Source organism: Vibrio sp. R12-SW3-ISO1 (genome assembly GCF_059834005.1).
In genome coordinates, this window is sequence record NZ_JCBDGK010000039.1 from 1 (window position 1) to 57671 (window position 57671).

The following is a 57671-nucleotide window of genomic DNA, read 5'->3' on the forward strand; positions in this document are numbered from 1 at the left end:
TAGATTGGAGGCTCGCTCGTTTTTAAAAACAAGTCAAAAACGAACAGAAAGCCTCCCATCGGGAGGCTTTTTTTATAAGGAATACTAGGATGACTGAACAAAAATACTCACTTGATGACATTCGTTTACGCTTAAACGAACTCGACGACCAACTGCTTAAACTCCTTTCTGAACGCCGTGAGATGAGCATTGAGGTTGCGAAGAGTAAAGTTCAAACATCCAAACCAGTACGTGACGCCGTACGCGAGCAGCAGTTGCTGGTTAAGCTCATCAATAATGGCAAAGAGAAGTATCAGCTCGATGCGCAATACATCACCAAACTGTTTCACACCATCATTGAAGACTCTGTACTCCTCCAGCAATCTTATCTACAAAACCTGGCTAACCCAGAATTGAGCCGCAAACCGTTGGCTCGGGTTGCTTTTCTTGGTGCCAAGGGCTCCTACTCTCACCTCGCGAGCCGAGAATACTTCAGCCGTAAAAACACTGAGTTAATTGAATTAAACTGCGATCACTTTAAAGAAGTGGCGAACACAGTGGAGTCCGGTCATGCAGACTATGGCGTACTTCCGATTGAAAACACCAGTTCAGGCTCTATCAATGAGGTGTATGACTTACTGCAACACACCACTCTCTATATTGTCGGTGAGCTGACATTACCGATTGAGCACTGCTTGGTGGCCACGCAGGACATCCGCTTAGAAGAGATCAAAACCTTGTACTCTCACCCACAGCCCCACCAGCAATGCAGCGAGTTTTTGAGCCGTCTGAAAGGCGTTAAGCTAGAGTCTTGCGCGAGCACGGCCGATGCGATGCAAAAAGTTCAAGAAATGAACCGACGCGACGTCGCTGCCATAGGGAATGCTTCGAGCGGTAAGTTGTATGGCCTTCAAGCAATTCAAGGCAACATTGCCAATCAAACCGAGAACCACACTCGCTTTATCGTCGTTGCGCGTAAGCCTGTCGAAGTGTCGGCGCAAATTCCGGCAAAAACCACTTTGATCATGTCCACCTCTCAGCAAGCGGGTTCCCTGGTGGAAACCCTACTAGTGCTGCAACGCTACGGCATCAACATGAACAAATTGGAATCAAGACCTATCATGGGCAACCCTTGGGAGGAGATGTTCTACGTCGATCTCGAGGCGCATCTGGACTCTCAAGAAATGCAGCAAGCCCTGAACGAACTCACTCGGATTACCAAACATCTTAAAGTGTTGGGCTGCTACCCGAGTGAAAATGTCAAACCTACACAGGTGAAATTGCTGTAACTTTGCTCACAGCCTAATCAATAAATTGACGATTAAAGCTGACACCTAGTGCAAATGCTCATACTATGAGTACATTAAGTTGCATAGTAAGGTGTCAGCGCGCGCTTACTTTCATTCATCAACTCAATAAAGTCAGTTATGAGGCTCGCTCTTTTTTCATTCATTGCTCCGCTCTTTTGTAGCGCCATTACGTACGCCAATCCACTCAATCTCTACATGTGGGAGGACACCTTGTCCCCGAACGTGATTGACCAATGGCAGCAACAAAGCTCTACCCCGCTGCGCCTTGACCATTTTGACAACGACGACAAACGCAGTTTATTAATGCTCCGCACTGACCAGTTGCCGTTTGATGTTGTCGTACTTGATAACGTCTCTGCGCAAATCTATGGTCGCCTCAACATGTTTGAGGACCTAACTGACCTCTCCAACCGTCAACATAATGCGGCTAAGTGGAATCAAGTCTGCGGCACCCATGCCGTTCCTTACTTTTGGGGGACAGTGGGCATTGCATTTCGGCACTCGGCGGTAAAACATCCGCCCGCAACATGGAATGACTTCGTCTACCCGCCCCAAGAGCACGAAGGTAAGATCGGCATGATCAACGACAGCATCGAAAGCTTTCTTCCGCTGTTTTATGCGCTTGGTCTCTCTCCGATCGAAGACAACCCGGACACATTACAAAAGGCATACCCACAGTTAATTGAATTTAGTGACCGGGTACTGACCTTTGAGTACATCCTCAGCTATATCCGTAGCCAAGCGGATGCCAACGCACTGGACATGGCGCTGGCCTACAGCGGAGATCAATATTCTCTTAATCGTTTCTACGGTGAAGGGAAATGGGGCTTTGTGATTCCTGAAGGACAGTTGTTCATTTGGGTCGACTGTCTGGCGATTCCGAAAAGCAGCACCAATAAAGACGCCGCCAAAGCCTTTGTGAATTTCCTGATGGATCCCAATATTGCTGCAATAAATGCAACAGATATTAAAGCTGCAACGCCCAACTTAAGTGCATTGAAACTGTTGCCAGAATGGTACATAAATGATGCATCATTATTTCCAGAATCAAGCAGGGTCGAGGGGGCGCTGATAGACAGCGAGCTCACCGCGGCCAACATAAGCCTAAGGGCAAAAATTATTAATAGTATTCTCAAACGTCATGAAGCTCAGCACTAGAGTCTTACTGCTGGTTGCCCCCGTGGTGCTGATGAGCGCGGCGGTATCTAGCTATAGCATCTACATCAACCAAAAAGATGCGTTAATTAAACGTGAGAACAGTTATCTGCAACTCACGATGGAAAAGCTCGCCGGTCACTTTCGTCAATCCGTTGCATTACTCAACAGCTACTCACTTTCATTGACCAAAAGCGACATCATCCGTTACTACCTGACACAGCCCGAAAATCCCTATCGAGAGATGAATCTGATCAGCAATTTGCAGCTATCCGTCAAGCAGCTGCAAACCAGCGACGATGATTCGATTGCCGTCGCGATTCTCGATAGCGAACAAAACGTGGAGTTCTATTCGGACAACCAATCCGACCCGTTCGCAACGCTCGATGACAACGTGCGCGACTATGTTGAGCAGACCTACCACAATAGCGGCCAAACGCGCCATCTAGGGTTTGCAAAAAACTTCCAAGGCCAAAGCATTCTGATTCGTTATGATGTGCTCGACCAAAGCACCCTCAATGTGCCGTTGAGTTATAACAAGGAGCGGGTATTTTTTGTCGTGGTGGCTTTGACACTCGACAAATATGATCAGCTCAAACACATCATCGAATTTGATAACGACAGCAGCATTTTCTATGCCCCCAAGCCCATTTTTAAGTCTGGTTTAACCCAGTCGGTCGAGCTTAAGCATGGCTTGTTCGCCGTGCTTGACCCAGCGCACTATCTACTGACCGAAAAATTGGCCAAAATCGAACATAAGCTACTGCTCTCGTTTGGTGCGTCCTCTTTGGTTACCGTGCTGATCTTACTGTTTTTACTTTATCGACATGTCATTCGTCCCATCACCCGCCTTGATCACCAATTGCAAGAGGTGGAGCAACACAAGCGACACAACATCGACAGGCTAGGCAGTGACAACGAAATTGGTCGCTTGTCGATGCGTTTTTACGACATGTATCGTGAGCTCGATTCGAGCTATCAAAAAACCAAGGCAATGGCAGAAAACGATCATTTAACTCAGTTGGCCAACCGCTACCAATTTCAGATGTACGTTGAACGCAGCCTTTCCAATACTCTGTCCGTCACTCATGCATGGATTCTTTACATAGACCTCGATAACTTCAAGTACGTCAATGACAAGTACGGTCATCACATCGGCGATACGCTACTGGTCAATTTCGCCCAACACCTGAAAACGCTGTGCGACCAACTGGAAAGCAATTTTGGCGTCAAGTCCCTCGCCTCTCGCCTTTCTGGTGATGAATTTGCCATATTTATTGCCGCTGGTAGACGAGGCGATTACGCGACCTACATCGCCAACGCGATTTTGCAACCGATTCAAAGCCACACTCACTCCCCTTTGGGCTCTTTTCCCATCACAGCCAGTATTGGTATCGCCTCCTACCCCGATGATGGCAAAGACTTGGCCAAGTTACTCTCCAATGCCGACACGGCCATGTATCAAGCCAAACGAGCCGGTAAAAACCAAGTAGCGCCTTACTCGAAAGCGCTCGATGACGTGGTACGACGCAAAGAGAAAATTGAGCGCGCGCTGCGCAGTGGTGAGTACGACAAAGAGTTCACTTTGCTTTATCAGCCCTATTACAATCGCGATGGCAGTGAAATTCGCGGGGTCGAAGCACTGCTGCGCTGGGAGTCGCCAAAGTTAGGGAGAGTCGAACCTAGTGAGTTTATTCCAATCTCTGAGCAAACCGGCCTATTTGGCAGTATTGATCGTTGGGTGATTGAAGAAGCCTTCAAAGACTTTGCCGATATTCAGCGTAGCTTCGACGGCCCAGTGCAAGTCTCTATCAACCTGTCGTCAGCAGAACTCGACTCGTTACAACTCGCCCAGTTTATTCAGACAATGAGCGACAAGTATCACGTGATTCCTAGCTTGATCGATTTTGAAATTACCGAGACCTTTGCCTCAGACTCCCAGAGCTATCTACTGCTTCATGAGTTGTCAATTATGGGCTTTAAGCTCGCCATTGATGACTTTGGCTCTGGCTATACCTCCATCGTTCAACTGGTCGAGTACCCAGTGCAAAAGATCAAGCTTGATAAAGAATTCTTAGCCACGCTAGTCAAAACCGATAACCGTAAAGTGATCAAACCCTTGGTTGACCTTTGCCACTCACAATCTATGATAGTCACCGCTGAGGGCATTGAGACGCAAGAGGATCATGAGTGGCTAGCCAGTTATGAATGTGACTATATGCAAGGCTATTACTTGTCTCCGCCTTTGACCTTAGCGCAGCTCAGCCTAATCCACTTAGCACCAGAAGAGGTTATTGAAATCCGTGAAGAAGGTTATTGTCGCTTCGCTTAACCCGGCGAAGATCAACGCGGTAAAAAGTGCGTTTCTTGCCTCGTTTCCAAACCAATCGTTTGAATTCTCTGGCGTTAGCGTGCCAAGCGGCGTCGCTGACCAACCGATGAGCAATCAAGAGACGTACCAAGGTGCTCGCCAACGTGTGACCAACGCCAAGCAGGCAGTAGCAGATGCGGATTTCTATGTCGGGCTAGAAGCCGGTATTGAAGGCCAAGTGACCTTTGCATGGATGGTGATTGAGTCTCAACAACAACGTGGCGAATCGCGTTCAGCGAGCTTGATGTTGCCACCGGTAGTCCTTGACAAGCTCAAAGACGCCAATGAACTTGGCGATGTAATGGACGAGGTCTTTGGCACTGAAAACATTAAGCAAAAAGGCGGCGCTATCAGCCTACTGACCCACGATTTGTTGACGCGCAGCTCCGTGTACCATCAAGCGCTTGTTTTGGCGCTCATCCCATTTATGAATCCAGACCACTTCCCAGTGAGTGGTAGGGAGTCTTAATCGGTCTCACCGCGCTCGAGCAGAGCCGCTAACGCGGCTTTATCTTGCGCGGATTTGGATTTGAGTTCATTCGAGCCGCGCGTGATGGTAGCTACCCCTACCCCCAACATCTGACTGATTTGACGCTGTGACAATTCCCCCTTCAGTAACTCACGGAAAATATTGACCCGCGCGACCAACGCTTCCCTTTCATCGGGCGTAAGCAGCATCGTCAGTAGCATCTCATGCTGATGAGACTCACTGCTTTTGGCGACAAGGTCTAGGATCTGTTGCCACTCTTTGTACTCTGGTTCCATTGCGTTTACTTCAGTACGACCATTGATAGCGTCAATATTCCCAAGCTTTACCTTTGGATTCAAGCGTCACGGTCTCAGTACTTCGCTTGCAGCTCTTTTTGGCTCAAAAAGTGTCCGTCCTCACCCAGCACTTCACGATAGTAAGTTTCAAACATCAAAATATTTTGCACATAGCCGCGCGTTTCCTTAAAGGGGATCGCTTCAATAAAAGCGAACACGTCCAGCTTACCGTCACTGCGCTCACGCCACGTTTTGACCCGATTCGGCCCCGCATTATACGCCGCGAATGCCAGAATGCGGTTATGGTCGTAATCGTCAAGCAGCCCTTTCAGGTAGTGGCTACCGATTTCGATGTTTTTGCCCACTTCGTACAGATCCGCACTGCCTTGATAAGTTAACTGATACTTTCTCGCCGTGTATTTGGCCGTAGAAGGCATGATCTGCATAATACCGCGTGCACCGACCGGCGAACGGGCCTCGACATCCATCGCACTCTCCTGGCGAGCCAGTGACATTAGGGTGATAGGATCAATGTTGTGCTTATCGCCATAAAAATTGAACCACCAGCGATGCGCAATCGGGAAACGAATTTCTAGGTTGTCCCACATTTTGGCCTGAATACTGGCGGTGACGGTCAAATGGTGCCAACCTTTGAACGACGCATAAGCGGCCAGCATCTCTCGCTGCGATTTATTGACCCGCCCAAGCAGCCATCGCCACTCACTTTTGGCCGCGGTAATTTTATCGCGATCAATCAACTCCTCGATCCGCACGAGAGTCGTCTCAAACGGCTCAACCAGCTCGGGCGCCAATGTAATGGTGGAGGTGGGATAGACAATCGAACGCTGAAGCGCTTGCGCGGCTGCCACGCTGTAGAAGTTGCGCTGACCAACAATAGCCTCTAAACGCTGATTCGCTTGGCTCATTTGACCGGCGGCCATTTCCGCTCTCGCGCGCCAATATTGCCAGCGGAGGGTCTCTTGATAACTCACAGGGAGTGCATCAAGCCAACGACTGACCGCTGGCCAGTCATCTTCACCTATCGCCAAACGGATGCGCCGCTCGAGCAAAGAGAGGTTAGCACTGTGCGCTATCACATCATCACGCCACGCGATCAGCTCCGGCTCGTCACGATTCATCAAACGAAAAGCAATAAAATCGGCCAAATTCTGCTTAGATTCGGTGGGTAGCGACACTGCCGCCATCACGTCACTGTACTCTTGCTGCGCTTTGACAACGTCACGACGCGCGAGCTTTTTCATGCCGCTGCTGACTAACTGATGATAAAACGGTTCATCAGGAAACTGCGCTGCTGCCTTTGCCAAGGTTGCGGGATCGCGAAACAGCGATTGCGCTCGTTGTCCTGCAATTTTGGCCTGCTCACTCTCAAGTTGCTTGACCAAGTAGTTGAGTAAGCTACCGTTTCCAGAGTCAAACACGAGTAATACCCGATCGAGCACATCACGATCACTGCGTTGGCCATGTGCATCCCAAGCGTCAAAAAGCGGGTCACACGCATCCGCAATGCTGGAACCGGATTGCCATAGCGTTTTCGCGCCTTGCCATGCTAACGCTTTGTTGCCTGTCTGGTAATGAGCCCAGTAATAGTGACACTGATAGCTCTCGCCTCTCGGCAGCGCTGTCTGAAATTCAAGGAAGCGCTGCCATTGGTTATCTTTGGCTAATGCGTCCAAATACGGTGCGCTAATACGCCCAGAAAAAGGCAGCGTTTTATAGCGCTCAATAAACTGATTCACCTCTGCGGAGGAGCGATTTCCAATGTTGACTAAGAAAGCGCGATAATCGACGTAGGGCGTTAAGGGATAATCGGCGATGTCGGGCCTTAGAGCCTGATAATCATCAACCTTTTTCTCATCGAGCAAATCTTGTGCTTGATCGTACAACGCTCGCTGAGTGGCGAGGTCGGCTACCGCTGAAGTAGCATAAGTGGCGCTGCCCACAACCGCACAAAACCAGACCGCGGTTCGAGAAAAGTAGGACAACAAACGGGAATCGCTCAGCGTCATAAAGCCTCATCCTTGAAGGGAAAACCTCTCTCTAATTAACTCGATCCTCCCCCCTGCTGTAAAGAGCTCAGATGTAAATAATAATAAATTCACACAATAGTGACATTGAGTGGCAAGGCTTGACTGACGTTGAACCGATTTCCTCCCTCTCGGGAGTAACAAAACGCGTTCGCTTGGTATAAAATGACGAGTTACGTAGATTGAATAGTTAGGAACGATCGGCAATGGCTGAATACGTATATACCATGTCGCGCGTGAGCAAAGTGGTGCCACCAAAGCGACAAATTCTTAAAGACATCTCTCTGAGCTTTTTCCCTGGCGCAAAAATCGGTGTTTTGGGCCTCAATGGTGCTGGTAAGTCGACCCTACTACGCATCATGGCGGGTATTGATACCGACATCGATGGTGAAGCGCGTCCACAACCGGGCCTGAATGTCGGCTACCTGCCGCAGGAACCTGTGCTCGATGAATCGAAAACGGTACGTGAAATCGTCGAAGAGGCGGTATCTGATGTCGCTGGCGCAATGAAGCGTCTGGACGAAGTCTACGCGGCTTACGCAGAACCCGATGCGGATTTCGATGCCCTCGCAAAAGAGCAAGGTGAGCTAGAAGCGCTGATTCAAGCCAAAGAAGGCCACAACCTCGAAAACGCGCTGGAGCGCGCCGCGGATGCACTGCGTCTGCCTGAGTGGGATCAAAAAATTGCCCACCTATCGGGTGGTGAGCGCCGCCGTGTGGCGATTTGTCGCCTACTTCTTTCTAAGCCAGATATGCTGCTGCTGGACGAACCGACCAACCACTTGGATGCCGAATCCGTCGCCTGGCTAGAGCGTTTCCTTGTTGATTACACTGGCACCGTTGTGGCGATTACCCACGACCGTTACTTCCTCGACAACGCCGCAGGTTGGATCCTTGAATTGGACCGTGGTGAAGGCATTCCATGGCAAGGTAACTACACCTCATGGCTAGAGCAAAAAGATGCGCGTCTGCAACAAGAAGCGTCACAAGAGAAAGCACGTCAAAAGACCATTGAGAAAGAGCTGGAGTGGGTTCGTCAAAACCCGAAAGGCCGTCAATCAAAGTCTAAGGCGCGTATGGCTCGCTTTGAAGAGCTGCAAAGCGGCGATCGCCAAAAGCGTAACGAAACCAACGAGCTGTTTATTCCACCAGGTGAACGTCTTGGCGACAAGGTGATTGAAGTCTCTAACCTGAGCAAGTCGTTCGACGGCCGCGTATTGATTGATGACCTGTCGTTCAGCATGCCAAAAGGGGCAATTGTCGGCATCATCGGTGCCAACGGTGCGGGTAAATCAACGCTGTTCAAGATGCTGAGTGGTGCAGAGCAACCGGATTCAGGCACTATCGAAATGGGTGAAACCGTCAAGTTGGCATCCGTCGATCAGTTCCGTGACTCGATGGACGATTCGAAAACCGTCTACCAAGAGATTTCGGAAGGCGCGGACATCATCAAGATCAACAACTTCGAAATCCCTGCTCGCGCGTACTGCTCTCGCTTTAACTTTAAAGGCAGCGATCAGCAGAAAGTGATTGGCGAGTTGTCGGGTGGTGAGCGCAACCGTGTCCACTTAGCGAAACTGCTTAAAGCGGGCGGCAACGTGTTGCTTCTCGATGAGCCAACCAACGACCTCGACGTGGAAACCCTACGAGCATTGGAAGAAGCGCTGCTTGAATTCCCTGGCTGTGCCATGGTGATCTCGCACGACCGTTGGTTCCTTGACCGTATCGCTACGCACATCATTGATTACCGTGATGAAGGCCAAGTGAACTTCTACGAAGGCAACTACACGGAATACATGGAATGGCTGAAAAAGACCTTGGGGCCTGAAGCAGCCGAACCACACCGTATCAAGTACAAGCGCATCGCCAAGTAATCGATTACCGCTTGATCTTTACCCAAAGGCCGCTAAGATTAGCGGCCTTTCATATTGAGGACGATAGCGACTCACTGATGGTTCGCGCCATCTCAGAGCATTGGGCCTGATGGGCAAAATATTCTGTTGAGTAGGTCAACAATGAGAAGGGTCGAGGGTTTGTCTTTATCGCTTGTCTGCTAGACTCAACACATAGTCATGGGAGAAGCAACAGATGAAAGAACGTCGCCGATTTTCACGGGTGGTTTATCAAGCCCCTGCCGTGTTAGTTCAAGGATCGCATCGTATTGACGCATCAATTCGTGATCTTTCTTTGCACGGTGTATTACTCGCATGTGATGCTGCCTCGACGCTGAGCCGTGAAGAGGACGTCAATGTACAATTTTCACTTCCAGGGAGTGATGTCGAGATTCAACTTGTCGCCAAGGTGGTTGGACTCAATAACAATATCATCCGTCTTGCGATCGATCATATTGATATTGAGAGTATCGGACACCTAAAACGCCTGGTCGAACTCAATGTTGGGGATGACGATCTTCTCCATAGGGATATTGAACATTTATCCGATTTAGGTGAAGAAGCCTAATAGAACCCATATGTCGAACAAAATTACTATTTCGATACCAGCGCCGGCTGGTATTTCGCGTTTTTACCTATCTCGTCGTGCTGTCGCGACCACATTGGCCCTAGCGGTTGTAGGTGTCATGGCCTCAGGCACTGGTGTATACACCTACTGGCAAACAAGCCAAAGCGAGCAAGCGGCGCTCACGCAAGCACTGGCAGCAGTGAGTGAAGAAAAGCGTCAACTCGAGCAGCTTTACAGCCAGCAGCAAGACGAAACCCATCAGTTGGTGCAAGAGCTTGAAGCGAAGAAGACTCAGATTAGCGTATTGGGTCGACGCGTGTACGATGTGGAAGCGGTGCTCGGTCTGGTTGATGACAATCAAGAAACACCACTGGAAGAAGTCCCACTGGAAAGCCGTATTGATGCTGCAGCAATAGACTCTGCGGTGCGTGCGACGATGTTTCGTCTGATCCCCAATGACTCACCGATGGAGTACCTGCGTGTCTCCTCATCTTACGGGAGGCGAACAAACCCCATTACAGGGCAGCGCCATACACACACCGGGATCGATCTCACCTGCAAACCTGGTCAGCCTATCTATTCACCGGCCGATGGTGTGGTAGAAACTGTGCGACCGAGCAACAAAGGGTTTGGTAACTTCCTCACCTTACGTCACTCGTTTGGCTTTATGAGCTCCTACGCGCACCTTGCCAAGTTTAAAGTACGCAGCGGTCAGTTTGTCAGCAAAGGCGAGCAGATCGCCACTTGTGGCAATTCTGGCAACTCAACGGGTCCTCATTTGCACTACGAGATCCGCTTTTTAGGGCGAGCGCTCAACCCGCAATACACTATGGATTGGACCCCGGACAACTTCCACTACTTGTTTGAAAAAGAGAACAAAGTGAAGTGGGCTCCGCTGGTACAGTTGATTGATAACACCGTCAGACTGCAAGTGAGCTTGACGCAAAGCCCGTACGTTGATGACTCGGTCAATACCGTAAAAGCGGACGACTCGGAACCTGAGCACACCAGCGTACAATAAGCACATGAGTGGTCGATGTGCAGATAAATGCAACGCGATCAAAAAAAGCTGCCTAGGCAGCTTTTTTATAACAAGCGTGCAGCTCAGCCACGATGAATCGCATCGTTCGCTTGCTTAAGTAGATTTTGGCTCTCATTCATAAATTGCTGAGAATAGTCACCAAACCACTCGCTCACTTTGTTAAAACTGTCGACAAACGCTTGTTTGTCCTTATCTTCCAAAATTTCTAATGCCTCACCGAAACTGCGATGGAAGCGCTTGATCATCTCAATATTCTCTTGCGAGGAGAGGATGATGTCGCCATAGAGGTTGGGATCTTGCGCAAACAATCGCCCAACCATGGCCAACTCCAAGCGGTAAATCGGCGAGCTCAGCGTCAGTAGCTTGTCCAAATTCGGATTTTCTCGGCTAAGGTGTAGGCCATAGGCAAACGAAGTAAAGTGGCGTAAAGCTTGGATCAGGGTCATGCCTTGATCGTGCTCTTTGGCATCAATTTGGCACAAACTCGCGCCCCAAATTGAAAATTGCTTGAGCAGCCACTGATACTGCTTTTCACCACGACCATCACAATAGACAATGACCTGCTTGGCTAAACTCGGCACATCAGGACCAAACATCGGGTGCAAACCGACGACAGGACCAGAGTGAATTGCCATCATCGCTTGCAGCGGCTTAGACTTAATCGAGGTGAGATCGCACAAAATACAGTCATGGGGCAGATTACCCAGTTTATCAATCACCCCTTGAGTGAGATGAATCGGCACTGTCACGACCACCATACCCGCGTTGTGGAGGATCTCGTCCGCATTCGGCCAATCTTGACTGCCAAGCACTTTGACTTGATAGCCCGACAAGGTAAACATGCGGCCAAACAGACGACCAAGCTGACCGTTACCACCAACGATCACCACCGAACGCAGCTCTGGGTTCAAACACTTAAAGCCGGAGTCTTTTTCACTGGCGTAGGACTCACGCATAGTGCGGCGCAAAATGTCCTCAATCAACTGAGGAGGAACCCCGATCTTTTCCGCTTCGGCTCGGCGGGAAGCCAACATCGCCGCTTCGCGGTCAGGCGCATAAATGGGCAAACCGTGCTGGCTTTTTACCTCTCCCACTTTCTCTACTAATGCGAGGCGCTGCGCCAGTAAAGCCAATATCTGTTTATCGACTGCGTCAATCTCATCACGCAACCCGCTAAGTTCTACAGCCATCAATATCCCTTCGTATCCCTTTTTAACTTGCGAAGCATTACTTCGCTAAGCGGTCTTGTAGAAATGGAACCAGCTCTTTGTGAGCGTGACGTAATAGTGCCTCAGTTGCGTCCCAATTGATACACGCATCCGTGATAGAGACGCCGTATTTCATCTCACTTAGCGGGATGTCAGACGACTGGTTGCCTTCATTTAAGTGACTCTCAATCATCAAACCAATAATTGACTTGTTGCCTTCACGAATTTGGTGAATCACATCTTCCGCCACCAGTGGTTGACGGCGGAAATCTTTGCGAGAGTTGGCGTGGCTACAATCCACCATCAACGAGGCGTCAAGACCCACTTTTGCCATGTCTTGCTCACACTCCGTTACAGAGACAGAATCGTAATTGGTCTGTTTGCCGCCTCGTAAGATCACGTGACCATTCGGGTTACCTTGTGTGGTAAGCAGCGCCACTTGGCCTTCGCTGTTGATGCCCATAAAGCGGTGACTTGAAGAGGCCGCTTGCATCGCGTTAATGGCAGTAGACAGGCTGCCATCGGTACCGTTTTTAAAGCCAATCGGCATCGAAAGACCACTGGCCATTTCACGGTGAGTTTGAGATTCCGTCGTGCGGGCACCAATCGCTGCCCAGCTGAAGGTATCCGCGAGGTACTGTGGGCTGATAGGGTCAAGCGCTTCAGTGGCCAGTGGAATCTCCATCTCAGCCAGTTCCACCAGCAGTTGACGACCTACATGCAGGCCATGTTCAATATCAAAAGAGCCGTCAAGATGCGGGTCATTGATCAAGCCTTTCCAGCCTACCGTCGTGCGCGGCTTCTCAAAGTACACGCGCATCACAATGTAGAGTTGATCGCTGAGTTGCTCATTGAGCTTTTTCAGTCTCTGAGCGTACTCTTTCGCCGCATCGACGTCGTGAATAGAGCAAGGGCCACACACCACCAATAGACGGTGATCTTTTTTATGGATAATGTTGGCGACGGTTTGACGAGACTCTTGAATAAAACGGCGCGCTTTATCACTCAGCGGCAGTTTCTCTTTCAACTGCTCAGGGGTAATTAGGACCTGCTCGTCCGTAATGTTGATATTACTTAACTCACTCTTTTTCATCTCGCTCACCGTACACTTAAATTTACATTCAATTTTATTTGGGCGCTTATCTAAAGCAATAACGACAAAATAACAGAGTAAAAAAAGAATGCAACCGTAAACAATAAAAAACACCGTATGTAAATAAATTTATACGTTTAATACTTTCTGATCAGAAAGGTCATTCTATATCAAGAATGCCTTACCGCCTCGGCGATACCTTTCCGCTGGCTTACGATATACACTATACAAAAACAGACGTACGGTGTGTTATGGACCTGATCCTCTCTTTGCTGCAACAAATGTGTGTCTATCTTGTGTTGGCTTATATGCTCAGCAAGACACCCATTTTTCTTCCTTTACTCAGCATCTCAAGTCGGCTGAGCCACAAGATCAGTGTCTACATTCTCTTCTCATTGTTTTGCATTATGGGCACCTACTTTGGTCTACAAATCAATGATGCCATTGCGAACACGCGCGCCATTGGTGCGGTTATGGGTGGGCTGTTTGGCGGCCCTGTCGTTGGCTTTTTTGTCGGCCTCACGGGGGGGCTACACCGATATACGTTAGGTGGCTTTACCGACTTAGCTTGTGCGATCTCCACCACGGCGGAGGGGCTTATTGGTGGTCTTCTGCACACCTATTTGCTGCGTAAAGGTCGCGGAGAGCAGCTTTTTAACGCCAGTGTGGTATTTGCCATTACTTTGGTCGCCGAGGTAGTGCAGATGGTGATCATCTTGATTGTGGCGAAACCCTTTGATCAAGCTTACACACTCGTCTCGGCCATCGCTGCGCCTATGATCATCGCCAACTCGGTGGGGGCAGCCCTGTTTATGAGCATCCTTCACGACCGCAAAACCATCTTTGAGGAGTACTCGGCGACGTTTTCACGCCGAGCATTAAACATTGCCGAGCGCTCTGTCGGTATCCTCGCCTCCGGTTTTACCAGTCAGAACGCAGAAAAAATCGCCCGCATTGTCTATGAAGAGACCAACGTCGGCGCGGTGTCGATCACCGATAATGAAAAAATCCTCGCGTTTGTCGGCATTGGCGATGATCACCACAAACCGCAAACGCCGATCTCTTCACAAAGCACCTATGACGCCATCAACCAAAACAGCATCATCTACCTCGATGGCAGCGAGCGACCTTATCAATGCTCGCTCTCAACCACATGCAAACTGGGCAGCGCCTTGATCATCCCGTTGCGCTCTGGTGATAAGGTGATCGGCACGATTAAGCTCTATGAACCCAAACGCAAACTCTTCTCCACCATCAATATGACGATGGCAAAAGGGATCGCTCAGTTACTCTCCAGCCAGATCCTCTATGGCGATTACCAACAGAAACAGACTCTACTCTCGCAGGCGGAAATCAAACTGCTGCACGCGCAGGTCAATCCGCACTTTCTGTTTAATGCATTAAACACCATCAGTGCCGTTATCCGTCGCGATCCTGCCAAGGCGCGTGAACTGATTCAGCATTTGTCGCAGTTCTTCCGCAGTAACCTCAAGCAAAACATTGCCAGTGTGACACTCAAAGAGGAGCTCGCACACGTCAACGCCTACCTAACGATCGAGAAAGCGCGCTTTGATGATAGGTTGGAAGTGGAGATCGACATTGACGACGCGTTACTCAACCTGCAAGTCCCCACCTTTACTTTGCAGCCTTTGGTGGAAAATGCGATCAAGCATGGTATTTCAAACTTGCTCGAGGGCGGGCATGTGCGGATATACAACGAAACAATGCCCCAAGGCGAAAGGATTGTGGTGGAAGACAACGCCGGCAGTTATCAAGAGCCCGAGCCAGGCCACCTAGGATTAGGGATGCAAATTGTCGATAAACGGCTCACCAGTAAATTTGGCCGTGGTTCAGCGCTCAATATTGAGGTAAAACCCAACCAATTAACACAAATGAGCTTTATCATACCTCGCCCTTTGAAGGTAGCGTAGAACCGATGCGGATTGATAAGTAATGCGGATTGATGAGTAAGGACGATACATGCTGACAGCACTAGTCATTGATGACGAGCGATTTGCCCGCGAAGAGCTGACCCAATTGCTTGAAGAAACGGAATGTGTGAGCGTCATAGGTGAAGCAAGCAATGCCATTGAGGGGCTAAAGAAGATCAACCAATTGAGGCCAGATGTGATCTTTCTCGACATTCAAATGCCGCAAATCACAGGGATTGAGCTTTTGAGCATGCTCGACCCCGACACCATGCCCAAGGTGGTATTTGTCACCGCGTATGATGAGTTTGCCATTCAAGCGTTTGAGGACAATGCGTTTGACTACTTACTCAAGCCCGTTGAGCCCTGTCGTTTGGGAAAAACCATCAAACGACTTAAACACACAGAGCCCCGCCCGCTCCCGTCCGCTTTGGCGCCTGAGGCACTGAGTCAAATTCCCTGTATCGGTTTGAACCGCATCGTGATCGTCCCAACGCACGAGGTCGAATTTGCGTATAGCGATATTTCGGGCGTCCATGTACAAACTCGGCATCAAAAAGCGACCTCTCAATTGACGTTAAAGGTGCTGGAAGAAAAAACCCCGCTGGTACGCTGTCATCGCCAGTTTCTCGTCAACTTGAAAACCATTAAGGAGATCAAGTTGCTCGAAAACGGCCTTGCGGAGATCTACACCGTTAGCGGTTACCCGATTCCAGTCAGCCGCCGCTATTTAAAAACACTCAAAGAGCGGCTCGGTTTTCACTGATCCAGCATGCGCTTCATGGCCTCGGAGGCTTGCTTCCACTCATCACTCCGGGTCAGTTCGCTGAGCGTAAATCGCTGGGTTTTAAGTAGCGTGTGCGCCTTAGGCACTGCCTGAATGGTCAAGCCATCCAATACTTGCACTTGTGCATCGCGCTGGTTGCACACCAAAACCATATCGCAACCCGCTTGAAGCGATTGCTGCGCGCGCTGTGCAGGCCCCCCCATAACCGCTGCGCCTTCCATAGTCAAATCATCAGAAAAGACAATGCCATCAAAGCCCAGTTGCTGACGCAATACCTGCTGCAACCAATAACGTGAACCGCTGGCGGGCTGATCGTCATAGTGAGGGTAGATCACGTGCGCCGGCATCATGGCATCCAATACTCCAGCGTCGATGTGCGCCTTAAAGACTTGCATATCGAGTTCAAAAATCGAACTGCGCTCATCAATCGGTGTTTCAAGATGAGAGTCAGCAATCACACCACCATGGCCTGGGAAGTGTTTGCCTGTCGTGGCCATACCTAGCGTCTTCATCCCCTGCATAAACGCTCGGCTATGACGAATGACGCTCTCCACATCGTCACCGAACGCCCGGTTACCAATCGCACGGCATTCATGCCCTTTATCCAGAACTGGCGCGAAACTTAAATCGATATCGTGCGCGATCAATTCAGCGGCCATCAGCCAGCCGCCCCAACGGGCCAGTTGCTCCCCATTCTTATGCTCGGCGTACGCTTGAGCGGGGGGAATGGAAGAGAACCCATCGCGAAAACGCTGTACGCGGCCCCCTTCTTGGTCCACGCCAATCAAGATAGGTCGTTTCGCCGCCTGTCGGATAGACGCGGTCAGTGCTTGTAACTGCTCGCTATCGTGATAATTGCGTGTGAACAGAATCACGCCCCCGACGGTAGGGTGACGCAAAATTTCTCGGTCTTCAGCGGTCAGTTCGTACCCCGCCACATCTAGCCATAATGGTCCCATGTCAATTGACTCCAGCCCATGGTATTTTTCTCTATGCTGCCGAGAGTATTAGGATTATTCTCGGTTTACAATGGAAAGCATGTCGGCGAAGCGAAAATTTGACCATGAGCGAAAAAGCGTTATATATCGGGATCATGTCAGGCACGAGCCTGGACGGTGTGGACTGTGCCCTTGTAGAGATTGATGACCAAAGTGTCACGCTGCGCGATGCGCTCGACTACCCCTACCCTGACCATCTACGCCAAAAAGTACTGGCGATGTGCCTTGGTCAGCCGACCCGATTAGACGAGATTGGTGCGCTCGACCATCAGTTAGGCCACCTTTATGCCGATGCAGCGCTGGCGCTCTTAGCGAAATCTGGCACTAAAGCCCGTGACATCGCTGCGATTGGCAATCACGGTCAAACCGTGTTTCATCAACCCAGCGGCCCGACTCCCTTTACCACCCAGCTCGGAGACGCCCATATCATTGCAGCCAAAACGGGTATCGACACGATCGCCGATTTCCGTCGAAAAGACATGGCGCTCGGTGGGCAAGGCGCGCCCTTGGTGCCGGCTTTTCACCAAGCCCTGTTTCCTGTGACAGATTCTAGCGTAGCGGTTCTCAACATCGGCGGCATCGCCAATATTTCGCTGATTCGGCCAGGCAAACCCGTCATCGGTTACGATACCGGGCCGGGCAACATGTTGATGGATGCGTGGTGTGACAAACATCGCGGCGCCCCATTTGATAAAGACGCGCAATGGGCACAGCAAGGTCAGGTACATCCCCCTTTACTTGACGCTTTACTAACCGATCCCTACCTCACCCAACCTGCCCCGAAAAGTACCGGGCGAGAACATTACAACCTGCCTTGGCTGATGGCACAACTCACTCCTTTTTCACTGCCCACCGAAGACGTGCAGCGTACGTTGTGTGAGTTCACCGCCGTTAGCATTGCCAATGAAGTCACACGATACGCAGAAGGCCCCCATCCTGAGTTGCTGGTGTGCGGCGGCGGTGTTCGCAATCCGCTGTTGATGCGCAGACTGGCCGCCTTATTGCCACAATGGCAAGTGTGCTCCACAAGCGATAAAGGGGTCGACAGTGATAATATGGAAGCGATGGCGTTTGCTTGGCTAGCCTATCGCCGCCTACATGGATTACCGAGTAATTTACCCGATGTCACCGGTGCTCAGCGCTCAGCCTCGCTTGGCGTGATGTACTGGGCAGAAAAATAGGAACACTATGACTAACGATGCTTTGATTGCCGCCTTGTCTCATCTTGTGTCTGAAGGGCGCAACCCTGACACCATGGACATTGACCTGCAACCGTCGATTGAAATCGTCAAACGCTTAAACCAACAAGATAAGAGCGTACCGCTTGCCGTGGAGAAAGTGCTGCCCGAGGTGGCTCAAGCGGTCGACAAAATCGTCGAGGCGTTTCAAGTCGGCGGCCGATTGATCTATTTGGGCGCGGGTACCAGTGGCCGCCTTGGTGTGCTTGATGCCTCCGAATGCCCACCCACCTTTGGCGTATCGGATCAGATGGTGATCGGCTTAATTGCAGGCGGCCAAGACGCCATGTTTAAAGCCAAAGAAGGTGCGGAAGATGACCCGCAGCTTGGCAAGAGTGACTTGCAATCCCTCAACTTAACTCCAGATGATGTGGTGGTGGGCATTGCTGCCAGTGGTCGCACACCTTACGTCATTGGAGCGCTGAGCTACGCCAATGAGTTAGGCGCAACGACCGTTGCACTCTCTTGCAATCCTGACTCCCCCATCGCAGAGATCGCAGAGATTGCGATAAGCCCAGTCGTGGGGCCAGAAGCGCTGACGGGTTCAACGCGCCTGAAATCCGGCACGGCGCAAAAGCTGGTGCTCAATATGCTGACCACCGCCAGTATGATCCGACTTGGAAAAAGCTATCAGAATTTGATGGTAGACGTAAAAGCCACCAACAAGAAGTTGCTAGCGCGAGCGACACGCATCGTCATGCAAGCGACAGATTGTGATAAAGCACAGGCCACAAGTACGCTCGAAGAGACCGAATTTGATGTCAAACTGGCCATTTTAATGATTCTAACTGGGCTGGGTATTCAAGAGGCTCGTGAGCAGTTGCATCACCAACAAGGCTTTCTGCGCGCGGCCGTCGAGAAACACCAGTAGCGCGCAGGGTTATTCAGTAAAGGGCGATTCAGTAAAGGATTATTGAATGTAAGAGTAAACTCGGTGCACTCGATCGTGGATGAGCCTTGCTTATCCATCATCAATTATTGTATTCGTCCCAGCCTCTCTTCCACTCCATGCGAAACTGCTGGGCAAACTCGGTGCCTTCACAGGCACCTTGGTAATATTGGCCTGATAATCCAATCTGGTAAGCAAAATTGGGGTTACAGTACTCTTGTACACCCTCGCCATAGCCTTGATCGTAATCGTGCTGTTTAACGACGCCCAAGCTAGACAGCTCTTTGAGCGTGCGTTGGCTATTCCCTCGCACACCATCTTGATAGCCGATTTCATACCAATCGCCCTGCTGGGCAAGCTGTTCCACAGACGCACTGCAACCAATGAGTAGCGCGATAGCACTGAATGAAGTGACACTGAAAAGCGTCGTCAGTCCGATTCTCACTCGATATCCTTTTTGATGATTGATTGTTCTTTTTGATGATTGATTATTAGTAGCTAGACACACCTACTACACCACTAAAGCCGATAAATAGCCACTCCCGCCGCGAAAAAACCACTCATTACCCATACAGACCACTTAACTCACCAAACAACCACTGACCTAACCAGCACACGAAACTCGCCAAACAGCGGAGTAACATACAGGGTGTATCAATAAAACTAACACTAAGGAACGAGCTATGTTGTGGTTTTTAACCTGTGTCGCCGCACTCATCGGCGGGTACTTTATCTACGGCACTTTCGTCGAAAAAGTATTCGGAATCAATGAAAAGCGTCAGACGCCAGCCCATACCAAAGCGGACGGTGTCGACTATGTGGCCATGTCCACCCCTAAAGTTTATCTAGTCCAACTTCTTAATATCGCTGGTGTCGGCCCGATTTTTGGTCCGATCATGGGCGCGCTGTACGGCCCGGCTGCGATGCTGTGGATTGTCATCGGTTGTATCTTCGCCGGCGCTGTCCATGACTACTTCTCAGGTATGCTGTCGATTCGTAATGGCGGTGCTTCCGTACCGACGATTACCGGTCGCTACCTAGGTAATGGCGCCAAACATTTCATGAACATTTTTGCCATTGTCTTATTGCTGCTTGTAGGTGTGGTCTTCGTTTCTGCGCCAGCCGGTATGATCACCAATTTGATCAACGACCAAACCAGCCTCAGCGTCAGCATGACGACCATGGTGATTGCGATTTTCGCCTACTACATCATCGCGACTATCGTTCCGGTCGATAAGATCATTGGTCGTTTCTACCCACTGTTCGGCGCGCTGCTTATCTTTATGTCTGTCGGTCTCATGACAGCAATCGCCTTCTCTAGCGAGCACACCGTCATGGGTGATTTCCAAGTCTCTGACATGCTTAGCAACCTCAACCCGAATGACATGCCGCTCTGGCCTGCACTGTTTATCACCATCGCATGCGGCGCTATTTCAGGTTTCCACGCCACTCAGTCACCACTGATGGCACGTTGTATGGAAAACGAGAGAAACGGTCGCTTTGTTTTCTACGGAGCCATGATCGGTGAAGGTGTGATTGCCCTCATCTGGTGTGCGATTGCGCTTTCATTCTTCGGTTCGCTAGAGTCACTGTCAGAAGCAGTGAAAAACGGTGGCCCAGGTAACGTTGTCTACAGCGCCTCTTTTGGTCTGCTTGGCGTCTTTGGTGGCATCATCGCCTTCCTAGGTGTGGTGATTCTGCCTATCACTTCCGGTGACACTGCGTTTCGTTCGAGCCGTCTGATCTTGGCTGAGTACTTCAACATGGAACAGAAAACACTACGCAACCGCCTACTGATGGCCTTGCCTCTGTTCGTGATTGGTGGCGTGTTGACTCAAGTAGACTTCGGTATCATCTGGCGCTACTTCGGTTTTGCAAACCAAACCACTGCGGTGATGATGCTTTGGACAGCGTCGGCGTATCTGCTTCGTCACAACAAACTGCACTGGATTACCACAGTACCAGCGGTCTTCATGACCACGGTATGTGTCACCTTTATCTTAAACAACAGTACGCTAGGCTTTGGTCTGCCGATTCAAGTCTCTACCATTGCGGGTATCCTATTCGCACTGGCCGTGACCGTGTACGTGATTAAAACCTCAAAAGGAAAAGGGGAATCTGAGCTTGCGGATGAAGAAACGCCGCAAACCGTCACCAAGACTGCCTAATTCAATCCACCTTCGCTTCGCACTGCTGGTCTGAATGGCCAGCCAAAGAAAAGGCTCCCATTGGGAGCCTTAATTATTTTGCAGGTGATTTGACTAGCGCGAGAGCCGTCCGTTGCCTTAATCAACTTGTTTGATCTGCAACTCTTTCGGCACTTCAAAGAACATGTTCTCTTCACGGCCTTGGATCTCTTCGATCTCTTTTGCGCCGCCAAGGGCCTTAATCCGCTCAAGGATTTGGTTCACCAACTCTTCAGGGGCTGATGCCCCGGCCGTGACGCCGACTTTCGCTTTACCTTCTAACCATTGCGGCTGCACATCTTCAGGGCAATCGGTCAAGTAACCAGGGGTACCCAGCTTTTCCGCCAACTCTTTGAGGCGAGTGGAGTTCGAGGAGTTTTTCGAGCCGACAACAATCACCACATCGACATCTTGTGCCATTTCACGCACCGCATCTTGGCGGTTCTGGGTTGCGTAGCAGATGTCGTCTTTGCGCGGCCCTTGAATATCGGGAAACACGCGACGCAGCTCATCAATCACATCGGCGGTTTCATCCACCGATAAGGTGGTTTGGCTGACATAGTGAAGATGCGAAGGGTCTTTGACTTTCGCCTTCAACGCCATCACATCACTTGGGGTCTCAACTAGGTACATACCCCCTGTTTGACTGGCATACTGGCCCATGGTGCCTTCCACTTCAGGGTGACCGGCGTGGCCGATGAGCACCACTTCCATGTTCTTGCGGCTCGCTCTCGCCACTTCCATATGGACTTTTGTCACCAAAGGACAGGTGGCATCAAACACAGTCAGAGCACGTTCTTTGGCCTCTTTGCGTACCGCTTGCGACACGCCGTGAGCGGAGAAGATGACGATGTTGTCGTCAGGCACTTCACTCAGCTCTTCAACGAAGACGGCCCCACGTTGCTTTAAGCCTTCAACCACAAATCGGTTGTGTACCACTTCATGGCGAACGTAGATTGGCGGTTGATACATCTCCAATGCACGCTCAACTATGCTGATTGCGCGATCAACACCAGCACAAAAGCCACGGGGGTTCGCTAACAGAATTTTCATTTCATTGCTCATCGAGTCATCGTCTTCAATTGGGCGGTTATTCTACTGATAAAATTTCAACTTCAAAAGTCACATCTTGCCCAGCTAATGGGTGGTTAAAATCTACCGTGACGGAGTCGCCCGCGATTTCAGTGATAATGCCGGGGATTTCCATGCCATCTGGGCCTGAAAATGCCATGATGGTGCCCACTTCAACTTCGGCATCGCCGACGAATTTGGTTCGGTCCATGTGATGAATGTTATCTGGATTGGGCACGCCAAACGCATCGCCGGCGGCGAGCTCTATCGATTTGCTGTCCCCTTGCTTGAGACCAAGCAAACATTGCTCAAAATTATCACTCAAACTGCCATCACCAATCACTAACTTGGCGGGCTTACCCATGTTGTGGGTACTGTCGGCAACAGAGCCATCTTTCATCTTGATGGTAAAGTGCAGCGTTACTGCGCTGTCTTGGGCGATTGTCATCACGTTACGGCTTCCTTGTTATTGTCATTCTTCGGTCTCACTCTGCGACCACTTTTCTCGTTCTGCGTCCAGTTCCTAGCTCTGCGTCCAGTTATAGTAAAAAGCGCCGCTCGAATCAACGGACGACGCCTAAGGTTATTGATGTCACAGATCTTTACGACTCATGCTTAGCTCTTTTTGCTCCGAAAACCGTCCAAAATGATCATCGCGGCGCCAATGCAAATGGCACTGTCTGCCAGGTTGAACGCAGGCCAATGGTAATTACCCCAGAAGAAATCGAGATAATCGACCACAAAGCCGTGGACTACACGATCAAAAACGTTCCCCACCGCGCCGCCAATAATCAGCGCGTAGGCGATGTTGTTCCACTTTTCTGTGCTCGGCAGTTTGCTCATCCAGTAGCTAAGTAGCCCCGTCACTATCACAGCGATCGCAGTAAAGAACCAGCGCTGCCAGCCAGCCTGATCACTCAAGAAACTGAATGCCGCGCCATAATTGTGAACGTAAAGAAGATTGAAGAAGGGTAAGACTTCGATACGATTTGCCCAGCCATACCCCATGTTATCCATCACCAACAATTTAATCGCAATGTCTGCGACAAAAATCACCAATGCCAACCACAGCCAGCGCAGGCCGGATTGTTTTAATGTCAATGCGTGCTCACTCATGCTCTTACCTAAAAACAGCCCCAGTGTATACTGGGGCTGTTTATTTGACTTAAAGTTCAATGAATTACGCGAATTTACGCGTTTCACCATCGCCTTCTACGTTGGAGACACAGCGACCACAAATGGCTTCGTGACCCGCAATCGTGCCCACGTCTGGCGTGTGGTGCCAACAGCGATCGCACTTCTTCGCATCAGTGGCATGCACTTCAACGAACAAACCATCCAGCTCTGTTGCTTGCGCCGCATCGCTTTTCTCGCTCAGTGGTTTCACTACAGCAGCAGAGGTCAGGAGTACGAATCGAAGTTCATCTTCCAGCTTATTGATTTTCGCGGCTAACGCGTCGTCTGCGAACAGCGTAACTTCCGCTTGTAATGAACCACCGATGGTTTTCTCTTTACGTGCATCTTCAAGCAGCTTGTTCACGCTACCACGAACGGCTTGAATGTCCGCCCAAAACGCGTTGTTGAGCTCTTCACCTTGTGCAAGACCAAACAGGCCATCAAACCATTCGCCGGTAAAGACGAACTTGTCGCGTGACTCACCGCTTGGCAAAGCACTTGGCATTTCATTCCAAATTTCATCGGCAGTGAATGACATGATCGGTGCCATCCAACGAACCAAGGCTTCGACGATGTAGTACAGCGCCGTCTGACAGCTGCGTTGAGCGTGACCACCACGTTTCGCCGTGTATTGACGGTCTTTAATCACGTCTAGGTAGAATGAACCCATCTCGATAGAACAGAACTGCATCAGACGCTGTGTCACCGCGTGCGTGTTGTACTCGCCGTACGCTTTGACAATCTCTTCTTGCGCCGCCAATGCGCGACCCACAGCCCAACGGTCCAGTGCCACCATCTCTTCTGCTGGCACAATGTCTGTCGCTGGGTTAAAGCCACTGAGGTTCGCTAAAAAGAAACGCGCGGTGTTACGAATACGACGGTAAGCATCCGCCGAGCGTTTTAGAATTTCGTCTGAAACCGCCACTTCACCCGTGTAATCTGTCGATGCGACCCACAGACGCAGAATATCTGCACCCAGTTTGTTGGTCACATCTTTCGGTGCCACAACGTTACCGATGGATTTCGACATTTTACGGCCTTGGCCGTCAACCACGAAACCGTGCGTCAATACTTGTTTGTATGGCGCTTCGCCTTTCATCGCAATCGATGAAATCAGTGAAGACTGGAACCAACCACGGTGCTGGTCTGAACCTTCAAGGTAAAGGTCTGCACTGTTGCCGTTGTACTCTTCACGGGCATCAACCACTGAGTAGTGCGTGACACCAGAGTCGAACCATACGTCTAGCGTATCCAGTACTTTTTCGTAGTGATCTGCTTCTTCGCCAAGTAGCTCTGAAATCTCCAGATCCCACCAAGCCTGAATGCCTTTCTGTTCAACAAGCTGAGCGACTTTCTCAACCAGTTCAATCGAATTTGGATGAAGCTCTGCGGTCTCTTTATGTACAAACAGAGCGATAGGCACACCCCAAGTACGTTGACGAGAGATACACCACTCCGGACGACCTTCAATCATGCCTTCAATACGGCTTTGCCCCCACTCTGGCATCCACTCAACACCCTTGATGGATTCCAGCGCTTTAGCACGCAGACCTGCTTGATCCATCGACACAAACCACTGTGGAGTTGCGCGGAAGATGATGGGCGTTTTATGACGCCAGCAGTGTGGGTAACTGTGCTCGTAAGCATGGTGATGAAGAAGTGCGCCTTTCTCTTTCAGCGTTTCCACCACGGCATCGTTCGCTTTGAAGACGTGTTGGCCGGCAAAAAGCTCGGTGTCCGGTAGGTAAACACCGTTTGAACCTACTGGGTTTGCCACTTCTAGGTTGTACTTGTTACCCACAGCGAAGTCTTCTTGACCGTGGCCAGGCGCAGTGTGTACCACACCCGTACCCGACTCAGTGGTCACGTGATCGCCAAGGATAGCTGGCACAGTGAAATCGTAGAACGGATGTTGGAATTGAGTCAGTTCAAGATCCGCACCTTTCGCAAAGCCTAGGTTGTGGAAATGCTCGATACCAGCACGGTCCATCACGTCTTTCGCCAATTCAGCAGCGACGATGATGCGCTCTTTTGTTTCGCCTTCAACTTGAATAAGGACATACTCTAGATCGTCACGTAGACACACCGCGCGGTTCGCCGGCAACGTCCACGGCGTGGTCGTCCAAATAACAATCGAAATCTCACCTTCGCCTTCGTGGCCTTCATTGAGGTTAAACTTCGACAGCAGTGCAGCTTCATCCGCCGCTTTAAAGCGCACGTCAATAGAAGGAGAGACTTTGTCTTTGTATTCCACTTCTGCTTCCGCGAGCGCACTGCCACAGTCTGTACACCAGTGAACCGGTTTAAAGCCTTTTAGCAGATGGCCGTTGTCGGCGATCTTACCCAACGCGCGAATGATGTTTGCTTCTGTCGCAAAGTCCATGGTGCGGTATGGTTTGTCCCACTCACCCATGATGCCTAAGCGCTTAAAGCTCTCTTTTTGACCTTCTACTTGGCCCTGTGCGTATTGACGACACTTGTCACGGAACTCTGCCGCCGATACTTTTTGCCCAGGCTTACCCACTTTCTTTTCTACCATCAATTCAATGGGTAGACCGTGGCAGTCCCAGCCAGGGATATAAGGCGCATCGAAGCCGGAAAGCGTCTTCGATTTAATAATAATGTCTTTAAGAATCTTGTTTAGTGCGTGACCAATATGAATGTCACCGTTGGCGTATGGAGGGCCATCGTGTAGAACGAAAGATTTTTTGCCTTTCTTCGCTTTACGGATTTCACCGTAAAGGTCTTCTTTATACCAACGCTCGAGCATTTCTGGCTCACGGTTCGCCAGGTTGCCGCGCATTGGAAACCCTGTTTCAGGAAGGTTCAGGGTATCTTTATACTCACTCATCGATTCTTAATTCCGTTGTGTTGGGCGAAAGTTAGACATTAGGCCAAACGGTGGACTAAACCGTTTAGCGGTTGTGCTGAGGCAGCCACACCCTTGCTGCCTCAGCATCGAATTCAATTTGTTGTTTTAAAGCGTCGAATGACTCAAATTTATGCTCATTGCGCAGCTTATGTAAAAGTACGATTTCTAACTGTTTGCCATACAAGTTGGCTTGAAAGTCGAATAAATGCACTTCGAGTTGTTGCCGAACTCCGTTGACGGTCGGGCGATTGCCTATGTTGGCCACGCCGCCAATCGGCTGTGGGCCTAGACCTAGCGCCTCAACGACGTACACGCCAGAGACCGGCGATACGCAACGTTTCAAAGGGATATTTGCGGTAGGAAAGCCTATCGTTCTTCCCAATTTTCGGCCGTGGGATACACGCCCACTAATACTGTAATCGCGTCCAAGCATCGTCGCGGCAAGCGCTAAGTCATCTTTGGCAAGCGCATCACGAATCAAGGTGCTGCTGACACGGTCGGTTTGCAGACAAAAGCTTTGCGTACTCACCACTTCAAAACCGAGGGTTTTACCCGCTTGTTTCAGCATCTCAAAGTTACCAAGACGCCCGCGACCGAAGCAAAAATCATCGCCTACGACCAGAAACTTAACACCCAAACGCTTGACCAACAAGTCGCTAATAAACTCGTCAGCCGTCAGGTTGGCAAACTCTTGATTAAAGTTCACGCATAGCAGTCGCTCAAGGCCCAATTTGCTTAACTGGACAAATTTGTCACGCAGACGCGTTAAACGCGCTGGCGCATTGTGCTTGGCAAACAACTCCAATGGTTGCGGGTCAAAAGTCATCACGGTTGACGGCAAGCCTAGCATGCTCGATTGTTGTGACACTTGACGCAGCACAGCCTGATGGCCTAAATGTACGCCGTCGAAGTTTCCTATCGTCAACACACACCCATAATGCTGGGCTTTGATGTTATGAATCCCTCGAATTAATTCCATTGGACGTTGATAAAACCTGTGTATTTGTGATTACTAAAGCGTGAAACTGACGGATTATATACTAATCCGCGTTACTCTGTCGCTGCTTTTAAATCTTTTGCTCGCACGCCCATCACCAGTAGTGACAATAGGTAAACCCCTGCGCCAAGACCGATTAACAACGCCAGTGACACCACTCTGTCACTAAGACTCCACTCCAGCCACACCGACATGCTTTCCAGTTGTGAGCTTATCGCCGCGACCATCAAACCGCCGGCAACGATAAGCTTGCCAACAAACCACCACGTTCTACTGGTCAATTGATAGACCCCCGCGCGATGCAAGCCTCGGTAGAGCAGCGCCATATTGACAAACGCAGAGAGCGCGGTCGCCATAGCAAGGCCCACATAACCATAAAGCCAAGCAAAAATGGCGTTAAACACCATGTTGGAGACCATGGCGATGATGCCGTATTTGACCGGCGTTTTGGTATCTTGACGCGAGTAGTAACCAGGAGCTAACACCTTGATAAGCATGAAGTTCAGCAACCCTGATGCATACGCCACCAGCGACAGCGAGGCGAACTGGACGTCTTGCGCCGAAAACTCACCGCGCATAAACAGCACCATCAGCATCGGTTTGGCCAGCACCATCAACCCTAGCATTGCCGGGATCCCAAGTAGCGTGACCATTCTTACCCCCCAATCCATGGTGTGGGCAAACCCTTCACGCTGCTCGTCAACGTGTTTGCGAGATAGCGCCGGCAAAATAACGGTCGCAATGGCAATGCCAAACAGGCCGAGAGGAAATTCCAGCAATCGATCCGAATAGTAAAGCCAACTGATCGAGCCTGTTTGAAGAAAACTGGCAATAAAGGTATCAAACAACAAGTTGATTTGACTGACCGATACCCCAAAGAGCGCAGGGATCATCAGGGTGCGAATTTTCACGACCCCGGGATCACGCCATCCCCACTTGGGCTTGACCATCACACCGGCTTTAATAAGAAACGGCAGTTGAAAAAGAAACTGGACTAGACCGCCCAAGAACACCCCAATCGCCAGGCCAATTTCAGGCTGCGCCAATTGAGGGGCGATCCACCACGCCGAAGCGATGATCATCACATTGAGAAACACCGGGGTAAAAGAGGAGACCGCAAACTTACCGAGCGTATTGAGGATCGCGCCAGACAGCGCAACAAAGGTGATGAACCATAAATAAGGAAAGGTAATTTTGAGCATCAGACTGGCCAGCTCAAATTTTTCCGCCGATGGTCCGCCACTCAGCCAATCAAGAAACCAGCCAAAACCAAACAGAGCCGTGACAACACCCGAGCCCAACACACCGAGCAGTGTGACAATGGAAACAATGACGCCGAGCGTTCCGGCCGCGCGAGCAATCAGTTGACGGGTTTTCTCCTCATCACCACTGGCGTGATATTCGGTCAATACCGGTACAAAGGCTTGAGAAAATGCGCCCTCAGCAAAGAGTCGGCGTAAAAAGTTGGGAATTTTATTGGCGAAGAAGAAGACATCCGCACTCGCTCCTGCCCCCATCAAGTTTGCGACCACTACGTCACGTACAAGGCCCAACACTCGAGAAATCAATGTCATAGCACTGACAATCATGCCTGATTTTAAGAGACGTTTACTCACGACTACCTCAAGAACTCGCTCATACTAACAATTCAGTGCTTGGGTTATTAGGGAATAACTCATTGAGAGCAGATTAGTATTAGCATTGAAAAAAAAATACTGATAGAATCCCCGCCATCTTAACCGTGAAGACCTTTCTAATCCAAAATTTGTTTGGCTGCGATGGGTTTTTGCACAAATCATTTGACATTTAGGCGCAAATGAGGGATATTCCTCGCCCTTAAATTGTCACCGAACTAAAGTTTTTGGGAGTTAGACCCTTGGCAAATAGTAAATCTGCTAAGAAGCGCGCTATCCAAGCTGAGAAACGTCGCCAGCACAACGCTAGCCGTCGTTCTATGATGCGCACTTACATGAAGAAAACTGTTGCTGCTATCGAAGCAGGCGACAAAGCTGCTGCAACTGAAGCATTTGCTGCAGTTACACCAATCCTAGACCGCATGGCAACTAAAGGCCTTATTCACAAGAATAAAGCTGCTCGTCATAAGTCTCGTTTCGCTGCTGCAATCAAAGCTCTATAATAGAACTCTGATTTCCCAGTGAAGAAAAAACCGGCTATTGCCGGTTTTTTTATATCTGAAATTTGTCGAACCTTACACCAGTTCTTGTGGTAAGCCATGCATCAAGAACAGTAAAGATGGTGCAACAGCTCGATCATCTTCTTCACTTCTTCGCTGTGAAGAGTGTAATACACCGTCTGCGCTTCTTTGCGCGTCACCACGAGTTCATCACGACGTAGCCACGCTAAGTGCTGAGATAACGCAGACTGACTTAGCTGCAACTGCGCGGATAGCTCCCCAACCGACAGCTCTTGGTTATGCAAAAGACACAAAATCTGCAAACGTCTTTCGTTCGCCATCGCTTTGAGTAAGACAACTGCTTGAGCAGAGTTCTTTTCCATCTCTTCCAGATTCATCACTACCTACCCCTAAACCCGATGAGCAAAGAAGCCCTCACTTCCCGCACGTGATACTCTTTTATCGCTGTTTCGGCCTATTTGCCGCAGGCTGCTGATAGTAATCTAAATAAGAACAGTAATCTATTCTCATTTAGGTAAGGTTATAAATTAAACAAAGAATTGAAATCTGCGTCACACACATTTTTCACCGCTGGATGTTGAATCATTCGCTCAGCAAATATCACGTAGTACTCTTCTTTTAGCTCCTCAATATCGCCGATGTGTTGCAGCGGCAGATCGCTATCCACTTCCGAGACATATAAAGAAGGCGCCAAAAAGATCACGTCTTGATGATAACGAGCAAACGCCTTCATGAGCGCAGCGTCATCAAACTCGCCCAAAATATTCGGTTGTAAACCCTGACGATCAAACCATTGCAGCACTTTGCGCCCCATTGCCGTGCGACTACCGGGGATCAGCAGTTTTCGATGCTCTAACACACTGGGAAAACTCGCCCCAGCCACTTGGCCACTGCAGAAAAAGCTCATCTTGGACTCACCCAACTTTTTACTGTACAGACCTGGACTTTGACTTGAGTCCACCGGGCAATCAGACAAAATCATATCCAACTTGTGCTGCGACAATTGCTCAAGCAACATTTCATGCGTCGATTCAAAGCAGCGTAAATGAATACTGTTGTCCTGCGGCACCGTGGTCATCAGGATCTTGCTAACCAAACGCTTTGAGAGCGCATCCGCTACTCCCACATCAAACAGCAGGTTGGAACGTTGGCTGTAATTGACGATATCCAACATCTCATAGCTTAGACCAAACATTCTGTCCGCATACTTATAGACCAATTGGCCCAGTTCAGTGGGCTCGATGCTGCGTCCGTTGCGCTTAGTCAACTTTCCATCCATGCGCTCTTCTAACGCTTTGATCTGGCCGGTGACCGTTTGCGGCGTTAAAAACAAGGCATCTGCAGCTTTCGTCACTGAGCCTTGTTTGCACACCATCCAAAAATAGTAGAGGTGGTTATAGTTCAAATGAGACATAGGGGAAACAACTTCAATAAGCGCACAATAGATAAGGGTTATATCAAAACTCGTTGATGACAACAATAACTCGTCAAAACCGAACAATCACTAAATTTTCACTACTAATACCGAAATTTAATAATGACTTTATGACACTCTTCTGTCATAAAGCTGACGAGAAAAAGCCGATCAGCTGAATTTTTGTCAAAAAATGCGCTCGTGCACAGTTTTATCAATGCAAAAATAATTAATAATTTTCAATAATTTAATCTAATCGTAACGTAAGGATTACACCGATAAGCCTCGCTATCCCTCAAAAAAGACCGCATTACATAGAAATGTAATATTACTGAAATATTTCCTCTCTAACATCAGCCTCAATTTCAACAACCGACCAATAAGTATTAAACGGTCCACGGAGAAAATTATGAACCAAGCTACTACTACAGCAGCACCAATCTCGAGTACGACTCGCTGGTTACGCTGGGCTAACTTGGCATTCATGTTATACCTACTACTACTTGCTGTTTCTATGGTAGGTAGCGGCTTTAAATGGGCAACCGGCGATCAAGCTAAAGTCCTATTTGAATTTGCGTCACACCCTATTGCTGGATTAATGATTGGCTTGACGGCCACCGCCTTGATCCAATCCTCAAGTACCGTCACCTCTATTATTGTCGGTTTGGTGGCAGGTGGTTTGCCTGTTGAGACCGCCATTCCAATGATCATGGGTGCCAACATTGGTACAACAGTCACCAACACCTTGGTCTCTCTTGGTCACATTCGCAATAAAGAAGAGTTCAAACGTGCATTCGCCAGTGCCACGATTCATGACTTCTTCAATCTGCTTGCCGTTGCGATATTCCTGCCGTTGGAAATGATGTTTGGCATTCTTGCGAAAATCTCCCACTGGTTGGTCTCTCCGTTCCTTGCAACGGGCGACATGAGCATGAAAGGCTTGAACTTCATCAAACCTATCACTAAGCCTGTTGTGAATGCCGTCAAGGAGCCGTTGGCAACCTTTGGCGACACCATGGGTGGGGTGCTATTGATTGTTCTAGGCATTGCGACCATCTTCGTTGCCATTACCGTTATGGGTAAATTGATGAAGAGCTTAATGGTTGGCCGTGCTCGTGAGATTTTGAAGAGCGCTATCGGTCGTGGTCCTATCCACGGCATCGTGTCTGGCTCTGTAGTGACCGTACTGGTTCAATCTTCATCTACTACGACCAGCTTGATGGTACCGCTTGTAGGCTCTGGCGTGTTGAAAGTCCGTGACGTCTACCCATTCACTCTGGGTGCGAACATCGGTACTTGTATCACAGCCTTGCTTGCTGCAACGGCAGCCTCGGGTGAGTTCGCGGTTTTTGCACTGCAGATTGCCTTGGTGCACCTCGCATTTAACGTATTGGCCACCGTGTTCATCTTCGGTATTCCGTTCTTACGTGAGCTACCGGTCAAAGCCGCCGACATGATTTCAGACATGGCGGTGAAGAACAAAGCGGTCGTCGCCGCCTATTTGGTGACAGTATTTTTAGTCCTACCAGGCGCGATCCTTGCACTGACAACCTAAACACACTTGCCATCGCATACTAAGCCCTCAACCTCGGTTGAGGGCTTTTTTTATACAAAAAAACCAGCGAGTACGCTGGTTTCTTGTTAGTCATTGCAGTGCGAATAGCTATTGCACTGAAAATAGATATTATACTGAAAACGGATAGTGGATTGGGTCATGGTGCTCATACCCTTCCACCCAAAAGTCATCCAAGGTGACCCAAGTTTCCAAATCTTCCAAGGTTTTGATCTCTGGGTTGATGTGGAACGTGGGCGCGGCCAAAGGTTCACGCTTCAACTGAACATCTCGCATTAGGGCTAACTGGTCTTCGTAGATGTGTGCATTGACAATCTTGTGGTAGGCTTGTCCGGCTTTCTTGCCCGTAATTTGCGCCATGATCGCCAAGAAGACATACACTTGAACCATATTAAAATTCAGGCCCAACGGCACATCACACGAACGCTGTGTGCTGTTGAGGTACAAGGTATCCCCAAGCAGAGAGAAATGGTGGCTGTACATGCACGGGCGTAAGCAGCCCATGTGAAACTCACCCGGGTTATAGAAATTGAGGATTTCACCGCGATCATCCACGCCTCGAGTCAGGTCATCGACAATTTTTCGCAGCTGATCAATATGACCGCCATCGGGTTTGGCCCAAGCTCGACCTTGAACGCCGTAGACGCGTCCCATGTCATCGTCACCTTTGCGGTAAGGGTTCTCAAGCCAAGCGGTATTTAGGTTGGCATTGGCATCCCAAGTTTTTGTGCCTAACTGACGAAAATCAGCGGCATTGTCATACCCTCGGATGTATCCAAGCAGTTCTGCCACAGCGGCTTTCCAAAAGCTCTTACGAGTGGTCACGAGTGGGAATTCATTTTGCGCCACATCATAAGTGAGATCGGCATTGATCACCGTTAGGCAACGCTTGCCCGTGCGCTCATTTTCTACCCATTCTCCTTGGTCAACGATGCGCTGACAAAGATCTAAATACTGTTTCACAGCCAATCCTTACTTCGTTTGTTGTGGTAATTCATCTTTATAAAGCCCACGTCGATATGCCCAAGCGACCATCAAGGCACCAATGATCACCATTGGTAGAGACAAGATTTGCCCCATAGAGATAAACCCGCCAAAGAGGCCCAAATGCGCATCAGGCTCACGTACATACTCGACCAAGAAACGGAAGGTACCATAACCTGCAAGGAAGAGCCCTGATACAGCGCCAAGCGGACGCGGCTTTTTAATAAACCAGTTGAGAATAAAGAACAGCACTATGCCTTCGAGCAGCATTTCGTATAACTGAGACGGGTGACGCGGCAGTGGACCACCATTTGGGAAGACAAACGCCCAAGGCACATCCGTCACACGCCCCCACAGCTCGCTGTTCATAAAATTACCTAAACGGCCCATACCGAGACCAAACGGCACCAGCGGGGCGATGAAGTCGGCCACACCGAAGAAGGTTCGACCGTTCTTTTTCGCGTACCAGAACATCGCGCTAATGACACCCAGCAGGCCACCGTGGAATGACATACCGCCGGTCCATACTTTAAACAGATAGAGCGGGTCTTGAAGGAAGAGGTCAAAGTTGTAGAAAAGCACGTAGCCAACTCGGCCACCAATGACCACACCGAGAAAACCAGCAAACAGCAAATCGGACACCTGCTCTCTTGTCCAGCCACTACCGGGCTTATCTGCACGGCGGTTCGCTAGCCAAAGAGCAAAAGCAAATCCCACCAAGTACATCAAGCCGTACCAACGGATAGAGAGTGGGCCAATGGAGAGTAATACCGGATCAATATTTGGAAAGTCTAGATATCCCTGGGACATAGGAGAGATTCTCTTGTGGTGTTCAATAAGTTCAAGATAGAAGTTGAGAGTGCGTCACAGTAGCATAGTTCCCGCAACGAACATTAAAAACAGTGCAAATATTTTTTTCAGCCTCGTGGTTGGCATACTGGTCGCTAATGTCGCACCAAAACGAGTGGTCAACATTGAGGTGGAGGCGATCGCCACTAAGGCCGGTAAATAGACATAGCCGAGGCTACCCGCAGGCAGAGCTTGTGCCTGCATGCCGTTAAGAATAAACCCCAACATACCCGAGATTGCCAATACACAGCCACAGACTGATGATGAACCAACCGCTTTTCTCATTTCAATCCCATGACGATTGAGAAACGGTACCGACAATGACCCACCACCGATCCCGGCCAGACTCGACACCACACCAATCCCCATCCCCGTCGAGAACGTTGCCGCGTGTCCTGGCATTTCTCTCGTTTGAGTCGCTTTGAGAGAAAACAGCATTTGCAAAGAGAGCATCAGAACAATGCCTCCAAACACTTTGGGTAAGTAAGCGGCCGGTATCCACTCTGCGACGTGCGCGCCAAGAAAGCCGCCAATCACCACACCGGGCATCAGCCACTTGATGACGAACATATCGACATTACCGAGTTTAAAGTGGTTGAGGGCCGATGAGCCGGAAGTGATGATAATCGATGCAAGCGAGGTCGCGAGGGCCATGTGCATGGCGATATCAGGATCAATCCCCGCCAATGGAAGTAAGAAAAGCAACGAGGGGACGACAATCAAACCGCCGCCAATGCCAAGTAAGCCCGCCATCATGCCGACAAAGGCACCGAGTACCAGCAATAAGCCAAGAAATACTACAAACACTGCCTATCCTATCGTTTACCTGCGCGAATAAAGCCGGCAAAACCTTTCTGCTCAAAAAAGGCCTGCATCATAGCATAGATGTCTTTTCCATAAGCTTGTGACAGCGCATTTTGCGCCAAATGTTGCAGTTCATCGACCTGAGTATGTCTGAGGAGATATTTGATCTTAGCGACATTCGAGGTATTCATACTCAGGCTTCGATACCCCAAGCCCACCATCAACATCGCCCCGATCGGATCGCCCGCCAATTCACCACAGATGCACACCGGAATGCCTAACTCATCGCAGGTACGGCGAATGTGATCCAGTGCCATCACCACCGATGGATGCATAGATTCATAGACATCGGCCACGCGTGAATTATTGCGATCCACCGCCAACAGGTATTGGGTTAAGTCGTTCGTCCCGATAGAGACAAAATCGACTTTCTCGGCAATCATCGGAAGCAGATAAATCATCGAAGGCACTTCAATCATGACGCCAATTTGCGGCATGCTCAGTCGCTCATCGAGCAGTTTGACTTCTTGATAAGCCCGCTCAATCAGCGTGATGGCATCATCCAACTCCTGCGCCCCTGATACCATAGGCAGCAAAATACTTAAGTTGTGATGCGTCGTGCTCGCGCGTAGCATCGCGCGTATCTGCATCAAGAAAATATCGGGATGATCTAAGGTAAAACGGATACCGCGCCAACCAAGAAATGGATTGTCCTCTTCAATCGGCAGATAGGGTAAGGCTTTATCCCCGCCGATATCAAGCGTGCGCATCACCACTCGTTTGTCTGGATAACTATTGAGTACCGCTTGATACTGCTGGGTTTGCTCTTCTTCCGAAGGAAAACGGTGCTGAAGCAAAAAAGAAATTTCGGTTCGATAGAGGCCAACCCCATCAACGCCCTGATTGATGGCAATGTTGGTGTCTGCGCTCAGACCAGCATTGAGCATCACTTCCACTCGTTCACCATCCTGAGTGCAAGCCGGAGCTTGAATGGTCTGATTGACCAAGTTAGACAGCTCCGCCTCTTCGTTGACCAGCGCGCGATACTCTCTCAGTAACTGTTTACTCGGTGAAATCAGAATCTTACCGCTGTAACCGTCGACAATCCCCTGCTTACCATTGATCGCTTTGAGATTGAGGTTTACGCCCATCACGGCCGGAATACCGAGCGCACGCGACAAAATCGCGGCGTGCGAGTTCGCCGCGCCCTCTAAGGCAATCACCGCCAGTAACTTATCTTTAGGGATAGAGGCGAGCAAAGAAGCGGTCAGTTCACGCACCACGAGGATGATTGGGCGCTCAATCAATTGCTGCTCTTTGTTGGTATTGTGCAAGAAAAACAGTAAGCGTTGACCTAGCTCGCGAATGTCTTGCGCTCTTTCTCGTAGATAGAGATCCGACATACGGGCAAAACGGTTCGAGTAGGACTCGACCACTTGTCTCAGCGCCCAGTCAGCTCTATCGCCTTTTTGGATTTGCGACTTGAGATCTTTGCGCAACATGGGATCGTTAAGCAAATGAGTAAAGAGGTCAAAAATGGCTAAAGCGTCTTTGTTGATTTCACTGTCGAGCTTTTTACGCATACGACGAAAATCGCCGAGCGCTTCTTCAATCGCCAGTAAGAGCCACTCTTGCTCTCGTTCGATATCCAGTGTTGAGGCTGGGTAGACCTCAGATAACTCTGGCTGAGTATCGTCCCACCAGAACTCACCAATGGCCACACCACTTGAGGCAGGCAGCCCTCGAATCGCTTGCTGCTTTTTCTCTAATCGCCAATGACCTTGGGTTTGAGCATGGGCAATAATCACCGCAAGCTGCGCCGCTAGGGTAACAAGGAAGGACTCCTCCATTTCGTCAAACTGACGCGGCGTCTTTTGCTGCACCACCAAAACACCCAACACTTGCTTACGGTGGATAATCGGTGTGCCAAGGAAGCTGTGATAAATCTCTTCACCCAGCTCGGAGAAGTATTTGAAATCCGGGTGTTTGGAGGCTTCAGCGAGGTTGAGCGGCTCAGCACTGCGCTTGACCAAACCTACCAAGCCCTCTTCAAAGCGGATATGAATTTTATCCCCTTTAAAGCGCAGACCTTGAGTCGCCATCAGCTCAAGGCGCTGCATTTCTTCATTTGCAAGATAGACAGTACAACACTCCGTACTCATCGCGTTGCACGTTTGCTTAACCAATACATCTAAGGCCTGATGCACATCATCGACCTTAGAAACTTGTTCAACTATTTCCCTTAGTTGAGACAGCATGTCTATCCTCTTTTGTGTTTACGTTTGCCTTTCGTCCTGCGTTCTTTGAACGGCATTGCCATCGAGGCGAACTCTTTCATTGCGCGGCGATACACATCACGCTTGAAAGAAACCACTTGTCGCACCGGATACCAATAACTTACCCAACGCCAACCATCAAATTCAGGGGAACTCCCGTGCTGCATATTGATCTTTGCTTCATCGCAATCTAGCCGCAGGAGGAACCATTTCTGTTTTTGCCCGATACAAACAGGTTTTGAGTCCCATCGAACCAGCCGTTTGGGTAATTTATACCTTAACCAATGACGACTCGTTGCCACTATGGTGACATCACTCTTTGTTAAACCCACTTCTTCATACAGTTCCCGATACATTGCTTGCTCGGGAGTCTCACCGTCGTCAATTCCCCCTTGAGGAAACTGCCAAGAATGTTGTCCGTATCGTTTAGCCCAGAATACCTGACCATGGTTGTTACAGATTACAATTCCCACATTTAAGCGGTAACCATCGCCATCTATCACTGGCCACCCTCTAGTAAAATCTTTTATTACAGTGATTTTTCCACATATCCCCAATCGGAGCAAACTTCCTATTGTGACTCACACTCAATTTATGGCGTCACGCACCTACTCTGCATATTTTTCGGTCAATCCTACAGTTATTCACACAGTTGTGAGACATGGCCCACATTTATTCACCTTTTCTGTGTATAACTATGTGAAGAATCTCGGTTCAACTGATCATTTTCCCGCCAAGCCTCACCTAGCAAAATAAAACAGAAAGAACGTTACGCAAAAAAACCATTTAAAAACAATACAATAGAAGAAGACAGCTTATTACCAATCCCTTTTTATCTGACATATTTAACGCACAACACAGATCGGTTAAAGATCCACCACAGGACACTTTATCCACACAGACAAGGTGTAAAATAACAACAACCGCAGAAATCAAGCCTAAAACAGCCCTAAAACCCCTGTTAATTGATCCAGATATTAAAAATATTGCTTAATGTCGATGAAATTCTGTGGATAAGTTTATTTAGTAGGATCTTTCACCACTTGGGATCCCAAGCAAGATTTCATCGCTCGAATGGATTCGATACAATGTCTCACCACCTTAAGGAATCGTATTGATGAAACCAGCCCCACACTCCGAGCAAGAACTGTTTGAACGAGCTAGCCAAATCGCAGGGCTCACTTTTGCAGAGCTCGCCCAGGAAGCCCAGATGACGGTGCCGGCAAATCTACAGCGTGACAAAGGCTGGGTCGGTCAATTACTGGAATGGCATTTAGGCGCAACCGCAGGCAGCAAACCACAGCAAGACTTTGAGCATCTCGGGATTGAACTTAAGACCATTCCCATCAGTTATAGCGGTAAGCCACTGGAAACCACCTTTGTTTGTGTCGCCCCCTTAACGGGAGTGCATGGTTTAACATGGGAAAACAGCCACGTAAGAAACAAGTTATCACGGGTACTGTGGGTGCCGGTTGAGGGGGAGCGCGAAATTCCACTAGCAGAGCGGCGTGTTGGCTCCCCGCTTTTGTGGTCGCCAAGTGTCGAAGAAGAACGTCAACTGCAAGCGGACTGGGAAGAGCTGATGGAGATGATCGTACTTGGTCAAGTCAGCCACATTACCGCTAAGCACGGTGAAGTCCTGCAAATCAGACCGAAAGCCGCCAACAGTCGAGTCTCAACCGACGCCTACGGCGCAACAGGAAAACGCATCAAGACGCTACCTCGCGGCTTTTACTTGCGTACGCAATTTACCGCCAACATACTCGCTCGTCATTTTATTTAGCGCCAGCTCAATGCGTCGTGAGCGACAACGCCACATCGTGAAAACGAGGTCCACTGCCCGAGCCACACTCATCATAGGTGTTGTGCAATCTTAAGTAGGCGCGCTCAACACCGAGTTTCAACAGCGCCTCTCTCACCTGCTCTATCGAATCAAAATGAAGGGGTTCTTCTCCTTCTCTGATGGGTTCGAGCTTATGCTTGTATTCCACCGCTAACAAGTATTGCGATACATCGGAACATCCGATAACGAACACCTTGGGCGGCTGATAACTCTCTTTGTGATCGCCGTGGATCCATTTATCTAACTGAACTTTTTGCATCGCGCACCTTCATCCCTTAAAAACCTGGATCTCTTAAAGATAGTCAAGACGCAGAATTTTGCGAAATTGTTAATAAACCCTATATCCACCAGCCACACCTTGCCCTATATTGGAGTTATCTCCACTGGAAACTAGGAAGGTTCATGCAATACAACAAGTTACCGCACTCATCTCTCGAAGTCAGTCAGATTGCTCTTGGAACCATGACCTTTGGTGAACAGAACACAGAGCAAGACGCATTCAGTCAGCTAGATTATGCCTTAGAGCGTGGCGTCAACTTTATTGATACCGCCGAAATGTACCCGGTACCGCCCAAAGCGCAAAGCCAGGGGTTAACCGAAACCTATATTGGCAACTGGCTCAAAAAATCAGGTAAGCGTGAGAAAGTCATTTTAGCGACCAAAGTCGCCGGTCCACGTAGCGTGCCTTATATCCGTGACAACATGAGGCTCGACTGGCGTAACATTCACCAAGCCATTGATGATAGCTTGCAGCGTTTGCAAACAGACTATGTCGACCTGTATCAAATCCACTGGCCTCAGCGTCAGACGAACTGTTTCGGTCAGCTTAATTATCCTTATCCGGATCAGCAGCAGGAAGTCACCCTGATCGAAACCCTAGAAGCCTTGGCGGAATCGGTCCGTGCAGGAAAAGTACGCTATATCGGCGTCTCTAACGAAACTCCTTGGGGAGTTATGTCGCTACTCAAACTCGCAGAGAAGCATGAATTGCCACGGATCGTTTCGATTCAAAACCCCTACAATTTACTTAATCGCAGCTTTGAAGTCGGTCTTTCTGAAATCAGCCATTTCGAAGGCGTGCAACTTCTGGCCTATTCCCCGCTCGCCTTTGGCTGTTTGAGTGGTAAATACCTTGATGGTGCCAAACCTACAGGCGCCCGTTGCAGCTTGTACGAACGCTTTGTGCGCTACTTTACACCACAAGGGATCGCCGCCACACAGGCGTACGTCTCGCTGGCGCGTGAACATGGGCTGGATCCCGCGCAGATGGCATTGGCTTTCGTCAATCAAAGACCATTTGTCGCCTCCAATATTATCGGTGCCACCAGCCTGACACAGTTGAAATCCAATATTGACAGTCTCGATATCACTTTAAGCCCTGAACTGCTTGATGGCTTGCAAGCCATTGGCATTCAATATTCCAATCCTTGCCCATAAGGACGTATCCACCACACTGGCGTACAAACGTAAAAACCGACCTTCACGGTCGGTTTTTTGCTCAGTTTTAGGGGCTGACGGTCATCACCGCCAGCCCCTAACGTTACGTCGGTATTCGCGTACTCAGCACACGACGAAGGTGACGAATACGGCGCTCGGCTTTGACGTGGGCAGGTTCACTCAGGCCAATCGGACGACCATCGCTTTCCAAACCAATATCTCTTAGCAGGTGCACGTTCTCCCATGGGATATGGTGCGCACTGCGTCTGATTTTTCGTTTCCAAGCTCGCTCTTCACGGCTCAAGTCCGCTTTAACAAGTAGGGTAGCAAGTTTTAGATATACAGAATGACTCATGAGAAATCTCCAGTCTATACGTTGCTGGGGAAACACATGGAAGCAAAAATGAGGAAAGAGTCGTGTGATCCATCACTTTTAATTCGCTGCATTTCCGCAGCCAATTAAAAGAAAAAGGATACGGATACGTTATTGTGTGCGGGCCGGTTTTCGGGCGATATCAGACATAGATAGGGTGTGAGACCAATCTGTCATGATCATCGCGGCGCTAACGGCGTCAGAGGCACAAAGGGTAAACACGGGTGTCATGATGAAATGTGTCATTGTGCGCCTCCTAGCAAAAATAAAGAATCCGTTGGGTGTGTAGAGCGTTGAGCTCATGGTTAAATTCTAACCACCAAGGATGATTAATCAACCGATTTATTAATGGAAAGTTAAAAACACGTTTTTCAACTGAATCATGTTTTTATTCTCCCTGAATATAAGATATTCAAACTGCGAATATCTTATAGATGGCAGATCCTGTTGAGCCAATAGCAAAAAGCCATGCAATCGAAGCATGGCTTTTTATTTACAAAACAATCAATTAAACAGTCGCGTCACTGATCAAGTTATGTTTGTTTAACAAACGATACATAGTGGCACGCGATACACCCAATTCTTTGGCCGCCATAGACACTTGTCCCGAATGGGATTCAAGCACCAACAACAGCGCATCGCGCTCACTTCGCTCACGGATACTTTTCAAACTTCGTTTACCGTCGGTGCGTTTAGGGAGATCCAATTGCTGATCGTCTAGCATCACACTGTCGGACATCAGCACCACGCGCTTAATCTGGTTCATCAGCTCCCGCACGTTACCAGGCCAATGGTAACGAGTGAGCTCTCGCAACGCCTCTTCAGTAAAACTGCGCGCTTGGGCGTTGTATTCCTTAGAGTACTCCTGCAAGAAATGACGCGCCAAAATCGCAATGTCTCCGGCACGCTCTTTTAAACTCGGAACGTTGATGCGCAGCACATTGATGTAATGATAAAGCTCCTCATTGAAGTCTCCATCAATCAAAGCTTTCTCGATATCCGCTGAGTTCGCCGCAAGAATCCTCACATCGACTTCTTTTGGGCCCTCTTTGGTTTCTATCGTCCCCTCTTGCAAGAATCTCAGTAAGTTCACTTGCTGAGATTTGGGCAAAGTGAGAATGTCGTTCAATAACACGGTTCCACCATGGGCTTTTTCCAGCAAACAAGGCTCATCACTGTCATGACGTTGAAGACCAAACAGATCACTTTCAATTCGACTCTCAGACATGGCTCGACAATTGACGGAAACAAACTCTTTGTTGGCTCTTGAGGAGGTCTTGTGTACCGCTCTGGCCACCGTTTCTTTGCCCGTGCCATTTTCACCGTAAATCAGAATGCTGACATCGGTAGGCCCGATGCGTTTAATCTGATCGCGTAGGCGTTTGACTGGAATAGAGTCACCAATCAGCCCCATATCACTATTGTTGCCGTAGTAAGGCCACACCTTTTGCTCAAGCTTGAGCATCCCTAATTGGTGACCTATGGTGCTGAGCAATTGCGCATCAGGGATCGGGGCGGTGAAAAAATCAATACAGAAGTTGACGATAAACTGACAGATGGTGTCAGAGCTCAACTGTGACTCACGAATAAAGGCCAGCCAACGTACCTGCTTATGATTACTCACCAAATTCGCAATGCCATTGAGACTAAACTCATCATGACTTAAATCGACAATACCGATACAAGGTCCGGTTTCGTTGAACAAGCTATCGGCTTTTCTTAAATCCGCGACTTGGGTACACCGCCAGCCAACTTGTTCCAGCACTGACAACCAGGGCTCATACGTTCCTCCCACGACCACTAACGATCCCGGAACGGAATCCATGCGGAATTGATTTCCCATGACGCTATTCCTTATCACTATTATTCTACTACTGTGCCACTGCTATCGGCGATTTCGCCAGCGGTGAGTAAGGCTGGATGGCAAACATATAAAAGGAACAATCTCGCCCCTTAGACCATTCAAATCACACCCACTCATCGAAAATGCGACACTGGTTAGTTACATTATAGAGACTCTCGCAGAGTGTCTGTCTTAATGTTAAGACTATTTAGATAATGCCACATCTTACATATGAGCTTGAGATACAGATCCAAAAAACATTCGCATTATTTATTAATCTTTCTCTTTTCACCTTATCCAGGCATAAAAAAACCACCCGAAGGTGGTTTTTAACGTCAATCGCGTATCCGATTAAGATTGCGCTTGCGGACGCATGGCTGGGAACAGAATCACGTCACGAATCGTGTGCGTGTTGGTAAACAGCATCGCTAGGCGATCAATACCAATCCCTTGGCCCGCTGTGGGTGGCAAGCCGTGCTCAAGTGCCGTGATGTAGTCTGCATCGTAATACATGGCTTCATCGTCACCGGCATCTTTCGCATCCACTTGCGCTTTAAAGCGGGCGTCTTGGTCTTCTGCATCGTTAAGCTCAGAGAAACCGTTCGCCACTTCGCGGCCGCCAATAAAGAACTCGAAACGGTCAGTAAAGAACGGGTTGTCATCGCTACGGCGAGCCAGAGGCGAAATATCCGCCGGGTAACCGGTAATAAAGGTTGGCTGAATCAGTTGAGGTTCAGCCGTTTCACCGAAGATCTCTTCAAGTAGCTGACCACACGTCCAAAACGGTTCCACGTCAACATGAACAGATTTAGCAATCGCGACCATTTTCTCGCGATCTTGCAAGTCCGCTTCTGTTAGTGCTTGGATCTCAGCGTGATCTGGGTTGTAGTGCTTGATAGCTTCAAACATACTCATACGAGCGTACGTACCACCAAACTCTACCGTCTCATCACCGTAAGGCATAGAGGTAGAACCAAGAACATCCATGGCTACAGTGCTGAGCATCTCTTCAGTGAGATCCATCAGATCTTTATAGTCAGAGTACGCTTGGTAGAATTCCATCATGGTGAATTCTGGGTTGTGACGTGGCGATAGACCTTCGTTACGGAAGTTACGGTTGATCTCAAATACGCGATCAAAACCGCCCACAACGAGACGCTTCAAGTACAGCTCTGGCGCCACACGTAGGTACATGTCGATATCCAACGCATTGTGGTGCGTCACGAATGGACGAGCGGTCGCACCACCAGGGATGACGTGCATCATTGGCGTTTCCACTTCAAGGTAGCCTTTTGAGCTCATGAAGTTTCGGATCGCAGAAACAAGTTTAGAGCGAATGATAAACGCTTGGCGTGAATCTTCATTGACAATCAGGTCAACGTAACGCTGGCGGTAACGCATCTCTTGGTCAGTCAGGCCGTGGAATTTCTCTGGCAGTGGACGAAGCGCCTTGGTCAGCAATTCGTACTCTTCCATATTCACGTAAAGATCGCCTTTACCGGATTTATGCAGCGCGCCTTTGACACCGATGATGTCACCGATATCCAAACCTTGGTATTGCTCTTTAAGGTGCTTTTGTACGTCTTTTGCCGCATACGCTTGAATACGGCCAGATGTCTCTTGAATCACAAGGAACGGACCACGCTTAGCCATAATACGGCCGGCAATCGCCACCACGTGGTTGAGCGCTTCTAGCTCTTCCTTGCTCTTCTCACCGAACTCTTTTTGTAGATCGCCCGCTAGTGCATCACGACGGAAGTCATTAGGATGGCCATTTGCCTTGCAGCTCTTGCGGATAGCGTCCAGCTTCGCGCGGCGCTCAGCAATCAGCTTGTTTTCTTCAGGTGAAAGGACGTCTTGTTGATTTTCGTTTTGAACAGCATCAGTCATTTTCGATGTATCCTGTTTCGTTTCTGAGTGTCGGTGAAAAGCTTACAGGCCTGATTTCAGGCTAGCTTCAATAAATTTGTCTAGATCGCCATCCAGTACCGCTTGTGTATTGCGGTTTTCTACCCCGGTACGCAGATCTTTAATGCGCGAGTCATCTAGGACGTAAGAACGAATCTGGCTGCCCCAACCAATGTCAGACTTCGCGTCTTCGTTGGCCTGCTTCTCTGCATTCTGCTTTTGAATCTCAAGTTCAAAGAGCTTAGCGCGCAGCTGCTTCATCGCCTGATCTTTGTTCTTGTGCTGAGAGCGATCGTTCTGACATTGCACGACCGTGTTGGTAGGTACGTGAGTAATACGTACCGCCGATTCGGTGGTGTTAACGTGCTGACCACCCGCACCGGACGCACGGTACACGTCAATGCGCAAATCCGCAGGGTTAATGTCGATATCGATGTTGTCATCAATCTCTGGGTAGATAAACGCAGAAGCAAACGAAGTATGACGGCGGCCGCTAGAGTCAAACGGCGATTTACGGACTAGACGATGCACGCCAGTTTCAGTGCGAAGCCAACCATAAGCATACTCGCCAGAGATTTTCACCGTCGCGCCTTTCAAGCCCGCCACTTCACCCTCTGACACTTCGATCACTTCGGTTTTGAAGCCTTTGGCTTCTGCCCAGCGCAAGTACATGCGCAGCATCATTGATGTCCAGTCTTGCGCTTCGGTACCGCCCGAGCCAGATTGCAGGTCGATATAGCAATCAGACGCATCGTGATCGCCAGAGAACATACGACGGAATTCAAGCTGTTCAAGCTTCGCTTCCAGTTCCGCAAGCTCGGGCTCGATTTCATCGAAAGTTTCTTGATCGTCTTCTTCGACCGCAAGCTCAAGTAAACCATCAACATCTTCAACTCCTTGGTCGAGCTGATCAATGGTTTCCACGACAGCTTCTAACGCCGCACGCTCTTTACCTAACGCTTGTGCGCGTTCGGGTTCGTTCCAGACATCTGGTTGTTCCAGTTCTGCGTTGACTTCTTCTAGACGCTCTTTTTTGGCGTCATAGTCAAAGATACCCCCTCAGGACTAAAGTGCGCTGAGACACGTCCTGTAAGCGGTTTTTAATTGGATTGATTTCAAACATGTTTGCTCAACATTGATGAGTAGAATTTAACCGAAGAATTGTACTGAAAAGTGTGACGAAGATACAGGAATTTTTTGAACAGGACTGGCAGTGCGTCATAAACAACAATCCCTTGTCACACAGGGTATGACAAGGGATTGGGCGCAAAGAAATACGCGCGGTTAAGCGTTATCTTGTGCCAGTGACGCTTGCTCAGATTGGCCGATGAACATCATGCACACCATCGCCGCCGCCGTTGGCAGCAACCAGCCCATGCCGACATCAAAAAGCGGCAACATGCTCAGTGCTGACATATCCAACCCTGCCACCTTAGCGGCATCAATAAGCGCAAACAGCAAAGCAACAAGAATCACCACACGGTACGCCATAGCTGGATTCGCGAGCTTGTTACGCATAAAGGTCAACGCGATCAGAGCAATGGCAACCGGGTAAAGCGCAAACAGCACTGGTACTGAAAGGGCAATCAGTTGAGCGAGGCCGACGTTCGCCACCACAGCACACGCCACCCCATTAATGATCACCCACTGCTTATAAGAGAGCGGAGTGAGCGAGCTGAAATAGTCAGAACACGCAGAGATAAGGCCGATCGCCGTCGTCAAACACGCCAGCAACACGATGACAGAGAGAACCACTTGACCGTACGGACCAAACAGCGCTTGAACATACAAGCTTAACACTACACCACCATTGTCCGCGCCCGCTGCAACTTCAGAACTGGTCGCGCCGAGGTAGAAGAGTGAGATGTAGACAAACGCAAGTCCCACAGCGGCAATGCAGGCTGCACTGATCAGGTATTTTGAGGTCGCTTTTTGTGAAGTGATGCCTTTTTGGCGCAGCGCATCAACAATCAACACCCCAAACATCAAGGCGCCAAAGGTATCCATGGTGTTATAGCCTTCCAGAAATCCTTTTTGCAATGGGTGAGTTAAATACTCACCTTGCGCCGCTAAAATCTCGCCTTGAGGAGCAATAAAGACCGCACCGGCCAAGACAATCAGGCCAATAAACAGCGCCGGCGTCAGCACTTTACCAATCACATCAATCAGTTTGCCTTGAGACCAAGCAAAGAACACCGCAACCGCAAAAAAGAGAATGGAGAACATGGTCAACTGCATTTGCGCGGCGTCAGCCAAGAAGGGTTTGATCGCCATCTCGTAGGCAACCAAACCAGTACGAGGAGCCGCGAACGCTGGGCCGATAATGACGAAAATCAGTACCGCCATCACCACAGCAGCGCGCTTTGGCAAATGCTCTGTCAGATGATCCCATGAACCACCGGCTACGGCGATCGCAATGATCGTTGCCAGTGGCAAACCGACAGCCGTCGCGAGAAAACCCATCATTGCAGGGAACACATTGTCGCCTGCAAACTGACCGGCAATCGGTGGAAAGATGATGTTACCCGCACCTAAAAAAAACGCGAACAGCATGAAGCCGAGCGCAAGAATATCTGTGATTTTTAAACTCTGATTCACGAGAGAACCTTCTTATACTTCTGTTCCCAATGCGACTATGACGGCAGTATCGAGTAAACTCGGCTACCCCATAACCTGATGGGAGATATCGATGTTGTGAATGGAGAGTGATGTCATTGACCCACTCAATCTTTAAAATAAGGCGCGCATGATGAACAAACCGTGTCGCTTTCGCAACCGAATGGCGAAAAACACCATATAAATTTAGAGTACACTCAGATATACAGCAGCAATCACTAGTTGAAGAGGAAAAATTGGATTTTAATACCAATTAAAATCACCAACAGCACCACAACAAGAAGAACAAAAAACCATACAGATCATTAACAACCACTGAAATCACCACCATAACATTCAATGACAACATAAGATTCCAATGACCATCAAAGCCACTAAAGCGTTTTCATTTAAACAGTTTTCTATTCAGTCTGGACAATCGGGGATGCCCGTCAGTACCGATGGTGTCATGCTCGGCGCGTGGGCGCAGATAGAGTACGCACATCAAATACTCGACATCGGCACTGGAACGGGGCTATTAGCCTTGATGTGCGCCCAGCGCAACCCAGATGCACAGATATGCGCGATAGATATTGACCATCACGCCATTTGCGCCGCGCAAAGTAATTTCAGCGCCAGTCCGTGGAACAGCAGATTACGTCTTCTCCAAGGTGATATCCTCAGCGCCGAACTCCCAGACGCTTTTGACGCGATTATTTGTAATCCTCCCTATTTCACCACTGGCGAGTCTGCCAAAGCCCCCGCTCGCGCCATCGCAAGGCATGCCGATACATTGGCACACGAACCTTTATTGCGACGATGTCAGCAACTGCTCGCGCCTCTTGGCACCGCCAGTTTCATCTTGCCTCAAGTGGAAGGGGAAGCTTTTATCGAGTTAGCGCAGAATATGGGTTGGTCGTTAAGAAGGCGGTGTGAAGTACGCACCACAGTCACTAAACCCGTCAGTCGCCTGATGTTTGAACTGCAACACACCGCAGGTGAGTGCCAATATCAATCACTGCTGATCCATGACGGAGCCGAGTACAGCGAAGATTTTGTCGCTCTGACGAGAGCGTTTTATTTAAAGATGCCGTAATTAAGGTGTGATCCTTATCACCAAAGACACTATACTATGCGACCTTTGTTATCCCTGAGGTCAAAATAGAGGGATAAAAACCATTTCGTGCGCTTGTGGAGAGACCAGAGTGATCAAAAATTTTGCCGAACTTGAGCTAGACAACAATCTACTCGAAGCCATCGAAGAGATGGGTTACAGCCGCCCAACCCAGATTCAGGCGGAAGCAATTCCACACGCCCTTGATGGTCGAGATATTCTCGCGTCTGCGCCCACAGGAACAGGCAAAACAGCGGCGTTCGTGCTACCCGCTCTGCAATATTTGCAAGATTTCCCGCGCCGTAAACCTGGGCCTGCACGCGTGCTGATCTTAACGCCGACACGTGAACTGGCAATGCAAGTGGCGGATCAAGCGCGCGCTTTAGCGAAAAACACCAATCTCAACATTTTCACTATTACTGGCGGTGTTCAATATGAAGAGCACGCCGACATTTTGAAAAAGACCCAAGATATCGTTGTTGCAACACCGGGCCGCTTAATGGAATACATCAACGCGGAGCGATTCGATTGTCGAGCAATTGAATGGTTAATCCTCGATGAAGCGGACCGAATGCTCGACATGGGCTTTGGTCCAACGGTTGACCGCCTTTCAAATGAATGTCGTTGGCGTAAACAAACTCTGCTTTTTTCTGCCACGCTCGAAGGCCGAGGTGTGGAAGGTTTCACAGCTGATCTATTGACGAATCCGGCGGAAATTGATGCCGAGCCATCACGCCGCGAACGTAAGAAAATCGCTCAGTGGTATCACCGTGCAGATGATATGGAGCACAAACTGGCGCTACTCAAAACCATCCTCACCGAGCAAGCTCAGCGCAGCATCATCTTTTTAAAAACCCGCGAACGTTTGGCGGATTTACGTGGCGAACTGGAAAAAGCGCAGATCCCTTGTGCGTGGATCCAAGGCGAAATGCCACAAGATCGCCGCAACAACGCCATTGCGCGATTCCGTGATGGAACGGTCAACGTTCTGCTCGCCACCGACGTTGCCGCGCGTGGTATTGACCTGCCGGATGTCAGCCATGTGATCAACTTTGACTTGCCACGCAGCGCAGATGTTTACCTGCACCGCATTGGCCGTACCGCACGCGCAGGCAAGAAAGGCAACGCAGTCTCACTGGTAGAAGCGCACGATCAACCCATGATGGATCGCGTCGCTCGCTACGTGAAAGAAGAGATCAAAGAGCGCTTTATTAAAGAGTTACGTCCAAAACACAAGAAACCAGTGTTTAAGAAAAAGAACAAGAAAAAAGACGACAAGAAGAAAAGCGTGACTAAAACGAAGAAAAAGAGCGCCAGCAAGAAAAAGTAAGGCTATCGCTTAGATATACGAAAAAAGGGTTGATGTGTATGCATCAACCCTTTTTTATCGTCGGACTTCAAGACTCTGCGCAATGAAAGCCGCTGATCACTTCAGCGACTTTGCCAGTCTCAAGGGGTGGTATTAGTGTTCACGAGTGGCACGGAACTCAACATCCGGGAAGCGCTCTTTGGCCAGGTTCAGATTAACCATGGTTGGCGCGATGTAAGTTAAGTTGTCGCCGCCATCGAGGGCTAAGTTGACTTGGTTCTTGCGCTGGAACTCGTCGAGCTTCTTACCATCCTCACACTCAACCCAACGTGCAGTCGCCACGTTAACCCCTTCGTAAATCGCTTCCACGTTGTATTCCGCTTTCAAGCGCGCAACCACCACATCAAACTGAAGGACACCGACGGCGCCTACAATTAAGTCGTTGTTCTGCAAAGGTCTGAATACCTGCACGGCCCCTTCTTCTGAAAGCTGCACTAAGCCTTTGAGCAACTGCTTTTGCTTAAGAGGATCTTTCAAGCGAATACGACGGAACAGCTCAGGAGCGAAGTTTGGAATACCCGAGAACTTCAGTGCTTCACCTTGAGTAAAGGTGTCACCAATTTGGATGGTGCCGTGGTTATGGAGACCGATGATGTCACCTGCGTACGCGTTTTCAGCGCGAGAACGATCGCCCGCCATGAACGTCACCGCATCAGAGATGTTCACTTGCTTACCAAGACGAACGTGGTTCATCTTCATGCCTTGCTTGTATGTCCCTGACACGATACGCATAAAGGCGATGCGGTCACGGTGTTTCGGGTCCATATTGGCTTGGATTTTAAACACAAATCCACTGAAGTTCTCTTCTGACGCCTCAACTTTACGCTCATTGGCTTCACGCGGCATTGGTGCCGGAGCCCACTCAGTTAGGCCATCAAGCATATGATCAACGCCGAAGTTACCTAATGCGGTACCGAAGTACACAGGCGTCAATTCACCGGCAAGGAACAGCTCTTGATCAAACTCAGGACAAGCGCCAATGACCAATTCGAGCTCTTCACGCAGTTGCTCCGCCAATTCGCTGCCGACAGCTGCGTCTAGCTCTGGGTTATCTAGCCCTTTGATGATGCGCTGCTCTTGAATCGTGTGGCCTTGGCCTGTTGCGTAAAGAATCGTTTCGTCACGGTGAATATGGTAAACACCCTTAAACTCTTTACCGCAGCCAATCGGCCATGAGATTGGTGCGCACGCCATATTCAGTTCGCTTTCGACCTCATCCAGCAACTCCATAGGATCACGGATATCACGGTCAAGCTTGTTCATGAAGGTCACGATTGGGGTATCACGTAAACGCGTCACTTCCATCAGCTTGCGGGTACGATCCTCGACACCTTTCGCGGCATCAATCACCATCAGACATGAGTCAACAGCGGTCAGCGTACGGTAGGTATCTTCCGAGAAATCTTCGTGCCCTGGGGTATCGAGAAGGTTGACCAAGCATTCGTTGTACGGGAACTGCATCACAGAGGTGGTCACGGAGATGCCACGCTCTTTTTCCATCTCCATCCAGTCTGATTTGGCATGCTGAGCGGAGCCGCGTCCTTTCACCGTACCGGCGGTCTGAATGGCGCGTCCGAACAACAACACTTTTTCAGTAATGGTAGTTTTACCCGCATCGGGGTGCGAGATGATCGCGAATGTTCTACGTTTAGACACTTCGCTTAGAAATGGGGTATTTGACATGAACAGGTCTTCTTAACTATCTGTAAGCCGTTTTTCTCGGTCATACCGAGCCTAAACCACTCTGGGTTCAATTCTATTTTGCGCGGTATTCTCGCTTATATTGATGTAATCAGCAACTTCATACAAAAAGATGAATTGAAAAGTCACGCTTTTCGTCGATAGATTAGATTATCAATGAATATGAGCTATAACTTAAGAAGTACATCTCACAAGTAGAAGCTATGTCCGAGACTATAAAGATCAATTCGTTAGCCATCCGCCAAGCAAAAACGGTGTTTTTGGTATCTGTCCTGCTGGGCGTCTGCTTCAGCTTGTATCAGATTTTTGTTGATGTATCGAAAGAGCAGCAACGTATCGAAGATCACTATCAGTTCAAGTTGCTGCAAAATTACTCTAATGCGAGTCAAGCGGCCTATCATCTTAACCAGTTGTTGGCCGAGCAAGTGGCCTCAACGCTGATGATGGATAACGCCATCTACCGTGTGGAAATCATCGATGACTTTGGCGATACACTGACCCGTAATGAGCGTAGCGTGACACGCCAAGGGGATTTTGCTGAACTGGTGGCCACTTACCTCACGCCGACATCACCGGTCTATCAGACCGATCTCCATCAGCCTAACTCTCATGTTGTGGTAGGCTCACTCAGTTTCTCCGTGAATGGCATCAGTATTGCGCGCGAGTTTATCGCCAAAACCAGCAAAATCTTACTGTTTGATTTGCTGCGCAATATTTTGCTGACCACTATCTTGCTGATCTTTTTCTACAAAAAACTGTCTAAACCACTGATTACTCTGCTTAACTGGGTACGTTCACTCAACAATCAGCACAGTGCGACCACGCCTCCTCCGCTACAAGGTAATGATGAGCTCGGTCACCTTGCCAAGACCTTCCATTCCCTATGGCAAGACCGTGAAGTCGCGCAAGCGAAGCTCAATCAGCTCGCATACTACGACTCGCTAACTGGGTTGGCCAATCGCAGCTTATTGATGCAAACCCTAGGAAAGTCTATTGACCAAGCGGTACACAATAATCAAACCGGCGCGCTGTTTTACTTGGATTTAGACCGTTTTAAAACCATCAATGACTCGCTCGGTCATACTATAGGGGATCAGCTGCTCAAGGCGATCGCCAAGCGTATTGTCTCGTGGCAGCAAAAAGGCTACACCGCGGCGAGGATCGGCGGTGATGAGTTTGCGATCTTGCTGCCCAATGTGGGCCCAGAGCAAACCAAAAGTTTAGCTCAGCAATTGCTTGCACTGATCTCAAACCCCTATTCGATTGATGATCACCAACTCTACTGTACCGTCAGTGTCGGTATCGCGACCTTTCCTTCGGTCGCCTGTACCAACATTGATGTGCTGCGCCAAGCGGATACCGCCTTGTATCGCGCCAAGGTGGCAGGTAAGAACAAGTACACCTTCTACGAGCCTGAAATGCAGGCGCAAGTTGAATCCTTCCTAGAGATTGAAAAAGGGTTGCATGAGGCAATCAACAAAGGACAGCTTGAACTCTATTATCAGCCTCAGGTCAGTGATAAACACCAAATTATCGGGGTTGAAGCCTTAATTCGCTGGAACCACCCCGAAAAAGGGTTATTGCCTCCGGGCGTGTTTATGCCGGTCGCGGAAGAGACTGGACAGATCCTTCAAATCGGTAATTGGATTATTGAGGAAGCGTGCTACCAGTATGCCAAGTGGAAAAAACAGGGCATCTTGCCAGACACTTTCCGCCGCTTGGCGATCAATATCAGTCCGCTTCAGTTCGCGCAAGAGTCCTTCGTTGATCACATCAATGAAGCCTTAGCGCAAGCAGGGATCAGTGGAGAGTGCATCGAACTGGAAATCACTGAAAACTTACTGCTCGAGAATGTGGAAGGCGCGATTCAAAAGATGGTTAAACTCAAAGAGTTTAATCTCAAAACCTCGATTGATGACTTTGGCACCGGCTACTCGTCGTTGCGCTACTTAAAGCATTTATCGGTAGACGTACTTAAGATTGACCGCTCATTTGTCACCCAACTGCATTTAGACGAAAGTGACCAAGCGATTGTCGATACCATCATCATGACAGCGCATCGTTTGAACTTGGAAGTCATCGCAGAGGGGGTGGAAGATGTGTACGAGTTGGAGACGCTGAAAAAACTGGGTTGCGAACAGTTCCAAGGTTACATTTTCGATAAGCCTCTGCCAGCGAGTGAGCTGAAAAGCCGCTTTGAGGCCAACTACTACCCGCTAGAACTACCGGAAGACGCAAAGTTCGCTCAGCGTTAATAAAACCCTAAGCTGAAGCAAAAAAGCTTAGAAAAACAGATAACTCATGATGATCGCGTCTTCTTTGCCCTTGCTCGTTGGGTAATAGTTGACGCGACGGTCAATCTCATTGAAGCCAACTTCTTGGTAGAGAGCTAACGCCACCTGGTTACTTTCTCGTACTTCAAGCCAAGCGCTATCTGCGCCTGCGCCCTCACACATCGACAAGAAGCCTTCAATAAGCACTCGGCCAAAGCCCTGTCCTTGCTTGGCGGGATCGACGGCAATGTTGAGTAACGTCACCTCACCCACAATATTCTGCGCGTAAAAATAGCCCACAACCTCGCCACTCACCTCAAGCACCTGATGGCACGCACCGCGGCTCTCAATGGCGTTAATCAAGTTGGCAGACCAAGGATGTGAATGCGCGGCACACTCAATGCGATACACCTCATCAAGGTGCGTTGGCGCTAATGGAACCAGTGCCATGTTATTCTCCTTTGAGAGCCGTTTGGATTTGCTGCCACAAAGCGCGGCGCTCCACTTGATTACCATCAATCGCAGCTAACTCTGGCGACACCAAGGTTTTCACGCCCTCAAATTGGTGAGCATCACAACCGGCATACCAAACCCATGTCAACACCTCGCTATTAACGGCGATCGCCTGATGAGGATAAACGTGGCGCACATGTTCAAGGGTCAATGACATCGCTTGTAACACCTTTTGCAAAAATAGGGCGTCGCTGCCTTGAGGCAGTACAGGTGATACCAACAACAAACGGCAGTCATCATCCAGTGTGATGGGACTAAGCTCTACGCCTTGAAGACGTGAGGGATGCTCAAGTTGGTAGGTATCAATGCCCATCTCATGGAGATAGCCAGTGTTTAACAAAGACATATCGGTTCGTTATCCTTTATTCATGACAAACGGATTCATGAGAAAACGGGGGTAATGAGAATCGGTGAATAGTAACGGATTAGTGCGCAGAAAAAGCCTCGTTTGGGTATCACGACCAAGTGAAGCTAGCCACTTGGTCGGGAAAGTCTGCACACGCGAGAGCGATTAAAAGCTCGCTTTCACCGCATCGGCAATTTTGAGGGCGCTCGCTTGAACCAGCTCAGCATCTTCGCCTTCCACCATAACGCGAATCAAAGGTTCAGTGCCCGACTTACGCAGTAGCACGCGGCCTTTATCACCAAGTTCGGCTTCAACTTGTGCCACACTCTCTTGTACGGCTTTCGCTTCTAGCGGGTTAGAGTCGCCCGAGAAACGCACGTTTTCCAACACTTGCGGGTACAGTGTCATACCTTGCGACAACTCGTGCAAAGTGAGTTTACTGCCCACCACAGATGCCAAGACTTGCAGCGCTGCGACAATCGCATCACCAGTGGTCACCTTATCAAGCAAGATAACGTGGCCAGAGTTTTCCGCACCAATACGCCAGCCTTTTTCAAGCAACTGCTCCATCACGTAGCGGTCACCGACAGCCGCACGAACGAAAGGAATCCCCAACGCCTTGAGGCCATTTTCCATGCCTAAGTTGGTCATCAAAGTGCCAACCACGCCGCCTTTCAATTCACCACGACGCAACGCATCTCGCGCTATGATGTAGGCAATTTGGTCGCCATCAATTTTGTTGCCCAGATGATCCACCATGATGATGCGATCGCCATCACCATCAAAGGCGAGACCCAGCGCGGCTTGCTCTTCGACGACACGTTTTTGCAGCGCACGTACATCGGTCGCACCAACTTCATGGTTGATGTTGGTGCCATTCGGCTCCACACCCATCGCGATCACTTCAGCACCGAGTTCGCTAAAGACCGCTGGCGCGATGTGGTAAGTCGCGCCGTTAGCACAATCGACGACAATTTTTAGCCCGGCTAAGCTCAATGACGACGGGAAGGTACTTTTACAAAACTCAATGTAGCGCCCTGCTGCGTCATTCAAGCGGCTCGCTTTACCCAGCATGGCTGATTCCACGCACTCAATCTCTTTATCGAGCTCCGCTTCAATCGCGAGCTCCACCTCATCGGGCAGCTTGGTGCCTTCTGATGAGAAGAATTTAATCCCGTTGTCGTAATATGGGTTGTGCGATGCAGAGATAACAATCCCTGCCTCAGCACGGAAAGTTTGTGTCAGATAAGCCACCGCTGGCGTAGGCATTGGGCCGGTAAAGGTCGCTTTCAAACCTGCGGCAGCAAGGCCGGCTTCAAGCGCTGACTCTAGCATGTAACCAGAAATACGCGTGTCTTTGCCAATGATGACTTTTTTCGTGCCTTGCTTTGCCAATACCTGGCCAGCTGCCCAACCGAGTTTCAATACAAAATCAGGAGTGATGGGGTATTGGCCAACTTTGCCGCGTACCCCATCGGTTCCAAAATAACGTCTTTTATCAGACATGGTGAGTCCTTATCTTTTTATTTTATCGCCGCAGAAGGTGAATGGTTCGCTTTGACCATCTCAACCACCTTCATGGCATCAAGCGTTTGTTCGTAGTCGTGCACACGAATAATTTGCGCCCCTTTCATCGCTGCGATCGTCGCGCAGCTGACACTCGCCGCCATGCATTCGGCCGGCGCTTTGTCGAGCAGTTTAAATAACATCGATTTACGTGACATGCCCGCCAAAAGAGGCAAACCAAAACGGTGGAACTGCTCAAGATGCGCGAGCATATGATAGTTGTGTTCAAGGGTTTTGCCAAAGCCAAATCCAGGATCGAGGATCAGCTGCGCTTTATCAATCCCTGCCGCCTGACAAGCTTGCATGCGCTCTTGCAAAAACTCGCCCACCTCCACTAAGAGATCATCATAGCTTGGGTTTGCTTGCATGGTACGCGGCTGGCCTTTCATGTGCATCAAACAAATCGGCAGCCCAGATTGAGCCGCCACTTCCAGCGCCCCTGGCTCTTGCAGCGCACGGACGTCATTGATGATATCCGCCCCCGCCGCTATCGCTTGCGCCATGACTTGTGCTTTGCTGGTGTCAATAGAGATCCACACATCAGAGCGGGCGCGAATCGCTTGGATGATGGGTACCACTCGCGCAAGCTCTTCGTCCAAACTCACGTCCGGTGCCCCGGGACGCGTCGATTCACCACCGATATCGATGATAGCGACACCTGCGTCTATCATACGCTGCGCTTGCTCTAAGGCGCGCTCTAAGGAATTAAACTGGCCGCCATCAGAAAACGAATCGGGCGTAACATTAAGGATCCCCATCACCTGAGGCGTGGAGAGATCGAGGGTTTTATTGTTTGCTTTTAGAATCATCATAAACAGAAAAACCCCGAGTTGCCTCGGGGTTTGGTCATTAACAGAAATTATTCTGAGTCTTTTTTCTCAGTGCCTTCTTCAGCAGGTTGCGCGTTTTCCGCTGATTCGCTGCTGCTGTTTTCCACTGTTTCATCAGCTTGGACAGGCTCAGCTGCACTCTTGTTTGAGGCGTTATCTCCCCATCCTGCAGGCTCACGAATGTCGCTCTTACGCTCCATCAGGTCATCAATTTGACCCGCATCGATGGTTTCGTATTTCATCAGCGCATCTTTCATCGCGTGCATGATGTCCATGTTGTCTTCCAAGATTTTCTTCGCACGGTCATAGTTGCGGTCGATAATCTTGCGCACTTC

At 49.4% G+C, this 57671-nt stretch carries 50 protein-coding genes and 1 pseudogene (1 of these 51 running past the window's edge); 19 read left to right on the plus strand and 32 right to left on the minus strand.

The features are described 5' to 3' along the window. The first annotated feature begins 89 nt into the window (after positions 1–89). From pheA to yjjX, 4 genes are all read left to right on the plus strand, one after another. A complete protein-coding gene (gene pheA, locus AC6R0R_RS10265) occupies positions 90–1268 on the plus strand; it encodes a prephenate dehydratase (protein ID WP_334554092.1) in 1179 nt (392 codons plus the stop codon). 138 nt (positions 1269–1406) lie between these two features. Then, positions 1407–2447 carry a polyamine ABC transporter substrate-binding protein gene (locus AC6R0R_RS10270; protein WP_500626604.1) on the plus strand — a complete coding sequence of 347 codons (1041 nt, stop codon included), beginning with the start codon at positions 1407–1409 and terminating at the stop codon, positions 2445–2447. After that, a complete protein-coding gene (locus AC6R0R_RS10275) occupies positions 2431–4776 on the plus strand; it encodes a putative bifunctional diguanylate cyclase/phosphodiesterase (protein ID WP_500626605.1) in 2346 nt (781 codons plus the stop codon). Before AC6R0R_RS10270 ends, AC6R0R_RS10275 begins: the two co-directional genes overlap by 17 nt. Continuing rightward, entirely contained in the window at positions 4748–5284 is a 537-nt protein-coding gene (yjjX, locus tag AC6R0R_RS10280; protein ID WP_487901872.1) for an inosine/xanthosine triphosphatase, read from the plus strand. Before AC6R0R_RS10275 ends, yjjX begins: the two co-directional genes overlap by 29 nt. Here yjjX and trpR read toward each other — a convergent pair. Both trpR and sltY read right to left on the minus strand, forming a co-directional pair. Next, positions 5281–5580, minus strand: coding sequence for a trp operon repressor (gene trpR, locus AC6R0R_RS10285; protein ID WP_334554086.1), 300 nt, complete (start codon positions 5578–5580; stop codon positions 5281–5283). The genes yjjX and trpR overlap by 4 nt on opposite strands. A gap of 74 nt (positions 5581–5654) precedes the next feature. Next, entirely contained in the window at positions 5655–7607 is a 1953-nt protein-coding gene (gene sltY, locus AC6R0R_RS10290; RefSeq protein ID WP_487901871.1) for a murein transglycosylase, read from the minus strand. Positions 7608–7831: 224 nt separating this feature from the next. Here sltY and ettA point away from each other — a divergent pair, with 224 nt between their 5' ends. The 3 genes from ettA (at position 7832) to AC6R0R_RS10305 (ending at position 11106) form a co-directional block, all read left to right on the plus strand. After that, complete coding sequence (ettA, locus tag AC6R0R_RS10295) at positions 7832–9499, plus strand: energy-dependent translational throttle protein EttA (protein WP_334554083.1); 1668 nt, start codon at positions 7832–7834, stop codon at positions 9497–9499. A gap of 214 nt (positions 9500–9713) precedes the next feature. Continuing rightward, entirely contained in the window at positions 9714–10085 is a 372-nt protein-coding gene (locus AC6R0R_RS10300) for a PilZ domain-containing protein (protein WP_487901870.1), read from the plus strand. A 10-nt stretch (positions 10086–10095) separates the two neighbouring features. After that, complete coding sequence (locus AC6R0R_RS10305; protein WP_500626606.1) at positions 10096–11106, plus strand: M23 family metallopeptidase; 1011 nt, start codon at positions 10096–10098, stop codon at positions 11104–11106. Positions 11107–11189: 83 nt separating this feature from the next. Here the strand turns inward: AC6R0R_RS10305 and tyrA are convergent, their stop codons facing one another. Further along, positions 11190–12317, minus strand: a complete 1128-nt coding sequence (tyrA, locus tag AC6R0R_RS10310; protein ID WP_500626607.1) for a bifunctional chorismate mutase/prephenate dehydrogenase — start codon at positions 12315–12317, stop codon at positions 11190–11192. Positions 12318–12354: 37 nt separating this feature from the next. Then, on the minus strand, positions 12355–13428 hold the full coding sequence (locus AC6R0R_RS10315) for a 3-deoxy-7-phosphoheptulonate synthase (protein WP_334554075.1): 1074 nt from the start codon (positions 13426–13428) through the stop codon (positions 12355–12357). Between the two features lie 251 nt (positions 13429–13679). Here AC6R0R_RS10315 and AC6R0R_RS10320 point away from each other — a divergent pair, with 251 nt between their 5' ends. Both AC6R0R_RS10320 and btsR read left to right on the plus strand, forming a co-directional pair. Continuing rightward, on the plus strand, positions 13680–15359 hold the full coding sequence (locus AC6R0R_RS10320) for a LytS/YhcK type 5TM receptor domain-containing protein (RefSeq protein ID WP_500626608.1): 1680 nt from the start codon (positions 13680–13682) through the stop codon (positions 15357–15359). A gap of 49 nt (positions 15360–15408) precedes the next feature. Further along, positions 15409–16122 (plus strand): two-component system response regulator BtsR, encoded by a 714-nt coding sequence (gene btsR / locus AC6R0R_RS10325; RefSeq protein WP_500626609.1) that lies wholly within the window; start codon positions 15409–15411, stop codon positions 16120–16122. Here the strand turns inward: btsR and nagZ are convergent. Continuing rightward, positions 16116–17120, minus strand: a pseudogene (gene nagZ, locus AC6R0R_RS10330) (beta-N-acetylhexosaminidase); the annotation flags it as partial. The gene btsR and the pseudogene nagZ overlap by 7 nt on opposite strands. 86 nt (positions 17121–17206) lie before the next feature. Here nagZ and AC6R0R_RS10335 point away from each other — a divergent pair. Both AC6R0R_RS10335 and murQ read left to right on the plus strand, forming a co-directional pair. Then, positions 17207–18322: an anhydro-N-acetylmuramic acid kinase gene (locus tag AC6R0R_RS10335; RefSeq protein WP_500626610.1), complete on the plus strand. Its 1116-nt coding sequence runs from the start codon at positions 17207–17209 to the stop codon at positions 18320–18322. A gap of 7 nt (positions 18323–18329) precedes the next feature. After that, on the plus strand, positions 18330–19250 hold the full coding sequence (gene murQ / locus AC6R0R_RS10340) for an N-acetylmuramic acid 6-phosphate etherase (protein ID WP_500626611.1): 921 nt from the start codon (positions 18330–18332) through the stop codon (positions 19248–19250). 100 nt (positions 19251–19350) lie between these two features. On the opposite strand, the gene AC6R0R_RS10345 is transcribed toward murQ, so the two are convergent. Further along, complete coding sequence (locus tag AC6R0R_RS10345; RefSeq protein ID WP_487901928.1) at positions 19351–19707, minus strand: DUF2799 domain-containing protein; 357 nt, start codon at positions 19705–19707, stop codon at positions 19351–19353. 244 nt (positions 19708–19951) lie between these two features. Here AC6R0R_RS10345 and AC6R0R_RS10350 point away from each other — a divergent pair, with 244 nt between their 5' ends. Continuing rightward, positions 19952–21436 (plus strand): carbon starvation CstA family protein, encoded by a 1485-nt coding sequence (locus AC6R0R_RS10350; RefSeq protein WP_500626612.1) that lies wholly within the window; start codon positions 19952–19954, stop codon positions 21434–21436. Positions 21437–21553: 117 nt separating this feature from the next. Here the strand turns inward: AC6R0R_RS10350 and ispH are convergent, their stop codons facing one another. The 6 genes from ispH to murJ form a co-directional block, all read right to left on the minus strand. Beyond that, positions 21554–22519 carry a 4-hydroxy-3-methylbut-2-enyl diphosphate reductase gene (gene ispH / locus AC6R0R_RS10355; RefSeq protein ID WP_500626613.1) on the minus strand — a complete coding sequence of 322 codons (966 nt, stop codon included), beginning with the start codon at positions 22517–22519 and terminating at the stop codon, positions 21554–21556. 25 nt (positions 22520–22544) lie between these two features. After that, positions 22545–22976 (minus strand): FKBP-type peptidyl-prolyl cis-trans isomerase, encoded by a 432-nt coding sequence (fkpB, locus tag AC6R0R_RS10360; protein WP_500626614.1) that lies wholly within the window; start codon positions 22974–22976, stop codon positions 22545–22547. 164 nt (positions 22977–23140) lie between these two features. Next, on the minus strand, positions 23141–23641 hold the full coding sequence (lspA, locus tag AC6R0R_RS10365) for a signal peptidase II (RefSeq protein ID WP_500626615.1): 501 nt from the start codon (positions 23639–23641) through the stop codon (positions 23141–23143). 64 nt (positions 23642–23705) lie between these two features. Continuing rightward, positions 23706–26552 (minus strand): isoleucine--tRNA ligase, encoded by a 2847-nt coding sequence (ileS, locus tag AC6R0R_RS10370; protein ID WP_500626616.1) that lies wholly within the window; start codon positions 26550–26552, stop codon positions 23706–23708. 64 nt (positions 26553–26616) lie between these two features. Beyond that, the gene (ribF, locus tag AC6R0R_RS10375; RefSeq protein ID WP_500626617.1) at positions 26617–27552 is read right to left on the minus strand and encodes a bifunctional riboflavin kinase/FAD synthetase; all 936 of its coding nucleotides are present in this window, start codon (positions 27550–27552) and stop codon (positions 26617–26619) included. A gap of 71 nt (positions 27553–27623) precedes the next feature. After that, positions 27624–29186 (minus strand): murein biosynthesis integral membrane protein MurJ, encoded by a 1563-nt coding sequence (gene murJ, locus AC6R0R_RS10380; RefSeq protein ID WP_500626618.1) that lies wholly within the window; start codon positions 29184–29186, stop codon positions 27624–27626. A gap of 260 nt (positions 29187–29446) precedes the next feature. Here murJ and rpsT point away from each other — a divergent pair, with 260 nt between their 5' ends. Continuing rightward, the gene (gene rpsT, locus AC6R0R_RS10385; RefSeq protein WP_004744855.1) at positions 29447–29707 is read left to right on the plus strand and encodes a 30S ribosomal protein S20; all 261 of its coding nucleotides are present in this window, start codon (positions 29447–29449) and stop codon (positions 29705–29707) included. Positions 29708–29808: 101 nt separating this feature from the next. Here the strand turns inward: rpsT and AC6R0R_RS10390 are convergent, their stop codons facing one another. Both AC6R0R_RS10390 and nhaR read right to left on the minus strand, forming a co-directional pair. Further along, positions 29809–30102, minus strand: coding sequence for an ArsR/SmtB family transcription factor (locus AC6R0R_RS10390; protein ID WP_334554121.1), 294 nt, complete (start codon positions 30100–30102; stop codon positions 29809–29811). 143 nt (positions 30103–30245) lie between these two features. Further along, positions 30246–31139, minus strand: a complete 894-nt coding sequence (gene nhaR / locus AC6R0R_RS10395; RefSeq protein ID WP_334554050.1) for a transcriptional activator NhaR — start codon at positions 31137–31139, stop codon at positions 30246–30248. A gap of 409 nt (positions 31140–31548) precedes the next feature. Here nhaR and AC6R0R_RS10400 point away from each other — a divergent pair, with 409 nt between their 5' ends. Next, entirely contained in the window at positions 31549–32694 is a 1146-nt protein-coding gene (locus AC6R0R_RS10400) for a Na/Pi symporter (protein WP_487901857.1), read from the plus strand. A gap of 129 nt (positions 32695–32823) precedes the next feature. Here the strand turns inward: AC6R0R_RS10400 and AC6R0R_RS10405 are convergent, their stop codons facing one another. From AC6R0R_RS10405 to rppH, 5 genes are read right to left on the minus strand one after another with little or no spacing between them, the layout of a single operon-like run. Beyond that, positions 32824–33675, minus strand: a complete 852-nt coding sequence (locus tag AC6R0R_RS10405) for a thymidylate synthase (protein ID WP_500626619.1) — start codon at positions 33673–33675, stop codon at positions 32824–32826. 9 nt (positions 33676–33684) lie between these two features. Continuing rightward, on the minus strand, positions 33685–34506 hold the full coding sequence (gene lgt / locus AC6R0R_RS10410) for a prolipoprotein diacylglyceryl transferase (RefSeq protein ID WP_334554044.1): 822 nt from the start codon (positions 34504–34506) through the stop codon (positions 33685–33687). 54 nt (positions 34507–34560) lie between these two features. Then, complete coding sequence (locus AC6R0R_RS10415) at positions 34561–35352, minus strand: sulfite exporter TauE/SafE family protein (RefSeq protein ID WP_500626620.1); 792 nt, start codon at positions 35350–35352, stop codon at positions 34561–34563. 8 nt (positions 35353–35360) lie between these two features. Further along, entirely contained in the window at positions 35361–37607 is a 2247-nt protein-coding gene (ptsP, locus tag AC6R0R_RS10420) for a phosphoenolpyruvate--protein phosphotransferase (protein ID WP_500626621.1), read from the minus strand. A 2-nt stretch (positions 37608–37609) separates the two neighbouring features. Further along, positions 37610–38128 (minus strand): RNA pyrophosphohydrolase, encoded by a 519-nt coding sequence (gene rppH, locus AC6R0R_RS10425; protein WP_334554039.1) that lies wholly within the window; start codon positions 38126–38128, stop codon positions 37610–37612. Positions 38129–38742: 614 nt separating this feature from the next. Between rppH and mutH the strand changes: the two genes are divergently transcribed. Continuing rightward, positions 38743–39408, plus strand: coding sequence for a DNA mismatch repair endonuclease MutH (mutH, locus tag AC6R0R_RS10430; protein WP_334554037.1), 666 nt, complete (start codon positions 38743–38745; stop codon positions 39406–39408). A gap of 7 nt (positions 39409–39415) precedes the next feature. Here the strand turns inward: mutH and AC6R0R_RS10435 are convergent, their stop codons facing one another. Then, complete coding sequence (locus tag AC6R0R_RS10435; protein WP_487901851.1) at positions 39416–39727, minus strand: DUF6482 family protein; 312 nt, start codon at positions 39725–39727, stop codon at positions 39416–39418. Between the two features lie 143 nt (positions 39728–39870). Here AC6R0R_RS10435 and AC6R0R_RS10440 point away from each other — a divergent pair, with 143 nt between their 5' ends. Further along, positions 39871–40905, plus strand: coding sequence for an NADP(H)-dependent aldo-keto reductase (locus AC6R0R_RS10440; protein ID WP_500626622.1), 1035 nt, complete (start codon positions 39871–39873; stop codon positions 40903–40905). 103 nt (positions 40906–41008) lie between these two features. Here the strand turns inward: AC6R0R_RS10440 and AC6R0R_RS10445 are convergent, their stop codons facing one another. The 6 genes from AC6R0R_RS10445 to brnQ all read right to left on the minus strand — a co-directional run bounded on the left by AC6R0R_RS10445 (position 41009) and on the right by brnQ (position 47627). Further along, positions 41009–41260 (minus strand): DUF1127 domain-containing protein, encoded by a 252-nt coding sequence (locus AC6R0R_RS10445; protein ID WP_500626623.1) that lies wholly within the window; start codon positions 41258–41260, stop codon positions 41009–41011. A gap of 129 nt (positions 41261–41389) precedes the next feature. After that, positions 41390–41524, minus strand: coding sequence for a hypothetical protein (locus tag AC6R0R_RS10450; RefSeq protein ID WP_334554030.1), 135 nt, complete (start codon positions 41522–41524; stop codon positions 41390–41392). Between the two features lie 262 nt (positions 41525–41786). Continuing rightward, complete coding sequence (gene vpsR, locus AC6R0R_RS10455) at positions 41787–43121, minus strand: cyclic-di-GMP-binding transcriptional regulator VpsR (RefSeq protein WP_334568414.1); 1335 nt, start codon at positions 43119–43121, stop codon at positions 41787–41789. A 351-nt stretch (positions 43122–43472) separates the two neighbouring features. Further along, the gene (gene lysS, locus AC6R0R_RS10460) at positions 43473–45011 is read right to left on the minus strand and encodes a lysine--tRNA ligase (protein ID WP_334554026.1); all 1539 of its coding nucleotides are present in this window, start codon (positions 45009–45011) and stop codon (positions 43473–43475) included. Positions 45012–45053: 42 nt separating this feature from the next. Then, a protein-coding gene (gene prfB, locus AC6R0R_RS10465) for a peptide chain release factor 2 (protein ID WP_334554024.1) occupies positions 45054–46152 on the minus strand; the annotation gives its coding sequence in 2 pieces (ribosomal slippage) (positions 45054–46076 and positions 46078–46152; 1098 coding nt in all). A gap of 161 nt (positions 46153–46313) precedes the next feature. Further along, positions 46314–47627: a branched-chain amino acid transport system II carrier protein gene (gene brnQ, locus AC6R0R_RS10470; protein ID WP_500626624.1), complete on the minus strand. Its 1314-nt coding sequence runs from the start codon at positions 47625–47627 to the stop codon at positions 46314–46316. 376 nt (positions 47628–48003) lie between these two features. On the opposite strand from brnQ, the gene AC6R0R_RS10475 reads away from it, so the two are divergent. Both AC6R0R_RS10475 and srmB read left to right on the plus strand, forming a co-directional pair. Further along, a complete protein-coding gene (locus tag AC6R0R_RS10475) occupies positions 48004–48720 on the plus strand; it encodes a tRNA1(Val) (adenine(37)-N6)-methyltransferase (protein ID WP_500626625.1) in 717 nt (238 codons plus the stop codon). 109 nt (positions 48721–48829) lie between these two features. Continuing rightward, on the plus strand, positions 48830–50068 hold the full coding sequence (gene srmB / locus AC6R0R_RS10480) for an ATP-dependent RNA helicase SrmB (RefSeq protein ID WP_500626626.1): 1239 nt from the start codon (positions 48830–48832) through the stop codon (positions 50066–50068). A 132-nt stretch (positions 50069–50200) separates the two neighbouring features. Here the strand turns inward: srmB and prfC are convergent, their stop codons facing one another. Then, the gene (gene prfC, locus AC6R0R_RS10485; RefSeq protein ID WP_500626627.1) at positions 50201–51790 is read right to left on the minus strand and encodes a peptide chain release factor 3; all 1590 of its coding nucleotides are present in this window, start codon (positions 51788–51790) and stop codon (positions 50201–50203) included. 221 nt (positions 51791–52011) lie between these two features. Between prfC and AC6R0R_RS10490 the strand changes: the two genes are divergently transcribed. After that, positions 52012–54063, plus strand: coding sequence for a putative bifunctional diguanylate cyclase/phosphodiesterase (locus AC6R0R_RS10490; protein WP_500626628.1), 2052 nt, complete (start codon positions 52012–52014; stop codon positions 54061–54063). Positions 54064–54090: 27 nt separating this feature from the next. On the opposite strand, the gene rimI is transcribed toward AC6R0R_RS10490, so the two are convergent. The 5 genes from rimI to ftsH all read right to left on the minus strand — a co-directional run. Beyond that, the gene (rimI, locus tag AC6R0R_RS10495) at positions 54091–54531 is read right to left on the minus strand and encodes a ribosomal protein S18-alanine N-acetyltransferase (RefSeq protein WP_500626629.1); all 441 of its coding nucleotides are present in this window, start codon (positions 54529–54531) and stop codon (positions 54091–54093) included. 1 nt (position 54532) lies between these two features. Next, on the minus strand, positions 54533–54940 hold the full coding sequence (locus AC6R0R_RS10500; protein ID WP_500626630.1) for a DNA polymerase III subunit psi: 408 nt from the start codon (positions 54938–54940) through the stop codon (positions 54533–54535). Between the two features lie 165 nt (positions 54941–55105). Next, entirely contained in the window at positions 55106–56446 is a 1341-nt protein-coding gene (glmM, locus tag AC6R0R_RS10505; RefSeq protein ID WP_487901839.1) for a phosphoglucosamine mutase, read from the minus strand. Between the two features lie 17 nt (positions 56447–56463). After that, complete coding sequence (gene folP, locus AC6R0R_RS10510; RefSeq protein WP_334554120.1) at positions 56464–57315, minus strand: dihydropteroate synthase; 852 nt, start codon at positions 57313–57315, stop codon at positions 56464–56466. Between the two features lie 50 nt (positions 57316–57365). Beyond that, positions 57366–57671: the 3' end of an ATP-dependent zinc metalloprotease FtsH gene (gene ftsH / locus AC6R0R_RS10515; RefSeq protein WP_334568404.1), read on the minus strand. Its footprint extends 1644 nt past the window's final position; only the last 306 of its 1950 coding nucleotides appear in the window; its start codon lies off the right edge, out of view; its stop codon occupies positions 57366–57368.

Excerpts from the sequence above, each read along its gene's own strand:
- pheA (WP_334554092.1), top strand. The coding sequence starts at position 90 with ATGACTGAACAAAAATACTCACTTGATGACATTCGTTTACGCTTAAAC.
- AC6R0R_RS10270 (WP_500626604.1), top strand. The coding sequence starts at position 1,407 with ATGAGGCTCGCTCTTTTTTCATTCATTGCTCCGCTCTTTTGTAGCGCC.
- AC6R0R_RS10275 (WP_500626605.1), top strand. The coding sequence starts at position 2,431 with ATGAAGCTCAGCACTAGAGTCTTACTGCTGGTTGCCCCCGTGGTGCTG.
- trpR (WP_334554086.1), bottom strand. The coding sequence starts at position 5,580 with ATGGAACCAGAGTACAAAGAGTGGCAACAGATCCTAGACCTTGTCGCC.
- sltY (WP_487901871.1), bottom strand. The coding sequence starts at position 7,607 with ATGACGCTGAGCGATTCCCGTTTGTTGTCCTACTTTTCTCGAACCGCG.
- ettA (WP_334554083.1), top strand. The coding sequence starts at position 7,832 with ATGGCTGAATACGTATATACCATGTCGCGCGTGAGCAAAGTGGTGCCA.
- AC6R0R_RS10300 (WP_487901870.1), top strand. The coding sequence starts at position 9,714 with ATGAAAGAACGTCGCCGATTTTCACGGGTGGTTTATCAAGCCCCTGCC.
- AC6R0R_RS10305 (WP_500626606.1), top strand. The coding sequence starts at position 10,096 with ATGTCGAACAAAATTACTATTTCGATACCAGCGCCGGCTGGTATTTCG.
- tyrA (WP_500626607.1), bottom strand. The coding sequence starts at position 12,317 with ATGGCTGTAGAACTTAGCGGGTTGCGTGATGAGATTGACGCAGTCGAT.
- AC6R0R_RS10315 (WP_334554075.1), bottom strand. The coding sequence starts at position 13,428 with ATGAAAAAGAGTGAGTTAAGTAATATCAACATTACGGACGAGCAGGTC.
- AC6R0R_RS10320 (WP_500626608.1), top strand. The coding sequence starts at position 13,680 with ATGGACCTGATCCTCTCTTTGCTGCAACAAATGTGTGTCTATCTTGTG.
- btsR (WP_500626609.1), top strand. The coding sequence starts at position 15,409 with ATGCTGACAGCACTAGTCATTGATGACGAGCGATTTGCCCGCGAAGAG.
- AC6R0R_RS10335 (WP_500626610.1), top strand. The coding sequence starts at position 17,207 with ATGAGCGAAAAAGCGTTATATATCGGGATCATGTCAGGCACGAGCCTG.
- murQ (WP_500626611.1), top strand. The coding sequence starts at position 18,330 with ATGACTAACGATGCTTTGATTGCCGCCTTGTCTCATCTTGTGTCTGAA.
- AC6R0R_RS10350 (WP_500626612.1), top strand. The coding sequence starts at position 19,952 with ATGTTGTGGTTTTTAACCTGTGTCGCCGCACTCATCGGCGGGTACTTT.
- ispH (WP_500626613.1), bottom strand. The coding sequence starts at position 22,519 with ATGAGCAATGAAATGAAAATTCTGTTAGCGAACCCCCGTGGCTTTTGT.
- lspA (WP_500626615.1), bottom strand. The coding sequence starts at position 23,641 with ATGAGTGAGCACGCATTGACATTAAAACAATCCGGCCTGCGCTGGCTG.
- ileS (WP_500626616.1), bottom strand. The coding sequence starts at position 26,552 with ATGAGTGAGTATAAAGATACCCTGAACCTTCCTGAAACAGGGTTTCCA.
- ribF (WP_500626617.1), bottom strand. The coding sequence starts at position 27,552 with ATGGAATTAATTCGAGGGATTCATAACATCAAAGCCCAGCATTATGGG.
- AC6R0R_RS10390 (WP_334554121.1), bottom strand. The coding sequence starts at position 30,102 with ATGAATCTGGAAGAGATGGAAAAGAACTCTGCTCAAGCAGTTGTCTTA.
- nhaR (WP_334554050.1), bottom strand. The coding sequence starts at position 31,139 with ATGTCTCATTTGAACTATAACCACCTCTACTATTTTTGGATGGTGTGC.
- AC6R0R_RS10400 (WP_487901857.1), top strand. The coding sequence starts at position 31,549 with ATGAACCAAGCTACTACTACAGCAGCACCAATCTCGAGTACGACTCGC.
- lgt (WP_334554044.1), bottom strand. The coding sequence starts at position 34,506 with ATGTCCCAGGGATATCTAGACTTTCCAAATATTGATCCGGTATTACTC.
- ptsP (WP_500626621.1), bottom strand. The coding sequence starts at position 37,607 with ATGCTGTCTCAACTAAGGGAAATAGTTGAACAAGTTTCTAAGGTCGAT.
- mutH (WP_334554037.1), top strand. The coding sequence starts at position 38,743 with ATGAAACCAGCCCCACACTCCGAGCAAGAACTGTTTGAACGAGCTAGC.
- AC6R0R_RS10435 (WP_487901851.1), bottom strand. The coding sequence starts at position 39,727 with ATGCAAAAAGTTCAGTTAGATAAATGGATCCACGGCGATCACAAAGAG.
- AC6R0R_RS10440 (WP_500626622.1), top strand. The coding sequence starts at position 39,871 with ATGCAATACAACAAGTTACCGCACTCATCTCTCGAAGTCAGTCAGATT.
- AC6R0R_RS10445 (WP_500626623.1), bottom strand. The coding sequence starts at position 41,260 with ATGAGTCATTCTGTATATCTAAAACTTGCTACCCTACTTGTTAAAGCG.
- AC6R0R_RS10450 (WP_334554030.1), bottom strand. The coding sequence starts at position 41,524 with ATGACACATTTCATCATGACACCCGTGTTTACCCTTTGTGCCTCTGAC.
- vpsR (WP_334568414.1), bottom strand. The coding sequence starts at position 43,121 with ATGGGAAATCAATTCCGCATGGATTCCGTTCCGGGATCGTTAGTGGTC.
- lysS (WP_334554026.1), bottom strand. The coding sequence starts at position 45,011 with ATGACTGATGCTGTTCAAAACGAAAATCAACAAGACGTCCTTTCACCT.
- AC6R0R_RS10475 (WP_500626625.1), top strand. The coding sequence starts at position 48,004 with ATGACCATCAAAGCCACTAAAGCGTTTTCATTTAAACAGTTTTCTATT.
- prfC (WP_500626627.1), bottom strand. The coding sequence starts at position 51,790 with ATGTCAAATACCCCATTTCTAAGCGAAGTGTCTAAACGTAGAACATTC.
- AC6R0R_RS10490 (WP_500626628.1), top strand. The coding sequence starts at position 52,012 with ATGTCCGAGACTATAAAGATCAATTCGTTAGCCATCCGCCAAGCAAAA.
- rimI (WP_500626629.1), bottom strand. The coding sequence starts at position 54,531 with ATGGCACTGGTTCCATTAGCGCCAACGCACCTTGATGAGGTGTATCGC.
- AC6R0R_RS10500 (WP_500626630.1), bottom strand. The coding sequence starts at position 54,940 with ATGTCTTTGTTAAACACTGGCTATCTCCATGAGATGGGCATTGATACC.
- glmM (WP_487901839.1), bottom strand. The coding sequence starts at position 56,446 with ATGTCTGATAAAAGACGTTATTTTGGAACCGATGGGGTACGCGGCAAA.
- folP (WP_334554120.1), bottom strand. The coding sequence starts at position 57,315 with ATGATTCTAAAAGCAAACAATAAAACCCTCGATCTCTCCACGCCTCAG.